This window comes from Candidatus Brocadiia bacterium, assembly GCA_041658285.1.
Classification (GTDB): domain Bacteria; phylum Planctomycetota; class MHYJ01; order JACQXL01; family JACQXL01; genus JBBAAP01.
Window position 1 is genome coordinate 57,672 of sequence record JBBAAP010000007.1, and the last position, 53,049, is coordinate 110,720.

Below are 53,049 nucleotides of genomic sequence, written 5' to 3' on the forward strand. Positions count from 1 at the left end.
GCCGGTCTAACAAACCCATTATATGCAAAAGCGTACTTTTACCGGCGCCGGATGGACCGACGATGGAGATGACCTCGCCTTTCTTTATATCAAGCGAAATGCCCTTAAGAATCTCCAGCTGCCCTTCCCCGGCCGGGAAGAAGCGATGGACGTCCTGGGCACGTAAAATAATATCGTTACTCATATTTTAGAGCCTCAGTCGGTTGCAGACGCGAGGCCTTGACCGACGGATAGATGCTGAATATCACGCTCACCGCGATGGTTGCTAAAGTTATAACGACTATCGTCAGAAAACTTATCTCGGACGGTATCTCATCCAGCATATAAACGTCCTTGGGAAATACCTCGAATCCAGACAGGGTGTGCAGTAAATCGGCAATCGGATTTAGGTTAGAAGCAATAAAATAACCGCAGGTCACGCCGATGATGCAACCGACCAAAGCAATCAATATACCTTGGTACAGGAATAGCTGGGCAATACCGCCGGTGGTTGCGCCCATAGACTTTATTATGCCTATATCGTGCGTCTTCTCCACCACCCGCATGGTCAGCATCGAAAGGATATTGAATGCCGCGACGATAACGATAAAGAAAAGTATGATGGCATTTAGATTCTTTTCTATGCCCACGGCCCGGAGCAGTATCCGCTTTTCATCCTCCCAGGTCTGGATGAGCAGGTACGGCGGCAGTCTGGAGCCAAGCTCTTTAATGACCTGCGGCGCTTTGCCGTAGTCATCAAGTTTTACGGCGATGCGGGTAACCGCATTGGACGCGCCCAGGAAGTCCTGGGCCGATGACAGCGGAATATAGATATTGGTGTCGTATTCCAGCATGCCGATATTGAACGCGCCCACCACGGTAAAATCACGGCGTATCGGCAAAGGTATCCCCAAAGGGCTGAACCGGGCTGAAGTAAGCGAGATGCCCGTGCCGCTCATAGGCGGCGTATCAGTCTTGTGAAACGGCGGGATACCGAATATCTGGCTACCCACGATGGCCCCATCCTGAACGTTGCCGAAATCGGCCGGAGTCTTGCCAATCAGGTATTTGGAAAATTCGCTGACATTGGTCTCCAGAGCCGATTCGATGCCGGTAAGCTGAACAAAACGCATCTGTTGGGGGCTGTTACCCAGTAGCGCGCCCCATTCCAATCGCGGCGCGCAGGCGGCTACGCCCTGAACCGACTTGATATCATCCATCAGCTTGCGGTAATCACGGATAAAATATCCTGACGGATTGGTAACCGAGATATGCGAAGCCGTGCCGCGGATGCGTTCGCGCACCTCGCGCACGAACCCGCCCATAACCGAGGTGACGATTATCAGCGCCATTACCCCCACCGCAATACCGGCGATACAGAAATACATTATCTTTCTGCTGGTCAAATAACGCCAGGCTAGAAAAAGTTTATACATATATTCAATCTATCAGTCAATCAAGATTCCACCCTACTAGTTATTGTGCGGTTTGAAACACCATTCGTGCACCTAAAGGCATTTCCACCTTGATTGAACCACCATTAATAAACCGTATTGTTAAAGGCGTTTTATCCGCCTGTCCCCTATATATCGGTTTATAATACGGCGAACTAAATTTAACTACTGAACCTTCAGGACTAAACTGATTATTGATCATTATCAATTTATACTCAGTATCATACTTTTTAATAGTTTCTTCGCCGATCACATTTAGTTTTAACACGCCATCGGACGGCAAATAAACGGAATACAATAATATCAGAACAACGACCAGGCATAAAACTAAACTGCAGATAAAAATCATAGCAGACTTCTTTTTTATTCTTATCCAGATAACCAGCAAAGCAATCACCATCAATATTAATGAGTAAACTTCAAGAAATCCGAGCAATATCTTTTTGATATCAATAGCCCATGGCGATATATCAAAATTCTGATAGGCCGCTGGGAATACACTTTCCATAGGATAATAATCTCGGCCTGTTTCGGTAAACGAATCATACATAAGTTCATCCTCAGCAAATAGAATATTTATATAGCCACCCTCTTCCAGCCGCTGTAATTTGGCCCATACCTGCTGTTCCTTTATATTCCTGGAAAATACCAGCTGATCCATGGCTTCATATGAAAACGGATTTTCAGGCAGTTCAGATATTTTAAATGGATAGAACAATAACCCTGGTTGCACTAAATGATTACTTTTCCAAGCTTGCTCCCATAAACTTTCCTCCACACCAATAGATACTTTTCCATCAGGAATAAATTTAGGCTGCTGGTACGTCAAAGAAAGCTTATTTTCGCCTGTCAGATGTATATCCATCTCCGGGTATTGAGAATTAATAACGACATCAAAATCTATCACCCTGGTAGATGATACCGGAATGGTTAGCGGATGTATATAGGTGACGTTGTCCACCCTGAATACCAGTTCGCCGTCGTATTGCTTATCGGTGATGAGGCTCACCTTGACCGGGCACCAGTAACCGATGCGGTAATTACCGTCCCAGCCAATCTTGACCGATTCTATCTCGGCGCCCAATACCGGAGAGACCAGCGACAAAAAACAGAAGACCAGCAATAATTTAATTAGCAACTTCATACCTGAGTTTTCTTATTCCTGAGAAAGTTTAAAGCTATAAAAGCAACTACCATAATAAGCACTTGCAAGAACCAATTGGAAATAAATATTTCCGGCTCGGCTATCCGCCCTATCAGCCAGAACGGGTTGATCTGCAATAAAAACCTAACATCTTTATTAGCCATTTCCAGTATGAAGTAATGGAACATCGGGAAGGCCGCAATAATCAGCGTCCAGACGAAATAATACCAGCGCAATACGTTCCGCAATGCGCATAATCCAGCGATGCCGCCTATCAGCAGAATCACCAGGTAAAACCTGATAACCGAAGCCGCTCCGGCCAGAGAAAAATACTGCGCCATTAACGTAAGCGGAAAGAAAGTAATCAACATTATTACAACCTGGCTGAACAATTCCTTGTAGAAACCAAGTAATTTCTCATACGACGGCTTAATGAACATCGGCAGTATAATACTGATGAAGAAAAGCTGGAACACCTCAACCACAATAATCATCTCCGTGGGTAAAAGCGTATGGAACGGCCTGGTTTGAGTGATGAACAGCACCAGCACGATAACGGTCAGGAGTAACCAAGATATGGAGCCGTAGAATACGTTTTTCATTATGTGAGCGGGTTACGAATTACCGTTACTCTTGAACGGAAATACCCTGATAGCAGCCATTCCGGCAACCGGACAGACCTTTTCGCACATCCCGCATCCGATACATCTATCTTTAACGATATATGGATACTTGATACCGTTTCTTTCATTGTAGGCGATAGCCTTATCCGGTACCGGGCAGAACTCTTCACAGGTCATGCAAGTCTGTTTGTGCACGTAAGGAATACAGCGGTTGGTATCGAAATATGCCAGCCCGATCCGGGACTCCTGTTTATCCTCCAACTGCAAAGCCTTAATGGCTCCGGTCGGACAGACCTGTCCGCAGGCGTTACAGTAGTAAGAACACTGCCCTATGCGCGGGACCAGCGTAGGCGTCCACATAGAATAGAGTCCCGATTCAACCAGGAGCGGCTGCAGTCCGTTAGTCGGGCAGACCTTCATGCATTCACCGCAACGAATACACTTATTAAGAAATTCCTCTTCCGGACTGGTTGCGCCGGGTGGCCTGAGCCGGGGCATTGTATTATAGTTACGCTTGCTCATAATACTATGCCTGAGTATCGGCACGGAAAGTATTCCTAATCCGGCGGTTAAAATAAATCCCCGGCGCGACGGCAAGATATTATCTTTAGGCAACGTATTACTACCGAAGTTTATGGCCAACGAATGATGCTGGCACTTGCTGACGCAGGTGTAACACTGGATGCACTCTTCGCTTTCCAGAACCAGTTCTTTGCTCAAGCAACCGGTCTTGCAAACAATGTTGCACCTGCCGCACTGGTTGCATCCTGGACCGATATTGAGCTTAAGCACCCGACACTTGGAAAGAATACCCAACAAAGCGCCTAACGGACAAATATAACGACACCAGAAACGGCTCTGGTAAAATACGGCGAATATAATCAGAGCAAATACACCCAGAAAAACAGCAGACCCATAAAAAGTTATCGAGTTAGGGTCAACTAATCCAAAATTACCCAGCGTACCGACTGCTCCGGTCGCTCCTACACCATCCAATATTCCCTTAGCCAGATAATCAAAAATAGGATAAAAAACCAGCGCAAATGCCCTGAAAGCAATAGTTATCGGGTCAAACCAGCCAACTATATTAGCTCCGACAATAGCCGCGGCCAGGATAAACATCAAAACAAGGTATTTGACTTTCTTGAGCATCTTGCCGCCATCGCGGAGAACCTGGTTGGAATGCTTCGGCTTAACGCGGCTGAACAAGTCCATCACCGTGCCCAGCGGACAGACCCAGCCGCAAAATACCCGGCCCAGCAATATCGTGGCAATGGCAACTATCACCGCGGCAAGAAACGGCATGATAAACGCCCTGGACACCAACATCACCGACAAAGCCACTAATGGGTCTGCGATAAAGAACAGGTTGGCCGGAATAATATTCAACAGAAAATTAGGTTCGCTGTAGTAGGCTCCCAACGCCCTGGCTGTGGTCAGCAGAAGCAAGATGACAAACAACAATAAAAACAATATCTGACTGATACGCCGAAGATTAATCATATCGCGGGTTATTCTTTCTCTATCTTCTTGGTCAGTATCTCGACCTTTTTCAGATCAATCTCGCCCAGGCCCAACTCATTGGCAAACTTAATGTAATCAATATTATCGCCCTTGAGCTTGAACGGATCCAGCGTGCAGCAGTAGCTATCCACGGCCACCGGGTCGGTGCCGGCGATTATCTTTTTAACCATGACAATATCCTTTTCGGTTCCGGCATTAGGCCCTCGGCGGACCATCACCCGGTAGGCGTCGGCAATAGTAAGCTGCGGTTTGATAACCGTAGCGAAATCTGCTATTTTTTGGTGTATATTCTGGTGGATTTTCCCGCGGTTACCGCCCATCAGGCCCATCAGGTTCTTAAGCCCCAACGATAACCGCGTACTGCCGTGATCCTTGACCACCGGAACATTAATGAAACAGTCACATCCAAGAATTTCCTTAACCACCGGCCATTTCTTGAGTTCCTTAGCCTTGGGGAATTCAACTTCCTGGTAAAATGCATCACGGTTCTCGATAAGGATAACCTCAGCGCCGGCCTTCTCAGCCGCGGCTTTAATACCGCTGATTTCATAACACTTGCGCGCGTCCATACAGGGACGATCAAAAACCTTAACTTTCTTGGCTCCAGCCTTGAGACATTCCTTGACAATAGCTGCCACCACTTCAGGGTTAGTATCAGCCGCGAATTCGGGCGGACGCTCCCAGGCGATATTTGGTTTTACCGCCACGATCTGGTCTTTCTTGACAAACTTCTTTATGCCGCCTAAAAGTTCCAACGCAGCCAGCGTCATCTTAGCCGGGTCATCGCCATCAACCACTGCAATGGTGGTCACATATTTGGGTTTTTCGTCTTCGCCGAATGCCCTGGGCATGAATTTAGTCCCCACCAATGCTATGCCGCCCAACGCGGCCTGTTTAAGGAATTCTCTGCGGTTTGATTTATTCATAAGCAGTCTCCTTTATTAAATATCACGAAAATAATATCATGACTTATTTGGAAGTCAAGTAGATATTACGATAAAATAAGATGTTATGCGGATTGACGGTTGCAGGTCAAAATGACATCACGGCATTAAGCGTCATGCCTTTAAAATCGGCGTCAAGATGTTCCCTAGAGCCAGCCCAGGAGGTGCCTTCCTGGTCCTCGCCCACGGTATGGTATTTAAGATAACGGAAACCGCCCTGAACACCAAAATAACTGACCGGCTTAAACTGTAACGATAATTCATAGTTAAAGGAATAACCTCTGGATATAATGCTTTCCTTCAATGCCGGCACAGGCGGACTGCTGAAGGGCCAGCGCTGGCCGGAATACTCACCGGTCACAAAAGGGGCATAACCAAAAGAACCTTCAATCCCAATATTAAAAGCGGGCATAAAAGTCCCTTCCAAACCAAATTCTATTCCGCTGTAGTCCATCTCGTATGACAACCACTTGCCCGGGAAAGTGCGGTTATCGGGCAAACCGCTTGACATAACTACGGACGCATCGCTATATTCTGCCACAATCTTGTGGTCAGTAAACTTGATGACTGCATCAAGCGTACCGTCATCCATATTAACAAACTGGTAATTAAGAGAATACCCCGAAAAGGCCGTGCGGCCCTGGCTGGTGGAATAGACCAGGTCGGTCATCTGTTTGCTGGAGTTCCAGTCGGTATCACGCGTATTGCCCGTATCTATCATCCCCTGCCCAATCGATAATCCCACGAAGTAAGGAGACGGATAATCACCCATCCTCAGGCGGAATCTGGATATCAACAGTGATGAATCCAGCGGGTGAACAATTTCCCAGCTATTACTCGGTGACGGAAATTGGCCGGACATCTTGAAGTCACCTTCGGTTTGCCAGTAAGAAAGGTCAACGCTAACGTCCCATTTCAAAGGTGAACGCCCAATATAAATAAAGCTTTCACCCCAGGCGGACTGATTAACAAACACCCCAACGATTAACAGGCATCCTAACTTGCAGAAGTAAGCTATTTTAGTCATTCCTGTCAAACCGCGCTTTCGTTTTTATCAGTCGGCAGTCCTGATTATGAGCGCATCAAACCCGCCGGCCCCGGATTCACTGGCCGCAGGCGATGTTTCCGTGCCGCTCGGATTGGTTTCTCCTCCGGCCGGCGTAGTAACTGTGCCGGCAGGTATCGCGGTATTCAGATAAGTGGTTATAGTAGTGCCTGTCACATTCTGCCAGGAGGACGAAGGCGAAAGGCTTCGGCCAGCCAGGTAGTAGTTCGACAGACTGATATACAATCCGCGTATCTCTTCCAAATCTGAAGCGCCACCCCAGGCCTTCTGCCATTCAATCACGCCGCTGGGCGTAAACTTAATAAACAACGCGTCTCCGTTACCGGCGCCATAGCTGTTGCTTAGTCCGGCCACATACACATTCTGAGAATTAGGCTCAACCGAAACGGCATAACCTAAATCAGCCGACACACCGCCCCAGGCACGCTGCCAGGAAACCACACCATCCGAACCCAGCTTAACCAGGAACATATCGGTACTGCCCGTGCCGGTGCTGGCTGTTTCACCGGACAGGTAAATATCCTGCGTGCTAGAATCAAGCGCGATGGAATAAGCCGTATCGTCAGAAGCACCGCCCCACATCTTCTGCCCCTGGAGTGAACCGCTGTTGTTGAACTTTAATAGGAAAGCATCCTTGCCACCTGCGCCATAACTGGCTGTCGAGCCGGTCAAATAAATATCGCCCGTTGAATTAAGGGTCAGCCCGTAAGTTGTTTCACTGCCAGCCGCGCCGCCCCAGGTCTTCTGCCACTGAAGACTGCCGGTAGAATCGAATTTAACCAGGAAAGCGTCCCCATTGCCGGCCCCATAGCTGGCTGTATTTCCGGCCATATAAATATAACCGGAAGCATCAACCCCGATGGCATAGGCCGTATCGTTACTGGCGCCGCCCCAGGTCTTCTGCCACTGCAGCACGCCATTGGAATTATATTTCAATAAAACCGCGTCGCTGTTACCGGATCCAAAGTTGTTGGTCTGTCCGGCCACGTAGATATTGCCGGATGGTGCATCAACCACTAAGGCATAAGCCGTATCCGTTACTACCCCGCCCCATGACCTCTGCCACTGTATCACGCCGCTGGAATTATATTTGGTCAGGAACACATCCTGGCCGCCTGCCCCGAAGCTGTCGGTCACACCGGTCAGATAAACATTACCATTGGCGTCAGTAGTCGAACCATATGCCGTATCGGTTCCGGCACCACCCCATGTTTTAGCATAGGGATTAACAGTGGTTGTTGCACATGCTTCATTGGTATAGTTACTGTTACCGGCGGCGTTATACGAACGCACCCTGTAGAAATAAGCGATAGAATCCGAAAGCCCAGTATCAGCGAAAGAGTTAACGTTCGGCCCGACCGAAGAAATCTGCCCCCATACACCGTTGCCCCAGGTTTTGCGCTCTATCTTAAAACCTGATTCATTATCGGAGTTATCAGTCCATCTCACATTGATCTGAGAAGCCGATACGGTCATAACCAAAAGCGATGCCGGCGCCGTGGGCGTCGTCAAAGCCGGCGTGGTCACAGTCGGCTCGTTGGAATAAGCGCTATCGCCCGTTTCGTTATACGACTTAATCCGGTAAGTATAAGTGGTTGACGGCGAAACCGTATCCGTATACAAAGTGATGCTCGGCCCGGGAACCCCGACTAACTTATAGTTCTCCACGCCGCTTTTCCGTTCAATCTTGAATCCGCTTTCATTGGTGGAATTATCTTCCCAGATCAGGCGGACCGAAGACGAAGTCTCGGCGGTCGCGACCATACCGGTCGGCGCATTGGGAATAGTCGGCGCCGGGGTCGTGCCGTTGACCACATTTGAATAGGCGCTGTCTCCGGCTTCATTATATGCCAGAACGCGATAATAATACGCCGTTGAATAATTCAGGCTGGTGTCGGAATAGGACCTGACATTAGTGTTGACATTAGCCATTAATGTATAAGTAGTACCATCCGGTGAACGCTCAATCTTAAATCCGGATTCATTATTGGCGTTATCGGTCCAGGTCAGGTCAATCCGAAACGAGGTAATTATCGTAGCCACCAGGCTGGTCGGCGCGTTTGGCACCGTTGCAGCCGGAGTAGTCGCGTAGGTTTCGTTGGAATAGGCGCTGTCACCGGCCGTGTTATAAGCGCGAATTCGGTAGTAATAAGTTGTGTTTCCGAAAAGCTCGGCATCAATGTACGTGGCCGTAGTGGCTACGCCGATTTGCTGGTATGACCCAGCTACACCGGTCTTGCGCTCTATTTTATAGCCATCCTCATTAAGGGAATTCTCAACCCAGCTCAAATCAATCCGGAAGGAAGCAATCGTAGTCGAAGCCAAGCTGGTCGGCGCATTGGGAATTGTCGGCGTCGGCGTGGTCGTATTGGCCTCGTTGGAATAATCACTGTCTCCGGCAGAGTTGTAAGAACGGACCCGGTAATAATAAGTCGTCGACGCCAACACGTCCGTATCAATGTAAGAAGTAGCGCTGGAACCGACCGTAGCTATCTGGGTGTAACTGCCGCTGACCACTTTGCGGTCTATCTTAAAACCGTCTTCATTATTGGCATGGTCGGTCCAGTTCAGGTTTACCCTTGACGATGTCACCGCGGTGGAAATAAGACTGGTCGGCGCACCGGGCAGAGTCGGCGCCGGGGTAGTCAGGCTTATCTCGTTGGAATAAGAACTGTCACCGGCCGTGTTGTAACCGCGCACGCGATAGGAGTAATTGGTCGAAGCTGACGCCCGGCTGTCCGAATATGACCGCACATCCGGCCCGACTGTAGCCAGCTGGTCATAAGAACCGGCGCCGATTTTGCGCTCAATCTTATAGCCTTCTTCATTGTCGGCATTATCCACCCAGGTAACATTGACCTGGCTGGAAGAAACGACTATGCCAACCAGGCTAGTCGGCGCATCCGGAAGGCTCGGAGCCGGAGTAGTCGCATAGGCCTCATTGGAGTAATCGCTCTCGCCGGATGAGTTATAATTACGCACCCGATAGTAATAAGTGGTGGATGAGGTCAAACCGGAATCGACGAAAGATGTGGCATTAACCGGCAATACCGCAACCAGCGCGTAAGAGCCGGCGCCAATCTTGCGCTCGACCTTGTAACCGTCCTCATTATTGGCATGATCGGTCCAGGTCAGGTTTATCCGCGCCGAAGAAGCCGAACCAGCCACCAGACTAGTCGGCGGATTGGGCATGGTCAAAGAAAGAGTGGTGGCCGATGATTCAGCCGAATAGCCGCTGTCCCCAGCCGAGTTATAAGCGCGCACGCGGAAATAATAGGTGGTGTTATCCAAAAGCCCGGAGTTTATATAATTCCTGACATTGGGCAAAACAGTCGTAACCTGCGCCCAGGTGCCGAACATACCGGTCTTGCGCTCAACCTTGAAAAGGTCCTCATTATTCGAATTATCGGTCCAGCTCAGGTTTATGGTCGAATAGCTATTAGCCACCGCCAACAGTTCTGTCGGCGCGCCGGGAAGGGTCTGTGCAATGGTCGTGGCGTTGGTCTCGGTGGTATACGCGCTGTCGCCGGCGGCGTTGTAAGCACGAATTTGATAGTAATAATTGGTCGAAGGCGTCAGGCTGGCATCAGAATAAGAGGTCACATTGGCCCAAATCACCGCCACCTGGGCATAAGTCCCGCCGGCTCCGGTCTTGCGCTCTACCTTAAAACCGTCTTCGTTATCAGCGTTATCAGTCCAGGAAACGTTTATCTGCACCGCAGACACGGCCACGGAAGCCGGCACGGACGGCGCCAGCGGCGGAATGCCTGATTTGAAAGGAGAATGCGGATAAAAACCGGAACTGGAACCGCTTCGACCGCTTTTCGGGAAGTAATTACAGCCGCCCTCTCCTCCATATGACAGCATTACAATAGTACCAACCAGAAAAATGAATAACACTCCATACATCTTAGTTTTCATATTTTTGCCCTTTCTTGTGTTTGCTGCAGATTTTACACTTATTTAATATTATATAATTTTAGGAACAAGAGAACAAAGCTTTCCAAATTTGTCAATAAAATCTTATCGGCAGCGCCATATCCGATATTGAATAAAATAATCTTGACAAGCGCGCCGGTGGTCACATAATGAAGTTATGAAAACACGAAAGCTCTGGATAGGCAAGGTCCCGGTGGGCGGCGGAACTCCGGTCTCGGTACAGACCATGACCAAAACTCCGACCGAGGACATCAGAGCAACCGTCCGCCAGATACACGAACTGGAAGCCCTGGGCTGCCAAATTGTCCGCTTTGCCATTCCACGCTTGAGCTCGGCACAGGCCATCGCGCCTATCAAGAAGCAGATACACATCCCCATCGAAGCGGATATACATTTCAACCCCAAACTGGCCCTGGAATCCATCAAGAGCGGCGCTGATTCCATCCGGCTTAACCCCGGCAATGTCACCGACAAGGAAGCCATAAAAGAAATAGTCAAGCAGGCCAAAGCCAAACATATCCCCATCAGAGTCGGGGTTAATTCCGGCTCGGTGGCCGGATGGGCCAAAAGGTCAACCGCCAGCCGCAAGAAACTAGAGGTTTGGGAAGAAATGGTCCAAGCCGCACTGGCCTATTCCCAATATCTAGAGTCGCTCAAATTCCGTGATATAATGGTCTCGCTCAAAGCGTCGGATGTGCCCTCAACCGTCAAGGCCTACCGTAAGATTGCCAAGCTGTGCGATTATCCACTGCATTTGGGCGTGACCGCGGCCGGGCCGTTGGAAGACTCCATCGTCAAATCGGCCATCGGCATCGGGTCCCTGCTGCTGGACGGCATCGGCGACACCATCAGAGTTTCCATTACCGGCTCGCCTCACGACGAGGTCCGGACCGCATACCAAATACTCGAAGCCGCCGGGCTGCGGAAACCAAAGCTGGAAATAATCTCCTGCCCCACCTGCGGCCGGTGCGAAATAAACGTGGTTAAATACGTGACCCAATTCAAAAAGCTGGTAAACTCCAAGACCGGACTGACAAGCAAACTCCGCCGACCGGTCAAGGTCGCGATAATGGGCTGTGTCGTCAACGGGCCGGGCGAGGCCAAGGAAGCCGACATCGGCGTGGCCGGCGGACGCGGATTTGCCTTCTTATTCAAACACGGACAGAAAATAAGGCAGATAACCCCCGGTAAAATCATCACTTCACTGGTGGATGAACTAAACAGATTCTAGTTCGGATGCCAAAGTATAGTTTTATTTCCGCCTGCCCTGAATCCGGCATGTCTTGATGCACTGGTTGGCTTCGCGTATCTTAGTCTGAAGTGTCTTGCTGGTCGGGTCCAAATCCTGAGCCTCGGTATATTTCTGAACCGCCTGGCTAAACTGCTTGGCGGCCAGGTCGTTCTCCTTGTCAAAGTTATTATCCCGCTTGAAGGTATTCTGCAGATGCGTCATAGCCTCGTTATAAATCTTATCGCCTTCGCTTATAAGCGCGCTTAACCGCTGTTTCCGGAGCGTAGCCGCGTCCGGTTCGGGCGGTTTCTCGGGTTCCTTGGGTTTGTCCGGTATCTGAATTCTCAATTTCTCTTTGGGCAAGGTATGACGTGAAGGCGTATCATCCACCTTGACCGGCTCTTTCTTCTCTTCGGCCTTAGCGCCTTTGTCAGCATCATCTGCTTTGGCAATATCACTTGCCAGCTTTGGCTTGGGCCGACCCATATTGCGCAGGATTTCCTTGGTTCCGGCGATTATCTCGTCTTTGGGCAGGTTATAGGTCTTCTGGCTTTCATAGATGCCCCAGGCAAACCCAACCGAACTGACCATAAGGCATGTCAAAAATAATATCAGAGCATTGAGCATACATTTTAATATATATCACCCATCACATTATGTCAACTATATTTTAATTTGGCCGAACGCCATCGCTCCATCTAAATTAGTTGACAGCCCTGCTGATTTGACTATCTTATCTTCTATGACCAACCAAGCTGAAGAAACCAAAGGCCGCATCCTGGTCGTCGATGATGAGGAAAGCATCTGCACGGTGCTGGAAGTGGTCCTCAGGAACGAGGGCTACGAGGTAACCACCACTACCGACGGCTACGAAGGGCTCAAGCTTTTCAAAGAATCATATCCCGACCGGCCCTACGACCTGATTATCCAGGACATCAAAATGCCGGAGATAAGCGGCCTGACGCTGCTCGGCAAATTCCAGGAAATAAACCCCGAGGTCATCGTCCTGATAATCACCGCCTTTTCCAGCTATCAGGTAGCCGTAGAAGCAATGCGGCTGGGTGCGTATGACTATATCCAGAAGCCGTTTGATAACGAGCTGGACCTGAAGCCGACCATTCAACGGGCCGTGCACATGAAACGCCTGATGACCATGGCCAAAACCGCTTATAAGGACGAAGAAGTCGGGGTCAACCCGTTCAAGATTATCGTAGGCACCTCGCCGGAGATGAAGAAAATTTACGACCTGATACGCCGGGTGGCCCAGACCGACAGCACCGTCATAATCCAGGGCGAAAGCGGCACCGGCAAGGAGCTGGTCGCCCGGGCGCTTCATTACCAGTCAGCCCGGATGTCAGAACTGTTCCTGACCGTCAACTGCGGCGCATTCACCGAGACCCTGCTGGAAAGCGAACTATTCGGACACATCAAGGGTTCGTTCACCCACGCCATAAGCGATAAGAAAGGACTGCTCGAGGTGGCCGACAAAGGCACCTTCTTCCTGGACGAGGTCAGCGAACTCTCGCCCGCCCTGCAGGTCAAACTGCTCCGGGTCATCGAAGCCCGTGAATTCAAGCCGGTCGGCAGCGTCGAGACCAAGAAGTCCGACGTCCGCTTCATCACCGCCACAAATGTCAACCTCGAAGACCAGGTCAAAAAAGGGTTGTTCCGGGAAGACCTGTTTTACCGGCTCAACGTCATAAACATCCACCTGCCGCCCTTAAGGGAACGGTCCAGCGACATCCCGCTCCTGGCCGGCCACTTCCTGGGTAAGTATGCCCGGATGATGAAAAAGGATATAAAGGGATTCGATACCGAAGCGCTGGAAACATTGATGCTCTACCACTGGCCGGGCAACATCCGCGAGTTGGAAAACTCCGTCCAGCGGGCCGTAGCCCTGAGCCAAGGCGCGCTTATCAAGCCGGATGATTTGAACCTGAAACTCCAGCCGCTGGGCCTTAATAAGGAAATGGGCGAACCGGTGCTGATGGGCGCGGACGGCGGCGGGGTAAACATCAATATGGAAGAAAAAATGACCGAGATAGAAAAAGCCTATATCGAAAAAGCCCTCAAACTGACCAACGGCAACCTGACCGAAGCGGCCAAACTCCTAGGCACCACATACCGGACTCTAAGGTATAAAGCCAAGAAGTACAACATCACCCCATAGATTCACCGCAAAACACGACTCTATAAACTTTTTAAACTCCACAAACTCTTTTAAACCCCATATATGCCATCATATTACCCCAAATCCATGTCCAATCGCTCCAATTGTATGTCCAACTGCTCTGGTTGTAGATGCAACTGCTCCGGTTGTAGATACAACTGCTCTGGTTGTAGATGCACTATCTATAATAATATGCGAGTCAAAATGCCCTATTTTGCCGCTTTGGGGCTGATGACCACATCCTTTTTGGGGTCGGCGTTGTCGTCCTGAAGGTCTACCCCAACGCTGTAAAGGAAGAGTTCCCCGTCCTTGTCCACCCGGTAGATGAACGGCTTATCGCTAAACGGGTTCAGAGGCACTGCCGGTATGATTTCCGGCGCCAGCTTATCCAGTGTTTCCGGATACGACCCGTGCCTGAGCTTGTATAATTTAAGTGCGGTTAGTATGTATATACCCTCCCTTGAGCAAATTAGTCTCGTTCTTTTCTCAGGAAGGGATGAAATACCGGAAAGTATTATTTCTTCTTGACTTGATGGTCTACATGATGCTTCAAGCTTGTTTAACTTATCCCTTATCTCAACATAAGACCCAACTGCTAAATTTGCTACCTTGTCCTTTATTTCTATATTATATTCCCAGAGATCAACATAATTTGTTCTATTCAACCATACACCATCAGCCAAAAGCATTGCGTATTTTTTAGGAGTAAATCCCATATTCATTACATTTTTCTTAAATATCACTCCTGTAAAAACAATCTCGGATTCACATGTATCTCGGAAAGAAGGGTAAAACTCCAACAACAATTTAATTCTTTTAGCCAAATCGCTTAGCTACTCATCAGAAAGTTTATCAGCTAACAATAATCTTTGAATTTCACTTTGTCCTCCGCCTGAAATCGCTATACTAACCAACATTTGAATAAAATGACCGCCGAATCCGAGATCATCCGCAAACCTTACAGTTGTGCAGTATAGTTCCAATGCTTCAGAGAATTTATTATTATTCTCTAAATCAATGCCTAATATAATTACAATATAGCTTGTTAGTTGTCTTGGAACAGACAACATAGTACTTGAAATTTCTTCTCGTGGTTGAAATATCGGCTTTAAGTTTTCAGCATTAACACCTTTCTTTAATAAATTAACATTGGCAGTATATGATTTTGCCCATTTTACCAACTCATCATTCATCGGTTCAGATCGCTCATAAACACTATTGTATAATACGTCTTGGAAATCATCCGGCACATCAATTTTCTTAGCAATGGCCAACTTATAATACTCCGCTGCATTGCCTGGCACGGCCGGGCCGAACAGCGGCGGGCGCTTGTATTCCTTCTTCTCCCATTCGACGATGCGCTTTTCCAAATCAGCCGAGAGCTCCTTCATCCGGGCCGTCGCCTGCAGGAACCGGACATAATGATAACCGACAAACACCAGGACCACCGCCACGATGCCCAAGCCTATATAAAGCAGTTTCTTTTTCATAATTACTCCTAACCTCGAGTAGGCCTATTCATCCACCTGAACAGCAAGTACCCTCCTAACAGTCCATAGGTTACACCAGAAATAATGTACATGACAAATCCATTCAGCCCCAACCCTAACAATCCAAACAAAAGCATACAGCAATACCCCGGCAGGTATAAGATGAAATCCAGGATAAGTACAATTATAGGCATGTGCTCTACCCCAAGCGGGGAACTCATCTTATAGCTGCCTAACGCCAAGACAAATAGGAAATGAACAACTCCTACTACCATGGACAACCTCAAGAATTCCTCTTTGGGATTGATAATGTTCTTGGCGGCTATCTTTTGGGCGATATCCTGGGCAATCTCTGACGGGCCTTCACCGATCTGGGAGGCATCAGCCGGAATGACGATGTCTTTGCCGCACTTGGGGCATTGACCGGTCTCGCCGGCCATCAAGAACTTGAATTCCACCTCATTGGCGCACTTGGGACAGTTGAATTTCAGTGCCATATAAATTTACTATTTATTCGCCTTCGCCTTGCTCAGCACCAGCAGTCGGACAACATCATTAAGCGTCAATAGCTTATTTGGTTCGGGCGCATGTTTAGGCCGCCATCTTATGCTGTCAATAATTAACCATTCAAGGTCGCTTTCAAGCGGAGCGCTGTCTGCTCCAGTCTTGAGATTGATCATCTTATCATCCGGCCGGATTTGTCCGGCATTGACCCCAAGCACCTTGGCGATTTCGTTCCAAGCCGCATAGAAAGCATCTTGCGGAACGTTACTACCGTTATAAAAACGGTCATATATTTCGCTGGTGGAAAGTATCTCCCTGCCCCTAAGATAAGCCCGGCGCCTGGACCGGACCACCCACTTTCGGATATTAATAAACGCTACCACGCTTACTATCAGCACAATCCAAAATAGAAGCTTACTATTAAAATCCATATCACTTCTTAATCTTTAGAATCCTCTGTATCTCTGCGACTAATTCTGCTGCGTATACTTCTTTTCTTCGTGCCCTCTGCGCCTCTGTGGCTAATACTATCTTAAGAACTTACTCATCATTGACTTGGGCATCTTGCCCATATTCTTCATCATCTTCTGCATCTCGTTGAACTGTTTGAGAAGTGAGTTAATCTCGGCCACGCTGGTACCGCTGCCCTTGGAGATGCGCAGTTTGCGCTTGCCGTCCAGGATGTCCGGCTCGGTCCGCTCCTTGGGCGTCATCGACTGGATTATCGCCTCTATCCGTTTCAACTGCTTGTCGTCCATATCCACATTCTTAAGCGCCCCGCCGATGCCCGGTATCATAGCCATCAGGTCCTTGAGGGAGCCCATCTTCTTTATCTGCTGTAACTGGTCCAGGAAGTCCTGCAAATCCAGTTTATTCTTGAGCATCTTGTCCTGAAGTTTCTTGGCCTGGTCTTCGTCCATCACCGACTGCGCCTTTTCCACCAGCGAGACCACGTCACCCATACCCAAGATGCGCGATGCCATCCGGTCCGGGTGAAACTCCTCAAAATTATCCATCTTCTCGCCGATACCAACAAACTTGATGGGCTTCAAGGTGACGGCCTTGATGGACAGGGCCGCGCCGCCCCGGGCGTCGCCGTCCAGCTTGGTCAGAATCACGCCGCCCAATGGCAATTGCTCATTGAAGGCCTTGGCGCTGTTGACCGCGTCCTGCCCGGTCATGGCATCAGCCACCAGGAATATATGGTTCGGGCTGGTCCGGCGGTTAATTTCCTTGAGCTCATCCATCAGCTCTTCGTTTATATGCAGACGTCCGGCCGTATCCAATATGACCACATCGAGGTTATTGGTTATTGCATGTTTAACAGCCTGAGCGCAAATACGCGGCGGCGGACCCATTTCCTCGGAATATACCGGGATATTTAGCTGTTTGCCCAACGACTTTAACTGGTCAACGGCGGCCGGCCGCTGGATATCCGCGGCCACCAGTAACGGACGCTTGCCCTTCTTGATAAGAAACTTGGCCAACTTTGCGCAGGTGGTGGTCTTGCCGCAACCCTGAAGACCGGCCATCATTATCACGGTCGGCGGCTGTGAGGCAAACTGTAAACTAGCATCTACTGCCCCGCCCATCAGGGTGACCAGCTCGTCGTGGACTATCTTGATTATCTGCTGAGCCGGCGAGATGCTCTGGATGACCTCCTGACCTATGGCCCGCTTAGTGACGCGGTCAATGAAGTCCTTAACGACCTTGTAATTAACGTCGGCCTCAAGCAAAGCCATGCGCACTTCGCGCAGGCCATCCTGGATATTGGACTCAGTCAGCTTGCCCCGGCCGGCCAGCTTGCGGAACGCGGCTTGGAGTTTTTCGGTGATATTATCAAACATATTATTTTTGCCACTGAGTCACAGAGCACACAGAAAAACAAATTATTATAAAGACCTCCGTGATCTCTGTGGCTAACGTATTATTCATCGGCAGCAGATACCTTATCAGATACACGTTTAATGTTGGCTCCTAAGGCGATGAGTTTCTGCTCTATCTTCTCATAACCGCGGTCGATATGGTAAACGCGCTGAACCTCGGTAGTGCCTTTGGCTACCATAGCGGCCAGGACCAGAGCGGCCGATGCCCTGAGGTCGGACGCCATCACCGGCGCGCCCAGAAGATGCTTGACGCCCTGGATGATGGAATAAGCCGCCTCTTTACGGATGCGCGCGCCCATGCGGTTGAGTTCGGCCACATGCATAAACCGGTCCGGATAAATCTTTTCAGTAATTATACTGATGCCATCTGCCAACGCCAGCAAGACCATCACCTGAGCCTGCATATCGGTCGGGAAACCCGGATACGGCAACGTGGCCACATCCACGGGTTTGATGTATTTAACGCGTGACACCCGGCACTCGGTATTTGATACACGGGTAACGGTTACGCCCATATCCTTGTACTTATCCAGCACAGCGACCAGATGGTCAAGCCGGCAGTTCTTGATGGTCATATTATCGCCCAGCAAAGCGCCGGCGGTGATGAACGTGCCAGCCTCTATCCGGTCAGGAATAACCGTATAGGTCGTGCCCTTAAGCAACTTGACGCCTTCTATCTCCAGCCGGTGCGTACCGATACCTTTAATCTTAGCGCCCATCTTGACCAAGAAGTTAGACAGGTCCTGGACCTCCGGCTCGCAGGCGGCGTTCTCGATAACGGTCCGACCTTTGGCCAGCACCGCCGCCATCAGCACATTGGCCGTGCCGGTAACGGTGGAACCGAATGTTCCGCCCAGATACATCTCACAGCCGACCAGCTTATCGGCCTTGCCGATAAGATATCCGTGTTCGTAATCAATGGTGGCACCGAGCATCTTGAGCCCTTTCTCATGTAAATCTATGGGCCGGACGCCGATGACGCAGCCGCCGGGCAGGGAAACCTTAGCCGTCCGGCGCTTGCCGATGAGCGGCCCAAGCACGCAGAACGACGCCCGCATAGTCTTGACCAATTCGTAGCGGGCTGTGGAGTTCTTTTCATTCTTGACCTCTGTCTCGATATCACCGTTGGGCTTGCGTTCCACGTCAACGCCCAGCTCGCGCAGGATTTTGGCAAGCACTTCTACGTCGGAAAGGTTGGGCACGCCCTTGATAACGCATTGGCCTTTAGCCAGAAGCGTCGCGGCCAGGATGGGCAGCGCCGCATTCTTGGAACCGCTGACGGTGACCGAGCCCTTGAGAAGTGAACCGCCTTTGATGATGAATTTGTCCATAATTTACTCCTGTATACTATATACTGTGTCCTATATATTTTGTAACAATCACTCTTTCAATTCCATTATAATCTTGTATCGTCTTTATGCTACCAAAGTATCCACTCTTGACAACTAATTTCTGGATATGCCTTAATTTATTATGGCCCATCTCCAGAATGACACGACCGCCGGGCTTGAGGTATTTCGGGGCTGAGGCGATTATTTCCTTGTAGAATGATAACCCACTGTCAATAGCAAACAAGGCCTGTTTGGGCTCATATCTGCGGACGCTCGGCATCAAGAGCCGGGCTTCCGAACGGGCCACATACGGCGGATTGGAGACAATCATATCAACCTTGCCTTCAAGGCGGTGTTTTCTAAACGCCTCAAATAGATTGCCGCGGCAGAATGTTATGAATTTAGAGACTTTATGATTGCGTGAATTCTGACCGGCAATAACCAGCGCCCGAGCGGAGATATCAGAGGCGTATATTTTTATCGCCGGATTATTTATGTGTTTGGCAATTGATACGGCAATATTCCCGGAACCAGTGCCTATGTCCATAACCACCGGCCGGGCAACTGTTTTCAGCGCGACCAGCGCCGCCTCGACCACAAACTCAGTCTCCGGCCTGGGTATCAGCACGCCCGGCTTGGTAACGAAGTCCAGCGACATAAACTCACGATGCCCTACAATATACGCCAGCGGATAATCACAACGGTACTGCTTCAGGTATTTATTAAACCGTTGTATGGTTTGCTTAGCCAACACCTTATCCGGATTCTTATATAGCTCTATCCGCTCGGCGCGTGGAGATATGCTATGGGCCAGGAGCGTTTCCACATCTATATTGCGGGACTTGTCCTTGGAATGCAAGCTACGTAAAATACCAGCAATGCTTACAGACATGTTTAATTCTTCGTATTCAATGTGTCCTTGGTTCCTTTGACCGCGCTCAGCCGCTCCTGCTTATCCACCTCTATCAGCTTGTCCACCATTTCGTCGATATTACCATCCATAAATTCGGGGAGATTATATACGGAGAAATTAATCCGATGGTCGGTGACGCGGCTCTGGGGAAAATTATAAGTGCGTATCTTCTCGCTCCGGTCGCCCGAACCTATCTGGGTCTTGCGTATGGTGTCGCGTTCCTTCTTGACCTTTGATGCCATGGCATCATAGATACGGGTGCGGAGCAACCTCATGGCCAGGTCGCGGTTGCGATGCTGTGAGCGCTCGGTCTGGCAAGCCACCACCGTCCCAGTCGGTATATGGGTCAAGCGAACGGCCGACGCGGTCTTATTGACGTGCTGTCCGCCCGGACCGCCGGCCGAATACGTATCCACCTTAAGGTCTTCGGTGCGGATTTCCAGCTCCACCTCTTCCGCCTCTGGCAGAACCGCCACGGTGCAGGCCGAGGTATGGATGCGCCCGCTGGCTTCGGTCTGCGGCACGCGCTGGACCCGATGCCCGCCGCTCTCGAACCTGAGGTGTTTATAAACGTCTTCGCCCTCTATGGAAAATGATGCGTCCTTAAACCCGCCCAGCCCGGTGGAACTGGTATCAATAAGCGTCATCTTCCAGTGCTTTTTGTCTATGTATTTAGAATACATCCTGAACAGCTCCGAAGCGAACAATGCCGCCTCCTCGCCGCCCGTGCCGGCCCGGATTTCCATAATCACGTTCCGGTTGGCATTCTCTTCATTGGCCAGGATCATTTCCTCTATCCGCGAAACAAGCTCCTGCTCCTTCTTGGCCAGCACTTCCAGCTCTTCTTTCATAAGCTGGTAAAAATCCGCCTCGTGACCCTGTTCGCCCAGAAGCACCGTTAACTCGGAAACCTGCTTGCGGATGTCACGAAGGGCCTGGAGCGGCGTGGCGAAGCGGATGAGTTTGCCACGCTCCTTCATCAAGGCCGAATACTTGGCCGGATTGGAAACCACATCCGGCTGGATGATAAGAGTCTCTATCTCCTCGTAACGCTTTAATATGTCAGACAGATTCTTTTCCATAGATTAAACACGCATACACAAAGATTGTCAAATGTGTTATAAGAAATGCAGCAGATAGTGCGTTGTGTTCGCGGAGCGGCATCCCGCCGTAGCGGGAGATGTAGAACAACCCTACATACTACATTCTACCTACTAATACCGGGCTAAGATTTCGGCGGTTCGTTGGTGGCAGCGCCGGTTGCTTCCGAGGCTACGCCCTTGGCAGCGTATTTCTTGCGGAATTTCTCCACCCGTCCGGCCGTATCAATGAACTTCTCCTTGCCGGTATAAAACGGATGGCATTTAGAACAGATTTCCACGCCAATCTTTTCCTTGGTGGAACGGGTCTTGAACGTCTCGCCGCAACCGCAGGTCACGACAGTTTCCATATATTTCGGATGAATCTTTTCCTGCATAATATAAACTCCTTTAGAATCTTAATAATCAGCCGTTTCTTTTACTATAAACCACTATCTTTGTCAAGATATTTGGATATGCCGGGTTAAAATTTATATTGATGCTTAGCCTTTACCAATTCCATTATTAAATAGTCCAAATCAGCCCTGCTATGCAGTGCGCTTAATGTAATCCTGAGCCGGCTCTTGTCGGCTGGCACGGTAGGCGGGCGAATGGCCGGGATAAACATACCCTGGCGCCAGAGATGCTCTGATATCTTAAGCGTCTTCTTGGGGTCGCCTATCAAAATCGGAATAATCGGGCTGGCCGAGCCTTGGAAATCAAATCCATATTTGATTAAGCGGCTCTTTACATAATCCGTCTTGTCCCATAACTGTTTTCGCAATCCGGGCTTGGCCCGAATAACCTCCAGTGCCGCTACAGCGGCAGCGCAGTCGGCCGGCGGCAATGCCGTGGTGAATATGAACGGACGGCCCTTGCTCCTGATATAAGCGATAAAATCCTTTGTGCCGGTGACAAATCCGCCCATGACGCCAGCGGCCTTGCTCAAGGTCCCGATACTAATATCTATCTTGACCGATAAGCCCAGGTGTTCGGCCAGCCCCCTGCCGTGCTTGCCGAAAACCCCGGTCGCGTGCGCCTCGTCGACAATAGTATAGCATCTGTATTTCTTAGCTAGTCTGACAATATCGGCCAGCGGAGCGGCGTCGCCGTCCATGCTAAAGATAGCATCGGTAATGATGTAACGCTGTGATTTGGGATTTGAGATATGGGATTTGTGCGTAAGCAAGGATTCCAGATGATCGACATCGCGGTGTCGATAAACGAATGATTTGGCTCTGGTCAGGCGGATGGCATCTATCAGGCTGGCGTGGTTGAGCTCGTCACTAAAAACCACATCGCCTTCCTTTATCAACGTGGTAATGACTGCCAGATTAGCCACGAAACCAGAAGTAAACAAAAGCGCTTCCGCCGCGCCTTTAAATCGAGCAATAGCTTTTTCCAGCTGATAATGCGGCGTCTGCGTGCCGGCCATCAGGCGCGAGGCGCCGGAACCAACGCCAAACCGCTCCAGGGCCTTCCGGCCAGCACGGCGTAAATCCGGATGCTGGGACAAGCCGAGATAATCATTGGAACAAAACGAGATGTACCACCTACCGCCTATCTTCACCTTAGCGCCGTTTATGGCACTGATGGTTCTGAACTGCCGGAGCAGTCCGGCCTGACGTAGCTGGCTAATCTGTTGGCTGATAAAATCCATATACGACAAAGTTCAGTGCTTCATTCCCAGGTTATCCAACATCCTTAAATCATCTTCCACCTGGCGCCCGGGCTGGGTGAGGTATCCGCCTATCATCATGCCGGTGGCGCCGGCGTAGAATATCCACGACTGCATATCGCCCAGGTTCTTCTCCCGCCCGGCGCAGATACGGATATCCTTAGCCGGCAGGATATACCTGTAAACGGCGATAATCCTGAGTATCTCCTGCGGCCCAAGCGGTTTAACTTCGGCCATCGACGTGCCTTTAATGGAAATGAGGAAATTAAGCGGTATCGATTCCACATCCAGTTCCCGCAGGGTCAAAGCCATCTCTATCCGGTCCGACCAGCCCTCGCCCAGTCCGAATATCCCGCCGCTGCAAACCCTTAGGCCGGCATCCTTAAGGTTGCGGATGGTCTCTATGCGCTCATCATAAGAATGCGTGGAACAAACCTGCTTGAAATACCGGCGCGAGGTTTCCAGATTATGATGCGCTTTACTGAGTCCGGCTGCTTTGAGCCTGAGAATGTTCTCCCGGCTCATCCGGCCGAGCGAACCGCAAACGTATGGGTTGCCTTTATTAACAGGATATTCGGAAGAAAGATTACGGACACTCTCGGCGATGCCGGATATCTCATCATTATCCAGCGTATTGCCGCTGGTGACGATGCTGAACCCGTGCGCGCCTATCTCCTTGCTCCGCTGGTAACCCTTGCGGATTTCCGACTCCGGCATCAGCGGGTAAACATCGGCCTGGCTGTTATGGTGAACCGATTGGGCGCAGAACTTACAGTCCTCGGAACAGGCGCCGCTTTTGGCGTTGATAATGGAGCAAAGATGAACCTTATCCTGATGAAAATGCTGCCGGATGGCATTGGCGCCGTGAAGCAGCTCCCAGAGCTCGGCCTTGTCCGAGGCCAGGAACTGCGCGGCCGTCTGGTCTATCTGCCTGCCGGAAATAATATCTTTGACAATAGAGTCAATATTCATAATAAACAGGTTAATTAGCCAAGATGTTACTGTATATGCTACCTACTTGTATTAATTACCGGCGGATTGGCAAGGATTTTTGCATCTGTGAACTGAGCCTTGATGGGAGTGACAGAAATATAGCCTTCGTGAACGGACTCGATATCGGAATGGACATGTTCCGGATGAATTCTGGGACGGCGGCGAAAGACGGACAACTCCGGCCCGGCCTTCATCCAGAAATATAAACGGCCTCTCGGGTCTATGCCCTTGACAAACCGCTCCCTGACCAGGCGCATATCCTGGCAGGTAAAACGGATACCCTTGATTTTAGAAACCGGCCGGTAGGGAATATTGATATTAAAGACGCTGCCCGGCTCGGGACGGGTCTTGAGTATGTCCATGATAACCTTATATGCGGCCCGGATAAACGGCGCGAAATCCATCCGGGCGGGCATTTCCCTGGGCCGCTCAACCGAGACGGCAAAAGAGGTTATGCCCCAAAAGGACGCCTCAATCGCCGCGGCAACGGTGCCAGAATAAAAGATATCCAGCCCCAGATTAGCCCCGAGGTTAATGCCGGAAACTACCATATCCGGACGGCGCTTAAGATAATGCCCCAGCGCCAGCTTGACGCAATCGGCCGGAGTGCCCTTGACGGCATAAATATAATCCCTGCCGCTGTTGCCGTAAGTTATTTTCTTTACGAAGATGGGCGAGAGTATAGAAATGGAATGGCTGATGGCGCTCTGCTCGAACAACGGCGCTATCACTGTAAGCTGATGTCTTTGCCTGAGGATATCCTTGAAGGTTACTAGCCCTTCGGTTTCCAATCCGTCGTCATTTGTAAGAAGGATTCGCATTCTTCAATCTATCCGGCTCATCGCGCTAACGGCCGCGATACAAACTATTCTTATGACAGCCACTCGGAACGATGCCTCTTGAACTGGGTCTGGAGCCGGGTTATCACCCGGGCGAAAATCTGGCTGACTCGCGATTCGGAAATATCTAGAATTAGCCCTATCTCCTTCATGGTCAGATCGTCGTCAAAATAGAGCTCCAAGACCAGGCGTTCTTTCTGAGAAACCCGGCTCTTGAGATACTCGACGATTTCCTTATTGATTACTTTCTTGTTGGAAAACTCGTCTTTGCGGCACTTGAGCACATCGCTGAACTCCATGCTCTGCTCGTTCTTTTCAGACCCGAGCGTGGCATTAAGCGAAAACATATTGAAGGCGCAGGCATCCTGGGCCATTTTATTGTATTCATCCAGGTTAAGGTTAAGGTTCTTGGCGATTTCAAAGTCGGTCGGCGCGCGGCCCAGTTTTTCCTGCAGATGCTTGCAGGAACGGCTGAGCTGATGCGAACGGGTCCTGACCAAACGCGGCACCCAGTCCATTTCGCGCAGTTCGTCGAGCATGGCGCCACGGATGCGGTTGACGCAATAAGTCTCGAACTTAATACCCCGGTCAAGGTCAAACAGCTTGATGGCATCCAACAAGCCGAATATCCCGGCCGAAGACAAATCCTGCACATCCACCGAACCGGGTAAATGCCCGGACATCTTTTCGGCCACCTGACGGACTATGGGCAGGTAAATCTTCACCAGCTGGTCGTGATATTGCTTGGCTCCGGTCCTTTTGAATTTCTCCCATAGCTTCCGTGTGTTTTGCTTATCCGCGAGTTTTGCCTGGGCCATGACCTCTTGAGCCGAACGCTCGGATACAAGTCCCGTCGCGACAGGCTGGTACTGTTCATCCATTAACAAGTGACCCCCGCCTCTTCTTATATCCTTTCGGTTTTCCATACTCGCGTCTCCTTCTTTTGCCCACTCTCGAGAAATTAAAATATAAAAATAAATCAGACCCGCAGGCCGTAGTGTCCGATCTTGTTTCTCAAAGTCTTTTCCGATATTTTCAGGGCTTCGGCCGTCATTCTCCGGTTCCCGCCGAAATGTTCCAGGTTCTGCTGAATGACTTCCTTCTCAATATCGTCTATGGTCTGTCCGACCAGCTCCGGATGCCCGTCCGGCTTAGCCTCGCCGTTGAGCCAGCCTGAAATATGGCTGGGCATAATCACGTCATCTCCGACCACGGTCATCATCCGCTCAACGATGTTGAAAAGCTCGCGGACATTGCCCGGCCAGCAGTACTTTTGCAGTAATTGAAAAGTATCCTTGTGTATCTCCTTGGTCTTTCGGCCCGGAGACAGCTTGTAAGTGATATAATGATGGATTAACGGGATAATGTCTTCCTTGTGGTCGCGCAAGGCCGGCAGGTGTATGGGGATGACGCTCAGGCGGTAATAAAGGTCCTCGCGGAAATGGCCGGACCTGGCCATCTCGATAAGATTGCGGTTCGAGGTGGCGACAATCCGGACATCCACTTTTTTGGTCATATTGCCGCCGACCCGTTCGAAAGATTTCTCGTCCAGCAACCGCAATAGCTTGCACTGGAAATTAGAATTAATCTCGCTAACTTCGTCCAGCACCACCGTACCCTTGTCGGCCGACTCAAACCGCCCAATGCGCGTAGCCTCGGCTCCGGTAAACGCGCCTTTCTCGTGCCCGAACAACTCGCTTTCAATCAGGGTATCCGAAAGCGCCGGGCAGGAGATAGGCACGTATGTTTTCTGGCAACGCGGGCTCAAGGAATGCAGCAGCTTGGCCGCCAGCCCCTTGCCGGTGCCGCTCTCGCCGGTTATCAGAACGGTGCTGTCGCACTGGGCCGCCTGTTTTATCTGCTCAAAAACGGATTCCAGCTGGGGCGTATCGTAAATGAAGGTAATGTCATCTATCTTGTATTGCATAGTTATTTATCTTCCTGGTCCAGAACCTTTTTAACTTCCAGGAGCGAACGATGCATCTTTAACCTGACCACGCGCATCAGCCGGTCGATGACGTCCTCGCCGTAAAGCCGGTGTCCGGCCGGCGTACGTTCCTCGGCATTTATCAGTCCCATCATGGTGTAGTTGTGGATGGTCTGGCGCGAGATATTGATGCCCTGCTTGGCCAGGTGATGGATGATTTCCTCTACCCGAAAAAGCTTCGACAATGTGGCTTTCATCTCTTTTCCTCTACCGTTCTTAGCCTTGGGTTTCATGGTTTATTCTTCCCAAGCCAAACATACTTTACGTTTCGTAAATTACGCCTGATAATATACGCTTCGTAAAAGTAGGTGTCAAGAAAAATATAGTATTTTTGGTGAAATATTTTATGGGGTAGGTGTCGGAATCGGCCGTTAAACCCTAAGAGTCAATCGCCCTAGCGCGCAGGTATCTTGCGGGTTACTTCGCGATAGCGCCCGTATTTTCCGTTCTGCATATTCTGCAGGAATTTGACCAGGTAAATTATTTCTTCCATTTGGCCGTATTTTTCCTGCAAATATTTAAGCGCCTGCTGAACCGTCTTTTTGGAGTGCCAGATGAGCTTGAATGCCTTCTCGATCGCCTCTACTTTCTCCTCGGAAAATCCGCGCCGTTCCAGCCCGATGGAATTGGGCGCCCGAACCTTGGCCGGATGTCCTTCGGCAATCATGAACGGAGGCACGTCCTGAATGACCCGAGCGATGCCGCCAATAAACGCGTGTTTGCCGATGGTCACAAAATGGTGCACACCGACCAGTCCGCCCAGCACGGCATAGTCCTCCACCCAAACATGTCCGCCCAGCTGGACACCGTTGGAAAGAATCGTATTACTGCCGATGATGCTGTCGTGCCCGACGTGGGCATAAGCCATCAGCAGGTTATTGTTGCCCAGGATGGTTTCTTCCTTATCTTTGGTGGTGCCGCAATGGACGGTCACGAATTCGCGGAAGGTATTGCCGTCGCCGATGGTCAGCCTGGTCGGCTCGCCCCGGTAAGTCAGGTCCTGCGGCGCGGTGCCGATGGCCGCATACGGGAATACCACGTTATTCTTGCCCAGCACCGTATGGCCGGTGACGGTGGCATGATGAGCGACCTTGGTGCCCGAGCCGATGACCACATTCTCATCAATGATGGTGTAAGGCCCGACTTCCACGTCAGCGTCCAGTTGGGCCTTGGGATGAACTATGGCGGTAGAATGTACTTTAGACATTATAATTTATACGCTGATTTACGCAAATGGCCGCAGATAATTATCCTGTAAATCTGTGTTTATCTGCGTCCTAATCATTCCTTATCCACAAGCATGAATTTAAATTGCGATTCGCAAGCCACCTCGCCGTCGACCATTATCTTGCCCATAGCCTGGATAATCCGGCCCTTGTCGCGGGTGGTTTCCACTTCTATCCTGAGCTGGTCGCCCGGCACCACCGGACGGCGGAACTTGGCCTCGTCGATGGAAAGGAACACGGCCAGCTTGTTCTCGTTGCCGGTCCGGCTCAAAAGCAGAGCGCCGATGAGCTGGGCCATGGCCTCGACCTGAAGCACTCCGGGCATCAACGGCCGGCCCGGGAAATGGCCGTTGAAAAACTCCTCGTTGATGGTGACATTCTTTATGCCCACCGCCCTGTTGTAGCCCTCCATCTCGATGACCCGGTCAATCAGCAGGAACGGATACCGGTGCGGCAGGATGTTCTGCAGCTCGCGCGACTCCAGCCAGACCTTCTGTTTGGGCTGGGCCGTGGCTCCGGCGGACAGAGATTCCTTTATCTTGCGGACAAACTTGACATTCTGGTCGTGGCCGCTCTTGATGGCGATTATTTTAGCCTCCAGCGGCGCGCCCAGCAAGGCCAGGTCACCCAGCAGGTCGAGCATCTTATGGCGCACGAACTCGTCCGGGAACCGGAGCTTGTTCTGAACCACCTTGTCCTTATCGACCACCAGGATATTATTATAATTAGCCCCCTTGCCCAGGCCCTGCTTCTGGAAGTGCTCCACTTCCGAGGCCAGGCAGAACGTCCGGGCTGAGGCCAGTTCGTTTTTATATGTGGATTCATCCAGCTTTATGGTCTTATGCTGGGTGCCGATTAAGGGCGAATCATACTGCAGGGTGTAATCAATGGTCAGGCCGTCGTCCGGCAAGGCAATCAGGGATATATCGCCCTCGGCATAGGTCACCGGGAATTTGAGTTTGATGGTCTTCTTGGGCAGGTCCTGCTCCTTTATGCCCACCGAGGAAATCAGGTCGACGAAATCCTTGGCGCTGCCGTCCGTATGAGGCACCTCGGAGCCGTTGATGGCGATTTCCAGGTTATCGATGCCCAGGCCGTAAATGGCCGACAGGAGGTGCTCGGTGGTTTCGACGCTGACGCCGTTCTGGGCCAATCCGGTGCGCCGGTAGTTAGTGGTAATCACATCCGAAGATACATTGATGCGCTTATCGCCGTCATCAATCCGGATAAAGACAATGCCGGTGTTGACCCCGGCCGGGCGCAGGATAATCTTGGTCTTCACCCCGCTGAACAGGGCCAGGCCTTCGTAAGAAACCGGGCTGACAATAGTTTTCTGTTGCATAAAATTTATTAAGCTGATTTAGCTGATTAAACTGTTAATTATTAAAAATATAATAATATAATCCGCTATATCCGCTGAATCCGCTTACTAAATTAAAAACTATATCGGGATATAAAAGAATGTCAAGAGATTTTAGTGCCAGTAGGAACAAAGTGACGTACTGGCACTTATTAGTGGCACTTCGAGCATAGCGAGTTAGTGCCACTTATCCCTGAGCGTAGCGAATGGGGTCCAGATTAAGCATCATCGGGGCTAGTGCATACCAAAGGGAGTTACCGGCAGAGCGAAGCCTCCTGTAAGGACTTATCCAGCGACCATAGAGAGCTGGGTTATTAGCGCCACTTCGAACACAGTGAGTTAGTGGCGCATTATCCCTGCACTTGTTGCAGGGAGTGACTGCTGGAGGCTGCGCACTCTCCGAAACCCTTCGAAATATTTATCCTGAGTATTTCCGAAGGGCTCAGGGTAAACTTAGCGAACAGGATTAGTGCAAACACATAACGTTACCAGCCAGTTATCCCGCCTAATGGCGGGGCTTTATATTCCTATGTATTCTGGTTATATTCTATAGAATCCCGGTCATATTCCAGTGAATCCTGGTCATATTCCACGGAATCCCGGCTATATTCCACGGAATCCTGGTCATATTCCATGGAATCCCGGCTATATTCCACGGAATCCTGGTCATATTCCATGGAATCCTGGTCATATTCCACGGAATCCCGGTAATATTCCAGGGAATCCGGCTTGAAATCCATTGGATTCAAGCCGAAAACTAAGGAACGTAACCGGTATTCCTCTTATGACAGGCTGTAAAACCAAGATTTCGCGCTAACATAAAACCCGTCTCTTAGAGCCAGTTTCAGCCCCAGCCGGAGGCTGGTCAGCCTCAGGCTGAAAATGCTGACACCTGCCCCTGCCCGAGACAGGCGGGCGCCAATTGGCAGGCGGGGGCAAGTGTGTCCTCTCGCCCTCTGAAAACAGTGCCTTGGAAACCTTATAAACAAAGGGAAAGAAAATTAGGTGTCCTTACAGGAGGCTATCGCTCTGTGTCACCGGATATGACCGGATATGGTCGGGCGGGTCTGGAGGGGTATCCTTCCAGGAAGCCGGGAGGCTCTGTGTCACTGAGAATAAAGAACCCAAACACCATTTCCCCATTCTATCCAGGAGCTTTTCTTTTCATCTACAGGCAGCTTTTCCCGCTGTTTGTAAAAGAACCCATTTTCGTCGATAAGTATGGCATAAGCTGTTTTAGCTTTTATTTTTAGCTGCTCTAATCGATTAATATCCTTGATAATCCCTTCTTTCCAAAATACTACGGATGGCTTGAATTTACTCGCACAGATATTTTTTCGCTCATGGTTTGGCTCGTATTTAAACTCCACCGCCAATTCCACTTCGTCAGCGCGGCTAAGAATAACCAGGTCGGGCTTAACGCAGGATTTTTTCTCTCGAAATAGCACATAATCGTTAAACACCTTATATGGCTTATTCCCAATTAGCTCGGTGATTTTCTTCTGGACGGTCCAGACCACATCACGCTCGGTGAAGAATTGGAATTCTCCGTAATGCTTCCTGAGCCAGCTTAAGGCATCTAAGAAAATCTCCTCTGATTTTGTGCTGGGCATAGATTTTATCCAATCCACATTTTTCGGGGTGTCGTCGATGTTTATTTCTTTCATGGCTTTATTTCGCTTTTAAAATGTCCTCAAAAACCTCATGGTTATTTATAGCAAAATTATACAGTGTGATTGCCGCATCAATTCCACTATTAACCGCTTTAAGTTGCTGATCAAATGGCAGGCCAGGGTCTATCTTGGTTATTCCTATTCGGATTGCCGCTGATTTTTTCGCAGGGACTACGCAAGCATTCTTTGGTAAAATCCCATCCAGTCTTTTTGCGATGAGTGTTACACGTTGGGCCTCTCCTTTAATTTCTAGGTCTACGGAACCTTTTCCTCTCTTTTGCACTGATAGCTTGTGCTTTATGCTCATATTTTTCGATAAACAACCTCGTTCGAAAATTATGAATGTAGACCCGGATGGTTTATTTTCACGTGGCGGCAGCTTTAAGCAACTTGCTCTTTTCTCAAGAATCCACTCGTAATTATCCCAAAATTCGGAAACATTCTTATCCGCTTCGGGGTTATAGCCTTCTTCGTTTTGCTTGATGGCTCTGGTGACAATGGCTTTTTTATAGGCTCGTCTGCTACCGGTATCACCATCGCGGTCAAACCAGGGTATGAAATCTTGATAAGTAAAAATATGATCAAACTTACTTTCCGTTTCCGGGTCGATGTATTCGCGCGGCGCGGTGATAATTGTTTTGACCTCGTCGCATAATCCTTCCCGGCAATAGCTTTGGCCTCTTTTTTTATATCTTCCGGCCTGGTCGGGCTGGGGATCCGCAGAAATCTTATCCTCTATTAGTAAAACCAATTTTTTGCCTCGTTGATCTTTTAACATTACTTCCAGGTCTGATTCACCATTTGAGGTTTTTACGTGAGGCCTTGCGCCCAAGAATATTGGCTCGGTTATTTCTATCTTAGCCTTGATCATAAAGAATTTCAGGAATCCCGGCGAACAGATAAATTCTTCTAGCAATAAAAGATCAATGTCTCTTTCCATAACCGCCTTGTATGGAGGGATACTATTTTCAATAGATTCGAAATTAATAAATTCATTATTCATAACTGCTCTGGTGTCGTCAACATTGATTTCTTGTATAATTTATTGGGCGTCCAGTAGTATGCGGGACAGACCACATATTTTCTTCCCCTTTATTAAAGAGGTTTACAAGACATTGTTTTCGTAAACCGGGACTTCCCCTGCCGGCGCTTATGGGTATTAATCCAACCTATCCCTTAATCACCAGGTTGGTCGGGTCAATCTGGTGCAGGATACGCACTTCCTCGGGCGTGGGCGGAGCGCTTTCGGCTACCTTGGCCGGAATAATGATTTCGAATTCGCTGTTGGCCTGAATCTCGTCAATGGTAATGCCCGGATGGCGGCTGAGAAGCATCAGGCGCTTGGTCTTGTCGTCGAATCCGTAGGTGCCCAGCTGGGTAATGACGCGGTAAGGCCCGGTCTCTTTGGGCAGTCCGGCCTTTTCGCGCCCGCCCGGGCCGTCAAGGTATCCCGGCGTGGTCAGGAACGGCAGTTTATTGACGAAGCGCTTCTTGTCCTGGCGCATTATGATGATGGTCTTCCAGCAGAGCGAGCCGATATCGTTGGCGCCGCCGCTGCCGGGCAGGCGCACCTTGGGCCGGGCCCAATCACCAAAGAGAGTGGTATTGATGTTACCGTAGGCGTCTATGGCAGCCGCGCCCAGGAAACCGTAATCTATATACCCGCCCTGGAGGAAGCTCATAACGTCGTGCATCGAGGAAGCGGCCACGGCCCGGTGGAATGTGCGCGAATCGCCCACCGAGATGGGCAGTACCGGCACCTTGGGCCCGACTCCGCCGGCCTCGAAGATGATGAGCAGGTTGGGCGCGTGGGTGCGCTGGGCCAGCATCCCGGCTATCATCGGCAGTCCGGTGCCAACGAAGATGGATTTGCCGTCTTCCAGCACGTGGCAGGCCACGCAGGCCAGCAGTTCCGTGGATGTATAGCTGTTGGTTTTTGTCTCAACCATTTGAGGCCTCCTTCTGTTCCATCCCCGGCGCGCGGAATTGCTCGATGTCCCTGAGCTGGTTCATCCGGCTCACGCCGCCGACCAGTTCCAAATATTCCTTATAGTCCTTGACGCCGAAGACGTATTTGTCAAAGTATTTCCGCGCGCCTTCTTCGGTCTCGGAAACGGTCAGCCATTCGCGGATATGGTCTTCGTCGAAGTAATACAGGTAAGGCATCTGAGTCGGATGCGCGCCGTGCGGCACGTGGCAGACGGCGTCGGCCAGGAAGAACGGAATGACCGTCCGGCTGGGGTTCTGGCGGATGACCTCTTCGTCCACGATTTCCTCGGTGGTGATGAGCACCCGGTAAGCGGCCCGGACCAGTTCGTAATCCTCGACCAGGATACCGTCTATCTGGGCGTTGCCGAACTTGTCGCACCTGGGCACGTGAATCATAGCCACATCGGGGTAGCAGGCCGGCAACAGGCAGATGGGCTTATCGCTCCAGGGGTCGCGCACTATCTTGGCCGAGCTCTTCTTGAAGGTATCGGTACCCATCATATTGCGCGAGGGCACGAAAGGCACGCCCATGGCCCCGGCCAGAAAACGCCACTGGTAGCCGGCGTTGCTAATTTCGGCCACCACCTTGCACTGGCCGCTTTCGACCGCCCGGCGCCCGGCCGGCGAAAGGCCCCGCAGTTCGTGGGCGAATGAATAGGCTACTTCCACCCGGTCGACGCAGCCGCCGCCGATGAGGATATCGATGTCGTGCACGGCCGTCTTGCCGGCCATAATCAGGTTGCGTTTCTTCTGGCGGATGATTTCGTAGAGTAATGACATCGGGGTACGGATATGGCCGAAACCGCCGCAGGCGATGAAACTGCCGTCCGGCACAAAGCGCTTGACCGCTTCCTGCACCGTCATGCGCTTGTCCTTGAGCTCGCGCGATTTGTTGTCGCGCACCCATTGGCGCCGCTCGTCCGGGTCGTGCCAGCCGATAAGCTGGCCCTGGCCTTCTTCTAAAATTTCCATATTCTGTCGCTTTCTTTATTCGCCTTAAATGGATTCACATAATTATAATCTAAACTAAAACATCAAACCGGACATCGGTCAAGCAAAAATACCTAATATAGTTTATTCCTTGACACTTGGCTGTTTGATGCAATAATTAATAAGGATTAGCCACGGAGACACAGAGGTCACTGAGACCGTTATAAATAAAATTACTTTTTTCTCTGTGTTCTCTGAGACTCTGTGGCAAGGTTTTTAATATGCGCGAAATACTGGAACAGAACGAAGAAAAGATGCTGGCGCCCTACGCCATGAAGTCGAGCCAGTCGCTGGGCCGGCGCTATGACGAACCGGAACACGGCTACCGGACCGCCTTCCAGCGCGACCGGGACCGGATTATCCACTCCACCGCTTTCCGGCGGATGGAATACAAAACCCAGGTGTTCGTCAACTACGAAGGCGACCATTACCGAACCCGCCTGACGCACACCATCGAGGTGACCCAGATAGCCCGGACCATTGCCCGGGCATTGGGGCTTAACGAAGACCTGGCCGAAACCGTGGCCCTGGCCCACGATATAGGGCATACGCCGTTCGGCCACGCCGGCGAAGAGGCATTGCACGATTTGATGAAGGACGCCGGCGGGTTCGAGCACAACGCCCAAGGCCTGCGGGTGGTGGAACTGCTGGAACGCCGTTACCCGCAGTTCACCGGGCTGAACCTGTCCTACGAGGTGCGCGAATCCATCATCAAGCACAATACCACCTATGACCGGCCCACGCCCAACAAGGATTACCATCCCGAATGGCATCCGCTGCTGGAGGCCCAGGTGGTCGATATCGCCGACATCATCGCCTATAACAACCACGACCTGGACGACGGCATCCGGGCCGGGCTTATCAAGGAAATCCACCTGGCCGATATCTCGCTGTGGCAAAAGGCCAGCCGGGAACACAAGAAAACCATGGACCCGCTGACCCAGGAAAATTTCCTGCGGCCCCAGACGGTCATCACCCTGATAAATATGTTCGTGACCGATTTAATCGCTAATACCCTGAAACGGCTCAAGGAATATAATATTAACAGTATTGAAGACGTGCATAACAGCCAGGCATGCCTGGTCTGCCTTTCCGAAGGACTGGAAAAGGAAAGGAAACAGCTGGAGAAATTCCTGTACCAGAATGTATACCGCAATTATAAGGTGGCCCGGATGGCCGAAAAGGCCAGGCGTTTCATGGAATCACTCTTCAATACCTACCAGAAGGAACCGCAACAGCTTCCGCCCCGGTACCAGCAAATGGCCAAAGAAGACAGCCAGGGCTATGAAATAGGCCTGAAACGCGCCATTGCCGATTACCTGGCCGGAATGACCGACCGTTACGCCCAGCAGGAATACGAGAAATTGTTTCAGGCATAACGGTTATTTTCCGAATTATATATATATTTTATCATCTGCATTTTTATGGGGTTGGCAGTTGGGAATATGACATACTGCCACCCATAGCCGGCTGCCCGTTAGGGTTCTTGTCCCAAGACCCCTCAGGGTCTAGGGATAACTCACTACGGTCTAACAGCCGGACTAAGGAGGATTATATGCTTTATATCCTGAGAGCGTTTTTTGTGCTTGCCGCGGCTGTCATCGGTTATAACATCGAGCACCTGTTCACTCCCGGCTCAAGCGGCGTAATCGGCATCGTTATCGGCGTACTGGTGGCCATCCTTTTCTCCGTCATAGAAATCGGTTTCACCCGGCGGTTTATCAGCACTATCTCCATAGTCATGTTCGGGCTGGTGTTCGGGTTCATCATCTCGGCGCTGTTCATCCACGCCCTGCTCCTGGTGCCGACCATTGAGAATATGACCAAAGACACGCCCGGATTCAACGAGTGGCTCCAGGTTTCCATTACTTTCTTGTTCTGTTTCCTTTCGGTTATCGCCATTATCCGGAGCAAGGATGATTTCAAGTTTATCATTCCCTTCGTGGAGCTTTCCAAAAGCCAGAAGACCGGATTGCCGCTGGTGGTCGATACCAGCGTCATCATCGACGGGCGCTTTGCCGATATCGCCGAAACCCTGCATTTCGATATGCCCATAATCATCCCCAGGTTCGTCCTGCAGGAACTGCAGAACCTAGCCGATTCGTCGGACAAGATGCGGCGGGTCAGGGGCCGGCACGGGCTGGATATCCTGGACAAGATGCGCAAGAATACCAAGCTCAAGGTCCAGATAGACGAGGCCGAATTCCCCTACATCAAGGAAACTGATAACAAGCTGCTAAAGCTGTCCCAAAGCATCAACGGGCGGCTGGTCACCAACGATTTCAACCTGCTCAAGGTCGCCCGGGTCCAGGGAATGGATGTCATCAGCATAAACGAATTGGCTAACGCGCTCAAGCCGGTGGTCCTGCCGGGCGAGCAGATGGAAGTAAAAATCATCCGGACCGGAGAAGAACCTTCCCAGGGCGTGGGCTATCTCAATGACGGCACCATGGTCGTGGTCGAAGGCGCGGCTAACCGCATCGGCCAGCGGCTGAATGTGAATGTTACCAGCGTTCTGCAAACCAATGCCGGCAAGATGATTTTCAGTTCTCTTGAAAGGGAACGGGACCAGGATCGTGACCGTGATAGAGACCGGGACCGTGGTGACCGGAATCGACGTTAGCGGCAGTTCGAGTGAGGCGGATTAGTGTTACTTTGAGCGAAGCGAATTTAGTAACACTTATCCCTGAGCGCAGCGAACGGGACTTACTGGCACGTTATCCAGTGCCCTTTCGGTAATACTCAGGATAAACAAATCACAATTGTAGTAATATTTGCACTGGAGGCTACGCACTCCCGATGATTTCTAACTGGACAATCTCATCTTTCGGAAACACTCGTTAATCCGGATTATTTCAGTTCGGTCGGCTTGACATTGTCACCCTGGATTTTCCAGACCGCCGGGTCGAAATTAGCGCTATCCCCGACCATCAACAGCATCATCTTATCCGGTTGCAGGTATTTCCGGGCCACCCGCTTGATGTCTTCCTTTGTGACGGCCATGACTTTGGCGCGGTAGGTTTCCAGGTAATCCTTGGGCAGGCCGATGTATTCAAGATACATGGACTGCTCGGCTATCCGCTGTGAATTATCAAACCTGAAGGCAAACCGGTTGAGCTCGGCTTCCTGGGTGTTTTGAAGTTCCTGGTCTTCGACATACTCTTCCCGAATCCGCCTTATCTCGTCCATAATCAGGCCGACCGAAGTATGGGTCGCATCGGTGCGCGTCTCGGTTCCGGCCATAAAGAAACCCGGGCAGGTCTGGTTCATATAAAAGAACGAGAACACATCATAAGCCAGCCCCCGTTTTTCACGGACCGACTGGTAAAGGCGCGAGGCCGAATCGCCGCCCAAGATGGCGTTCATCAGGCGGATGGAGAAATAGTCCGGATTGAGCCGTTGCACGCCCAGCAGTCCGAACCTGATGGTGGTCTGTTTCTGGTCGCGCGGCACATAATTAACCGAAGCGGCCGGAGCGGGAATATTCGGTTCCAGCGCCTTGATGTCAAACTCTGGCAGTTTCGCGGATGCCGGCACCGCACCCAGCGTCTGGTTCAGCAGCTCCATCATTTCAAACTTGCGGAAATCTCCGGAAATGGCAACCATCATGTTATTGGGAACGAAATATGTCTTGTAAAAAGCCACGATATCATTACGAGTCAAACTACCAACCGATTCCTTTGACCCCGAGAGGGTTTCACCCAGCGGGTGCGTCCCGTAAATCAGCTTGCGGAAACACCTGTCGGCTATGGAACCGGGTTCGTCGTTCTGCCGCTGGATTGACTGGATCATCCTGGATTTCTCGTACTGAAACTTGTCCTCCGGGAAGATCGGGGCAAAGACCACCTCTTTAAGCAATTCCAGAATATCTTTGGTATCTCGGCTGAGGCTTGAGGCGGTTACCCGCATCTCTTCGTAGTCGGTTGAGGCGGAAATACCGGCTGATTTGAACTCCAGTATCTCATCCAGCTTGCCAACCGGATACTTTTCCGTGCCGCCGGTCCGAAGCAGGCGCGACATCAGCGAGCACAACCCGCTTTTACCGGCCGGTTCGCATATCGCGCCGGAACGCACCAGCAAGGTAAGGTTTATCAACGGCAGTTCCTTGTCTTCCAGAAGGAATACGACCATTCCGTTCTTGAGCTGCTGGCGCTCGGCCTTGGGCACGATTATCTCCAGCGGCTGGAAGGTCAGCTTATCCGGATGAGAAACCCGCTGGATAAGCACCGGCTGGATGTTCGGGGTAGATTCATCGGCAATGGGCCGGGCCGGCTGGCTCTTCGTGCCGACGCATGAACCGACCAATAAAATGATAGTAATGCTTAATGCGGTAGCTAATAGTTTTGCTATTTTCATATTATTTATCACCTTGCTCTTTCTTATTCTGATCTGGTTCAGATGTTTCCGGTTTCCTGACCATCACAGCGACGGTCTTTTGGGAAGGAATAAAATACTGCTGGGCCACCTTCATAATATCTTCCTTGGTGACCTTACGGCAGTTAGGCAGCCAGTCTATAATGTAACGCCAGGAGCCGCTGATGATTTCATCAGACCCGAGCGAAGATGCCAGCCCTTCGTTGGAATTAAGCTGCCTCAGAAACGAGGCCTCAAGATTATTTTCGGCCTTTTGCATTTCTTCGTCTGTAACCGGCTCGGTTTTGAGAAGCTCCAGCTCGTCATAAATAGCCTTTTCCAGCTCGGCCAGGTTGGTATCGCTCTTGGGCACGGCATAAACTCCGAAATACCCAGGCGCCCAGCCTTCACCGATACCGGCCACGCGGCCGGCCGAGTTGAAGGCATCGATATCCAGGCACATCTTCTTTTCCAGAACCAATTTCTTATAGAATCTGGATGTCCGACCGCCGGAAAGAATCTGGCTCATTATATCCATAGTGTAATCGGCCTTATCGCCGATAGTCGCGCCTTTGTATCCAATCATCATCTTGGGCTCGGCGTCAAACTCAATGGTCACCCTCCGCTCGCCGAACTGCTGCGGTTCCACGGTTAATATTTGCGGAATCGGTTTGCCGGCCGGAATCGGCTCGAAGTATTTCTTCATCAATCTCAGGACATCTTCAGCCTTGACCGCGCCGACAATCACGGCCACGGCGTTGTTGGGCGCATAATACAGATGAAAATAATCAATCAGGTTCTGTTTGCTTAGCGCGGCGATATCGGAACGCCAGCCGATAATCGGACGCTTCAAAGGAGACGCCTTGTAAAACAAAGAATCAAATTCTTCCCAGAAAATCCCGTCCGGGTCGTCTTCGGAACGGGTGTTGCGTTCTTCCAAAACCGTATTACGCTCCTCGTAAAGTCCGCGAAAAACCGGATTGATGATATGGTCCGATTCCAGCCACATCCACAGCTCCAGTTTATTGGACGGCAAAGAACAGTAATATGTGGTCATATTCTTGTTGGTCGAAGCGTTAAGCCCGGTGGCTCCGTTACGCTTGTAAATCTGGTCGTATTCCTGGGGAATAACAAAATTGCGGTGCAATTCGTACAACCCTTTTAATTCGTCCTCTAACGATTTTATTTCGCCGTCTTCGGCAATGGGGTTGTCAGTCTTCTGGGCGGCTTTGACCTTTTTCAGGTACTCCAACCGCAACATAGCCTTGTCTATCTTGTCCAATATTACTTTCTCTTTCTGGTAATCCGTAGTACCGATGATGTCGGTACCCCGGCCGAGCATATGCTCCAGCAGGTGCGAAATCCCTGTCTGGCCGTCCTGCTCGTTTATCGAACCGACCTTGAAGAACAACCGGCAAGAAACAGTAGGTGAATGGAACCGCTCCAACACCAAGACCTTCATGCCGTTATTAAGGACGTACTCCTTGACATCCAGGTTGGGCATATCAGAAGCCCAAACACCGACCGTTCCCAGATAAACGCAAACCGCGGCCAGAATCGTCAGCAGTGATTTCTTCATAAATTACTTAACCTTTCTTTTTGGCGCCGAAGCGCCATGGAGCCTTTACCCATTCCGGGTCCTTACCCTGAGGACCTGTCAGGGTCCATAGGGTGGCGCCACTTTCGTTTAGCTGTCTGTCCTTTGATGAGACGGAACAATCACGCCGCCCGACATAATTATTCTGACAGCTTCATCTATGGTCATATTCAAATGAACGACCTCTTCCTCCGGCACAAACAGTGTAAACCCCGTAAAAGGCGCCGGCGAAGTAGGCACAAATACCGTTATTATTTTCTTGCCGGTATGCTGGCGCAGGTCCTTTAATCCGTCCGCGGTTACAAATCCGACCGCATACACACCGGGCCGCGGGAATTCCACCGAAACAACCGACTTGAATGAGGTCTTCTTTTCAGGGGAAATAAATGTGTCTATAAACTGCTTGGCATAGGGATAAACCTCCTTGATGACCGGAGAATTATGCATTATCCAGGATTCAACCCCTTTAAATACTCGTTTCCCAAACAACGTCCCGGTGCCGTAGCCGACCAGATAAATAATAATTATGGTTATCGGAAACCCAATTATGGAACTCCATACAGGGATATGAACCTTATCTATAGTTAACGGCGTAAGATTTATGATGGAGATGATTAAGTAACCTATAGGATTAGCAATATTTTTATCGATGAACCTGAAAGCGAACATAAACAGGAAAACAGTTATCAGGGTGGGTAAAAGTATTATCAGGCCGTTGATAAATACATTCCTTTTCTTATTATCCATAATAACTATCCTTTTATCACGCCTAATGGTCTAAAGCGGGCAACCTTCTTACTGATACCGGCTTTATCCACCACATCCACAACCGCATTGACATCCTTGTAAGCCGCCGGCATTTCCTCGGCAATGGCATCGCGGCTTTTAGCCATTACCAGAACACCCATCTGTTCCATCTCCTTAAACAGGTTCTGACCGCGGGTATTCTTAAGCATCTGTGAACGGCTGGCCACCCGTCCGGCCCCGTGGCAGGTGCTGCCGAATGTCTGTTTCATGGCTTCATCCGTACCGACACACAGGAACGAGTTACGTCCCATATCGCCCGGCACCAGAACCGGCTGGCCGATATCCTTATAATCATCAGGCACGGCCGGATGTCCGGGCGGAAAGGCCCTGGTCGCGCCCTTGCGGTGCACGCACACCGTCATCGGCTTGCCGTCTACTGTATGCTCCTCTATCTTGGCGATGTTATGGCAGACATCGTAAATCAGTTCCATCCCCAAATCATTGGGCGACATCGACAGCACACGCATCAACGCCTCTCGCGCCAGATGCATCATCACCTGTCGATTAGCCCAAGCGTAATTTGCCGCGCAGTTCATGGCGGCCAGGTAATCCTGTCCTTCCGGCGAGCTAATCGGCGCGCAGGCGAGCTGGCGGTCGGCGAGTCTTATTCCATATTTCTGCGCAGCCTGCAAGAGTTTTCGCACATAATCATCGCAAACCTGGTATCCCAGACCCCTTGAACCTGAATGTATCATCACGACGACATCGTCTTTGCGCAGGTTGAACGCTTCAGCCAGATGCGGACGGCAGATTTGGTCGACTACGCCGACTTCTATAAAATGGTTGCCCGAGCCCAAAGTTCCGACCTGAGGCAAACCCCTCTTGATGGCCTGTGGCGAAACCTTGTCCGGGTCGGCACCGGGCAGGCAACCGCCGTCTTCTATATGAGCCAGGTCATCCTTTATGCCATAGCCCTGCTTAACCGCCCACTTTGCGCCTTGAAGTAATAACGCTATTTCATCCTGCTCGGTAAGTTTTCTGATAGCTCCCTCTGAACCAACACCGGACGGTATGGCATGATAGAGTGCGGCCATTATCTCCTTTAACCGCGGCTTGACTTCATCAAGAGTTAAGTTGGTGCGCATCAGACGAACGCCGCAGTTAATGTCATATCCCACCCCGCCCGGAGAGATAATGCCGGTCTTGACATCAAACGCCGCCACACCGCCGATGGGGAATCCGTAACCCCAGTGAATATCCGGCATGGCCAGAGAATACTTAACAATCCCCGGCAAACTGGCCACATTTACCACCTGCTCCGGGCTTTTATCATCCCGGACCAGTGACATCAGTTTCTCCGAGGCGTAAATCCGGCCCGGGACAGACATGGATGATTCTGCCGGAATCTCCCAGAGGTAATCAGATATCTTCGTAAACTTCATACATCAAATATAACCTGCGCTTCGTAGCCCCCTTTGATCTTGATAATATGCAAACCATGAAACGTTACGGCCTTAATCTCGGTTTTGATACAGTGGCGCTTGGGGTCATAACGCTCGCCTTTGCCCAGGCCTGATAGCTGAAAACTATTTTTTACCTTTGTAATGCTGTTAATTGAGAAGCCGGATAACAATTCGTTATCCAGAGCCCATTTGGAATGCAGCGCGCTGAGCCAACCCTGGAGCAGTTCATCCAGCTTACTGGCATTAACATTAACCTTTATTATCTTAGCCGGCTTGACTTTCTTGGTATCGGTCATTATGTCAAAGAGCCCAAATGCTGCATTAGTAAACAGAGTTTTCAGGGTCTTTGCCTTAACACTAATACCCATATCCGCCGTGTGCGGGACAAGTTCGTATTTAGCTACCATATAGTATGCGAATTAAACAGATTTATAAATCCGCTATATCAGCTTAATCCGTTTACAAAAATTCTACCATAAAAACCCGGATAAGCAAGTAAAATAAGAACGATGAGATAAAGACAATATCAATGCTCAAAAACACTGAAGTGAATAAGTTCTATGGCTTTATTCTGCCTTAACAAAGATAGGATTGGAAATGAGACGCGCCTGATTGGAATCCATAATATCCAACCGGTAATAAGTCATCTGTCCGGGCTGGAGATTTGAAACGTCCGGCGTGTATTTTATTTCGGCCGGCATGGGCTGGTTATATTCCTGGACCAGCCGTCCGTTGGAGATTATTTTAACCGTAACCATAGTTTTAAACGCAGAACCGTTAGCTGCCGCTGAAGTCCCCTTTGATTTACCCTTCTTATCCTTAGACGAAGGCGACTCCTCTGCCTGCCCGGCTGTCGCCAGCTTGACATAAAGAGTCGGGGCATTTTTAGTGCTAACGCCGATAAGGTCACCGGAATAAGCCACTTTGTTATTGGCCATAATCCAGAAATCCGTCAGCGCCATCGCCGGATTATTATTAGCCTTGGTCACGACATAATCCTTGCCTGTGCGCATGGCTTCAATAACGCCCTGGTACGAATTAGCCTTGAGCAGGAACACGGTCTGAATGCCGTCCAAAACCTTATCACCGATATCATCCAGTTCGCCAATGGCCCAGGCCGGCCGAACGCGCCTGCCGGCGCAGAATTCCATTAGTGTTTTGTCCCAGATGCCACCCGGGATGCCGGTCTTTTGGTAGCCCTCACTCAGGACGGCAAATCCGGTATAATTTACTGTTGCTTCAAGCGCTTCCGAATACGGCAGGGTATGAACCTTAACACCACCCATTTCACGATATTCGTTTGAGTCCGGATGCGCCCAGAAAATCAAGCCGTTATTCTTAATGACATAATTTATCAGGTCCTGATACGGCTCATAGGTCTGGATATTGTCATACTGGCTGAAACGCGATTTGCCGTTGGCCACGGTGGGCAGGTCCTGATAATACTTTGCCTTATCAAGTCCCAACACCAGCAAATGCTTGTGGCGGTTGTTCAGGGTCAGCGTATCCTGGAAATAACTTCCGGTCCAGTAATAATAAGGCGTTACCTCCATGCCGTCTATAACCAAAACGTCCTTGGCGGACTGGTTTGCCTGGTTGATAGCGACCAGATAATTGGCAATGCCAAAGGTCATTACTGACGCACGCTCTTCGGTCTTTTTTATCAGCCACCTGAACGGCCACAGGCCGTATTGGTAGCGCTGGTTATCGTGGTCGGTGATGCAGACCACTCCGATATTACTCTTGCGAGCCAGATCCACATAGTCGTTAACGGTTCGCTTTCCGCCGCTGACGGGCGTCTGCAGGTGAATCACTCCGGCCACCTGCTGATAATCGCTCGGCGGCTTGATGAATTTGGCGGAATTATCCTTTTTGACCGGTGTTTTCTGGGCTGTTTTCTTGGATGATTTTGATGTTGGTTTGGCGGCCGATAAATAAGAACCGGTTGAAACCAAAAGAAGCGTGGCCAGGATGATAATTAAAATGCGCTTCATTGCTGTCCAAATCCGGACTAAACCGTAATTTATACGGCTTCTATCTTGTTAATCTTAACGATCGTGTATTTCTGCCGATGGCCGGTTTTCTTTTTGTAGCCCTCGCGCCGGCGGAACTTCATGGTTACGACCTTGGGGCCTTTTAACTGGCTCGTAATCACGCCAACCACCTTGACGCCGCTGACCAATGGCTTACCAACGCGGATATCGCTATCATTGGCGTACAAAAGAATGTCATTAAAAACTATTTCTTCCCCGTCCTTGGCGTCTATTTTCTGAAGGGTAATTTTGGCGCCTTCCACGACTTTGAATTGTTCACTCCGGTTCCGAACGATAGCGTATTGCATATAAACCTCCAATTTAAATAAGCGGATAATCTGTCGTTAAACAAAACGACTACCCTATACTTTAGTTACGGGCATGTCAATTTATTTGATGTATTTCTTTTCCAGATAGTAATTATACAAATAAGGATATTTATCCTTATTATTAAACACCATCCGGGTAACAGCCGGGAACAGAAACCTGCCCCTGAGCCATCTCTGCCAAAGAAATGTCTTCTTACGACTGATGTCATTGAATAGTTTCACAGCCAATCTATCGGCCTGGGCAAAGGTTTTGTCCTCATCCACTAACCGGAGTTCATCACGCTTTACCGAAACTCCAGCCAGGTAACCGGAATAATATCCGCCGCAAAGCCAGATACCTTGTGCTACGGTTTTAGCTATCTGCCCGGTCCTGTATATATGACCACCCACCGAAATACCTATAGCGTATTTACCGGCCAGCTTGCGCTGGTAATACAACAGGCAATGACTCCGGTCATAAATAGTCTTCATCAGACCGGACATATCAAAGGCATAATTAGGCGTGCCCATTATCAAACCGTCCGCATCAAGGACTTTATTCATTATCTCCTGGTAATCATCCTTGACGATGCACTCGCCGGTCTTCATGCAGTGCTCGCAGGCGGAACAATAGCCCAGCTTCTTATTGCCGGCCCATATGAACTCAGTCTGTGCGCCCAACTCAGCCGCCTTGTCCAGGCACCGCTTGACCAACCGGCTGGTGTTACCGTTGAACCGTCCGCTGGTGGAAATACCAAGAATCTTCATAATATTGGTAATAAAAAAAGCGCCTATACTTGACTAGGCGCTTAATAATAAAAAGTACCCCGAACGGGATTTGAACCCGTGTCGCAGGCTTGAAAAGCCTGTGTCCTAGACCGGACTAGACGATCGGGGCGAAATATAATTACAAAATGAGGGCGGACCGGTTCGAACGGTCGACCTACGGGTTAAAAACCCGGTGCTCTACCGGCTGAGCTACGCCCCCGTTAGAACCTGTTAGCTCCTTGGAGCGTTACAGGTTCTTACGCCCCGATGCATATCGGGGCAACTATCTTCATATTAGTCCAACAAGTGTCCTAATTTCTCCTTTTTGGTCGTAAGATATTTCAAACTCTCGGGCCGGGATTCTATTTTTATCGGCACACGCTCAACTATTTCCAGCCCATAACCGTCCAATGCAATAACCTTTTTAGGATTATTAGTCAAGAGTTTTATCTTTTTTATGCCCAAGTCGACTAATATCTGTGCGCCCACGCCGTAATCCCTGAGGTCGGCCGGGAAACCCAGCTTGATATTAGCCTCGACCGTATCCATCCCCTTGTCCTGCAAGGCGTAAGCCTTGAGCTTGTTTTCCAGCCCGATGCCACGACCTTCCTGGCGCATATAGAGCACCACACCACGGCCGGCCTGGGCTATCATCTTCATCGCCGCAGACAGCTGGTCGCCGCAATCGCACCTTATGGACCCGAAAATATCGCCGGTCAAACACTCCGAATGCACCCGAACCAGCACCGGCTCATCAATAGTTTTTCCTTTATCATTGCCGATGTCACCCAAACAAAGCGCCATGTGCAGGTAATCATCGGTCAGCGAACGGTATAAATGCAGGTTGAACTGTCCGTATTTGGTGGGCAGTTTGGCCGACGTAGTCCGCTCAATCAACCGCTCGTTCATCCGGCGGTATTTGATAATATCGGCAATACTGGCTAACTTAAGCCCGTGTTTTTTACAGAATTCTATAAGCTGAGGCAGCCGGGCCATCGTGCCGTCTTCGTCCATTATCTCGCAGATAACACCGGCCGGTTTCAATCCGGCCAGCCGGGCCAGGTCAACCGAACCTTCGGTCTGCCCCGCTCTGACCAAAACCCCACCATCCTTAGCCCTTAAGGGGAATATATGCCCCGGCCTGACCAACTCCTCCGGTTTGGCATCATCCTTGATAGCCGTCAGAATCGTCCGGGCCCGGTCGTGAGCCGAGATGCCGGTGGTTATGCCGGTCTTGGCGTCGACCGATACGGTAAAGGCCGTGCCGAACTTCGAGGTATTGTCCTGAACCATGGGCGGTATCTCAATCTGGTTGGCTTTGGACTCGGTTACCGTCAGGCATATCAGCCCCCGGCCGAACTTAGCCATAAAGTTAATGGCCTCGGGCGTGACCTTTTCGGCAATCATGGTCAGGTCGCCCTCATTTTCACGATCCTCGTCGTCCACCAGCACAATCATCCGTCCCCGGCGGAGCTCATCAAGTATCTCTGGTATAGTTGCAAATGGCATAGTTTGTTTTTGTAACATATCCGCTCCGGCTTGTCAAGATACTTGGGATGTTATCAACCAAAGCCTGCCTTACATCAGGCATGACGCTATCGCTTGAGCGCCACAAACTGTCAAAGTATTCTTGACAATTTTGGCTGTAAAAATAGGATTATCCGCAATGGTGAATAAAATCATATTGCTGTTTGCCTTTCTGCTCTTGCCCGTATTCGCCGTCATTGCCGAAGAAGACGCTACTTTGGCTGACGCCTATTACAAAAATGCCTGCAAGTTCTACAACGACAATAAACCGGATGACGCCTTAAATATGCTTAATAAAGCACTCCAGTATCAGCCTGAATACCCCCAGGCATTTTACAAAATGGGCGAATGCTACGAGAAACTCAAAAATAACCCGCAGTCATTAAAAAGCTACCGCCTCTGCCGAAAGTGCCTGCTCCAGCAGATGAACATCACCAAAGAAGACGAACAATTGCTCGGACAGGCCGAGAAAAAAATTGAGCAACTTGATATCAACAGCAAACAACTGGGAAAAACCAAGAATAACTACACCTCGGAACTGCTCAAACTGGCTAATTCCTGCATGGCCAAAAAGTATTATAAATTCACCGAGCGGTTAGCCAACCAAATCCTAACCATAGACCCGGATAACAAAGCCGCCCTGGAACTGCTGGAGAAACTCGGCAAGAACGAACAACCATCCAAAGCAGTTACCAAGGCCGACCCCAAAGAAGCCGCCCGCCACAAAGAACAGGCCGACAACCTGTATTACGCCAATAAATACGACCAGGCCCTGTACGAATACGAGCTGGCTATCAAACTTGACCCCAAGAATGCCGAGACCTACAACAACCGGGCTTTGACCTATTACAAAAAAGGCGATTTTGACCGGTCCATCGCCGATTTCAACGAAGCCATCAAGCTCCGCCCGGCCAGCCACCGGGCATATTGCAACCGCGGCCTGGCCTACGGCCGGAAAGGCGACTTGAACAAGGCCATCGCAGATTTCACCCGCGCCATCGAGCTGAACAAAAAGCATGTTGAATCCTACGGCGCCCGAGCCTATGCCTATGCGCAAAAAGGCAACTATGACGCGGCTATCGCCGACGCCCAAATGCTCCTCAAACTATCGCCTACCCATAAATCAGCTCCGGATATGAGACATTACATAGAAGAATGGCGTAACAAAAGGTAGCCCCGGGCTATTCAATGTAAAATTCCCAGGCACACCAAAATTCGTCCGGATGCTTGTCCGGCGGGCAGGCGATGCAACGTGTCTTTATCCGCGGGTCTATCGTTCTGGCAAAAACCGTGTATTCCATCAAACCGACCGGCTTGCAAGGAAAATCAGGCAGGCCCTGGCGCTTGCGGGCTTCCTGAACCCGGCAGGCATTCATCCGGAAAACGCACCGCTTGTCGGTCATCTCGATTATCTCCTGCTGGTTGATGTAAGCGTATAAGCGGTATTGAAAAGCCTTGGCCAGCGCCGGAATCCCGCCGCCCGGCCTGATGTTGAACCGCTTCATGATTCTATCTGCTTCTACGGCCGAGAATCTTTCCCAAGCCGCGATATCCAGCTTGATGGCCGCGTCCATGCCATATTCCGCCTCAGCCGCCCGGAACCACAACCCGTCGTGGGCCAGCCAGTTCTTGGCCGCGTCTTTGAGCAACTCTATCAATTGCTCGCGCGATAAATCTTTTAACTGGTTCATATATTTATAATCCGATTACTTTATCTCCATAACTAATTTCTTAAACAAATCACCCCGTTCGGCGAAGTTGCGAAACATATCGAAACTGGCGCAGGCCGGCGAAAGCAGGACTATCTCACCCGGTTTGGCTGACTTGCGCCCGATATTAACCGCATCCTTGAGGTCTTTCACCCTGACAATCTCCGGCAGTTTCGACCTGCCCTGCACCGCTTTAACATCACGAGCTATCTGCCCGGCCGTGGCGCCCAGCAGTATCAGCGTCTTGACCCGGCGCCGGACTATCTCCTTGGCCATATCTTTGAACGGCAGTTTTTTGTCATACCCACCGGCAATAAGATGTATGCTCCCCGGCATGGCCTTCAAAGCCCCGATGACCGAAACCGGATTGGTCGCGATGGAATCGTTGTAATATTTTACGCCATTTTTCTCCGCCACGAACTCCAACCGATGCTCCACGCCGGCAAAGGTTCTGATAACCTGCCTAAGAAATTCCGGCTTGATACCGAACACCCCGGCCACGGCCAGCGCGGCAACGATGTTGGCCTGGTTGAACTGGCCCATCAGCTTCATCTCTGACACACGCGCCACCTGACAGATTTTATCGCCCTGCCTGATGCAAAAATAACCGCCCTTTACAAATGTATATGAGTCCTTGTGGATTTTCAGGCCAAAGTAAAGCGGCGCGCCCTTGGTCTTCCAGGTCCTGACCCGGTCATCTTCGCGGTTGAGCACCGCATAGGAAAACGGCGGCTGGCCGTTAAGTATGTTCTGCTTGGCGCCGATGTATTCGGCCATATCCTTGTGCCGGTCCAGATGGTTTGGCTGGATATTGGTCATCACGCTGACCAGCAGGTTAGGTAATGTATGCTTCAGATAGAGCAATTGAAAACTGGATATCTCCAAGACCACCAAATCATCGGGCTTTATTTCGCTGATATGCTCCAGCAGTGAAATCTTACCGACGTTGCCGCCCAGCCAAACCTTTCGCCTCATGCCAACAAGGAATTCGGCAATCAGCGTGGCGGTGGTGGTTTTTCCGTTGGTGCCGGTAACGCCGACAATCTGGCAGGGACAAAGTTTGAAAAATACGCCCAGTTCGATATCCAGCGGGACATTATGCTTTTTGGCCAGCTTCAGGAAAGGCGAGCTCTCCGGCACGGCCGGGTTGACCACGACCATATCAGCCCTGATAAAATCCTCATTGCGGTGCCGGTCCAGAACATACTTTATATTCTTGATTCCCTTTAAGGCTGCAAGCGATTCCTTAAGTTCGGCCGGCTTTCTTAAATCCGTCACGGTCACCCGGGCGCCGTTAGCGGCCAGGAACCTGGTCACGCCCAGCCCGCCGCCGAAAAGGCCCAGCCCCATTACGGTCACGCGTTTGCCTTTGAACCAATCAGCAGTCCAAGTCATGATAATTGCTTATTTCTTTTCTTCGGACAGGTGTTGCTCAAGGTGTTCCTTGACTAACTCGGCGCGCTTGAGGACCTTCTTCAAGTCCGGCTTCTTGGCTTTCTCCAGTATCAGGAACGCCTCGTACTCATCATTAAATGGATATGGCACAACAAGCAGCAGGAAGTCAATCGGGAATATGTGGATTAACCCCGGCTTGACCGGCAGGAGTGTCTTAAGCGTCTGGTAGCCGTCCTTTTCCAGAGTCAGCTGGTAAGAACCGTAGTAGGTGAACGGGAAAGTCATCGGCGTCAAGCCCTTTTCCTGGTTATCGATGACGACCTTGGCGCCGGGCGGCTCGGAGCGGATGGTAATATTGCGCTCGGCGCAGCTCATCAGTCCGGCCACAACCAGCAACCCACAGATAACAAATATCTTCATTCGCATCTTTTTAATATCTTCTCCGCCCTCTTGTCTTCCGGCTCCAACTTACGGGCTTCAAGGACGGATTCCCTGGCTTTTGGTTTATCGTCGGATTCTAAATAAAGTTCGGCCATATTGCAATAAAAATCAGCTATTACCAGGTTGCGGTCCGGCGTAGGCGCCAGTTTATCAGCCAGGCTCAACGCCGCGCCGTATTCGGCCAGCGCCTTAGGCGACTGCTTCACGGCCGCGTAGGCCTGGGCCAGGTAATAATGCAACTGGATATTCTCCGGCTCCAGATATATCGTCTCCTCCAGCAACGGAACCAACTTGGCCCACTGCTTATCGGCGTAGTATATCCGGTATAGTCTCTGTCGCGAATCAAAGTCCAGCTGGTTAAGCCCGACATATTCCTCCAGCTCGGCCACCTGCTTATCCTTCTGCCCGGTCTCGCCGTATAACCGGATAAGATAATAATACGGGTTATCCATCGGCTTGATATAGTGCGGGAATATCTTCTTGGCCCGGTTGAATTCGGCTATTGCCTCCGGGACTTTGTCCTGATTATAAAACTCCTGCGCCTTTTTATAACTCTCCTCAAACGCCTTGAGGTCGTTGGCCTTGATGACGTTGTCCTCCAGGTATTTAAAAAACTCCGTGTCGAACTCAGCGATGTCCTTGCCTAACGCCTCCTTGAAAGCCTGGTCGGCGTTCCGGCCCTGGCCGAACGATTTCAGCATACCGGCAATCTTGTCCATCCCGTATGTCTTGTGGATGTATTCGATAATCAGCGAGCTAAGCAGATAGGTATGCAGGATGTCCACCTTACGGGTCTTGTTGAACTGCGTCAGGCGCTCCAGCTTGCCGGCGCGATAGGCCTCGATGATTTCCAGCTCCGGCTCCCTGCCCCAGACCGGGTTAGTCATCTTCTCGGCGTAGACCGAACAGCCCTCGGTGAACCAGCGCGGCACCCGGAACTTGCTGGACTGGAGCGTGATGATGTGCATAAACTCGTGAGCCGTGATGGCGCCCCAATGGAACCGGTGCGCCAGCTGTTCCTGAACTCCGGGCGACAGCACCAGGAACGTCCGGGCGAAACAGACGCCCAACGCCCCGAAGCCCGGAACTCCCAACGTCCGGACCGAAAAATCGTTGTGGTCGGCCAGCACCTCCACGGACAACGGCGTGGTTGGCTCGAATTTATACGCCTTGGTAAACTTGTCGTAGCAATCCTCTAACAACCGCGCCACATACGGCGCCAGTAAATCCTTTTCATCCTTGTGCATCTTGATGTTGAAATGGGTGGTGGTGATGCTCAGGTATTCCTTATCCAAACCTTCCAAAACCTTAAGGGTATTGAACACGGTCAGGTTGAACGGGTCGCGCTGGAACGACTCCTGCAACAGCTTCCGGCCCTGGACCTCGCCGTCCGCGCCCAGCCTCAGCCAGTTCAACCCCAACTGCACTGACGCCTCCCAGCAATGCGGGTCCAACTCTATCGCCTTCTGGTAAAACGGCTGAGCATCGGTATAAAGTATCCGCTTCAGGCAACAATCGCCCAAGGCCAGGTAAAACATAGCCGGACGTTTATTAACGGCCAGGACATCGCCGCATTCCTTGCGGAACAAATCCATCTGGCTATTCAGGTAATAAGCCCCGGCCCGGATGCCCCGGTAATAGGCCGAGTTCGGATTGAGCGCCAGCGCCTGTTCGATGGATTTCAAGGCGTCGTCGTTATTCTCGGTCATCAACTGGATTACGGCCAGCAATGCCAGCGCGTCCGGGTAATTGGGATTGGAACTGAGAATCTGCATAAGCTGGGGCCGGGCGGCCAGCGGGTCTCGGTAAGACGCCGCCTTGGCCATTCCCAACAGCGCCGGTTCAAGTTTAGGGTCTATTTTAAGCGCGTCCTGGAAACAGGCCACCGCCTCGCTGATGTCGCCCTTCTCCAGATAGCACTCCCCCCAGAATACATACAGCTCGGGATTAGTCTTATCAAGCTGTTCTATCCGGGTCAGGTATTCCTCGACCACCTTATGGGCCAGCTCCTTATCCCCGGTGCGATTGGCCAACAGCCACGCACCCTTGCTGAAATCCAGCATCTCGACAGCGTTGAAAGCGGTTATCCGCGCCGTCGCCGATACCGGCCAAAAGAACTCCAGCGATTTCTCCGCCTCGTCGTATAGCCCGGTCTCAAGGTAGGTCCGGCTCAGGCCCAAACGGGCCCGGACGTCGTCCGGCCGTTGCCTGATGATTTCCTGGTAAGCAGACAGCGCCTCGGAATATCTGCCGCGGTCCAAAAATGCATCTGCTTCGATCGGCTCCGCGCCCCAGGCCGCGCCCAGCGCCAGGCACTGGCAAACGATAATAGCAACCAGAATTCTCTTAGACATAGCCGTAACTTATAATATCCAAATCGTCCTGTCAAATTAATTCCGTCAGGGCCTAATTTACCACGAAGACAGAGCTACCGCCTCCCGTGGGACAAAGAATTAACAGGTGCCACGAATAAACACTAATGAACACTAATAAAAAAATCTGTGAAATCCGTGGCCAAAAACTTGACACAATCTCTTATAAATGTAAATAGTTAAGGCAGAAAGTTAAACAGTCATTTGAAGCAAGTATGATAAAAAGATATAAACAGTCTTTTCTTGATTTTACAGAGCGTAGCCTCCCAAATATTCCCGAGGGATTTATAATTCATAATTCATCAGTAGTCGCCCCCCCCCCCC

Annotated in this window: 48 protein-coding genes, 2 tRNA genes and 1 pseudogene (1 of these 51 cut by a window edge); 5 read left to right on the forward strand and 46 right to left on the reverse strand. The window is 50.6% G+C overall.

From position 1 onward, the window contains the following. The 8 genes from WC980_07580 to WC980_07615 all read right to left on the reverse strand — a co-directional run. Nucleotides 1-184 carry the 5' portion of an ABC transporter ATP-binding protein gene (locus WC980_07580; protein MFA5794906.1) on the reverse strand. Its footprint begins 512 nt before the window's first position, so only the first 184 of its 696 coding nucleotides appear in the window; it begins with the start codon at nt 182-184; its stop codon lies beyond the left edge, outside the window. Further along, nucleotides 177-1,415 carry an ABC transporter permease gene (locus WC980_07585; GenBank protein ID MFA5794907.1) on the reverse strand — a complete coding sequence of 413 codons (1,239 nt, stop codon included), beginning with the start codon at nt 1,413-1,415 and terminating at the stop codon, nt 177-179. Before WC980_07585 ends, WC980_07580 begins: the two co-directional genes overlap by 8 nt. Nucleotides 1,416-1,455: 40 nt before the next feature. Next, nucleotides 1,456-2,577 carry a hypothetical protein gene (locus WC980_07590; GenBank protein MFA5794908.1) on the reverse strand — a complete coding sequence of 374 codons (1,122 nt, stop codon included), beginning with the start codon at nt 2,575-2,577 and terminating at the stop codon, nt 1,456-1,458. Continuing rightward, on the reverse strand, nt 2,574-3,179 hold the full coding sequence (locus WC980_07595; GenBank protein ID MFA5794909.1) for a hypothetical protein: 606 nt from the start codon (nt 3,177-3,179) through the stop codon (nt 2,574-2,576). Before WC980_07595 ends, WC980_07590 begins: the two co-directional genes overlap by 4 nt. Nucleotides 3,180-3,191: 12 nt before the next feature. Then, a complete protein-coding gene (locus tag WC980_07600) occupies nt 3,192-4,703 on the reverse strand; it encodes a 4Fe-4S binding protein (protein MFA5794910.1) in 1,512 nt (503 codons plus the stop codon). An 8-nt stretch (nt 4,704-4,711) separates the two neighbouring features. Continuing rightward, nucleotides 4,712-5,650 (reverse strand): DUF362 domain-containing protein, encoded by a 939-nt coding sequence (locus WC980_07605; GenBank protein ID MFA5794911.1) that lies wholly within the window; start codon nt 5,648-5,650, stop codon nt 4,712-4,714. Between the two features lie 106 nt (nt 5,651-5,756). Next, nucleotides 5,757-6,695, reverse strand: coding sequence for a hypothetical protein (locus WC980_07610; GenBank protein ID MFA5794912.1), 939 nt, complete (start codon nt 6,693-6,695; stop codon nt 5,757-5,759). A gap of 27 nt (nt 6,696-6,722) precedes the next feature. Then, nucleotides 6,723-10,655 carry a fibronectin type III domain-containing protein gene (locus WC980_07615; GenBank protein ID MFA5794913.1) on the reverse strand — a complete coding sequence of 1,311 codons (3,933 nt, stop codon included), beginning with the start codon at nt 10,653-10,655 and terminating at the stop codon, nt 6,723-6,725. A gap of 169 nt (nt 10,656-10,824) precedes the next feature. Between WC980_07615 and ispG the strand changes: the two are divergent. Continuing rightward, nucleotides 10,825-11,904: pseudogene (gene ispG / locus WC980_07620) on the forward strand (flavodoxin-dependent (E)-4-hydroxy-3-methylbut-2-enyl-diphosphate synthase). A gap of 21 nt (nt 11,905-11,925) precedes the next feature. On the opposite strand, the gene WC980_07625 reads toward ispG, so the two are convergent. Beyond that, nucleotides 11,926-12,531 carry a hypothetical protein gene (locus tag WC980_07625; protein MFA5794914.1) on the reverse strand — a complete coding sequence of 202 codons (606 nt, stop codon included), beginning with the start codon at nt 12,529-12,531 and terminating at the stop codon, nt 11,926-11,928. Between the two features lie 115 nt (nt 12,532-12,646). Here WC980_07625 and WC980_07630 point away from each other — a divergent pair, with 115 nt between their 5' ends. Further along, on the forward strand, nt 12,647-14,074 hold the full coding sequence (locus WC980_07630; GenBank protein ID MFA5794915.1) for a sigma-54 dependent transcriptional regulator: 1,428 nt from the start codon (nt 12,647-12,649) through the stop codon (nt 14,072-14,074). A gap of 209 nt (nt 14,075-14,283) precedes the next feature. Here WC980_07630 and WC980_07635 read toward each other — a convergent pair whose 3' ends face one another. From WC980_07635 to WC980_07740, 22 genes are all read right to left on the reverse strand, one after another. Beyond that, a complete protein-coding gene (locus WC980_07635) occupies nt 14,284-14,898 on the reverse strand; it encodes a hypothetical protein (protein MFA5794916.1) in 615 nt (204 codons plus the stop codon). Nucleotides 14,899-14,907: 9 nt separating this feature from the next. Then, nucleotides 14,908-15,564: a hypothetical protein gene (locus WC980_07640; protein ID MFA5794917.1), complete on the reverse strand. Its 657-nt coding sequence runs from the start codon at nt 15,562-15,564 to the stop codon at nt 14,908-14,910. An 8-nt stretch (nt 15,565-15,572) separates the two neighbouring features. After that, on the reverse strand, nt 15,573-16,061 hold the full coding sequence (locus WC980_07645) for a hypothetical protein (GenBank protein MFA5794918.1): 489 nt from the start codon (nt 16,059-16,061) through the stop codon (nt 15,573-15,575). A 9-nt stretch (nt 16,062-16,070) separates the two neighbouring features. After that, nucleotides 16,071-16,499 carry a hypothetical protein gene (locus WC980_07650; protein MFA5794919.1) on the reverse strand — a complete coding sequence of 143 codons (429 nt, stop codon included), beginning with the start codon at nt 16,497-16,499 and terminating at the stop codon, nt 16,071-16,073. A 96-nt stretch (nt 16,500-16,595) separates the two neighbouring features. After that, entirely contained in the window at nt 16,596-17,915 is a 1,320-nt protein-coding gene (ffh, locus tag WC980_07655; protein ID MFA5794920.1) for a signal recognition particle protein, read from the reverse strand. Nucleotides 17,916-17,995: 80 nt separating this feature from the next. Continuing rightward, complete coding sequence (gene murA, locus WC980_07660) at nt 17,996-19,285, reverse strand: UDP-N-acetylglucosamine 1-carboxyvinyltransferase (GenBank protein ID MFA5794921.1); 1,290 nt, start codon at nt 19,283-19,285, stop codon at nt 17,996-17,998. Between the two features lie 16 nt (nt 19,286-19,301). Continuing rightward, the gene (gene prmC, locus WC980_07665) at nt 19,302-20,177 is read right to left on the reverse strand and encodes a peptide chain release factor N(5)-glutamine methyltransferase (GenBank protein ID MFA5794922.1); all 876 of its coding nucleotides are present in this window, start codon (nt 20,175-20,177) and stop codon (nt 19,302-19,304) included. A 2-nt stretch (nt 20,178-20,179) separates the two neighbouring features. Beyond that, nucleotides 20,180-21,280 carry a peptide chain release factor 1 gene (gene prfA, locus WC980_07670; protein ID MFA5794923.1) on the reverse strand — a complete coding sequence of 367 codons (1,101 nt, stop codon included), beginning with the start codon at nt 21,278-21,280 and terminating at the stop codon, nt 20,180-20,182. A gap of 143 nt (nt 21,281-21,423) precedes the next feature. Continuing rightward, nucleotides 21,424-21,675 carry a 50S ribosomal protein L31 gene (gene rpmE, locus WC980_07675; protein MFA5794924.1) on the reverse strand — a complete coding sequence of 84 codons (252 nt, stop codon included), beginning with the start codon at nt 21,673-21,675 and terminating at the stop codon, nt 21,424-21,426. Nucleotides 21,676-21,761: 86 nt separating this feature from the next. After that, nucleotides 21,762-22,937, reverse strand: coding sequence for an 8-amino-7-oxononanoate synthase (gene bioF / locus WC980_07680; GenBank protein MFA5794925.1), 1,176 nt, complete (start codon nt 22,935-22,937; stop codon nt 21,762-21,764). 12 nt (nt 22,938-22,949) lie between these two features. Next, the gene (gene bioB / locus WC980_07685) at nt 22,950-23,927 is read right to left on the reverse strand and encodes a biotin synthase BioB (protein ID MFA5794926.1); all 978 of its coding nucleotides are present in this window, start codon (nt 23,925-23,927) and stop codon (nt 22,950-22,952) included. A gap of 38 nt (nt 23,928-23,965) precedes the next feature. After that, nucleotides 23,966-24,769, reverse strand: coding sequence for a 5'/3'-nucleotidase SurE (surE, locus tag WC980_07690; GenBank protein MFA5794927.1), 804 nt, complete (start codon nt 24,767-24,769; stop codon nt 23,966-23,968). A 50-nt stretch (nt 24,770-24,819) separates the two neighbouring features. Continuing rightward, nucleotides 24,820-25,713 carry a FliA/WhiG family RNA polymerase sigma factor gene (locus WC980_07695; GenBank protein MFA5794928.1) on the reverse strand — a complete coding sequence of 298 codons (894 nt, stop codon included), beginning with the start codon at nt 25,711-25,713 and terminating at the stop codon, nt 24,820-24,822. Between the two features lie 53 nt (nt 25,714-25,766). Next, complete coding sequence (locus WC980_07700) at nt 25,767-26,714, reverse strand: sigma-54 dependent transcriptional regulator (protein ID MFA5794929.1); 948 nt, start codon at nt 26,712-26,714, stop codon at nt 25,767-25,769. A 2-nt stretch (nt 26,715-26,716) separates the two neighbouring features. Continuing rightward, nucleotides 26,717-27,007: a MerR family DNA-binding transcriptional regulator gene (locus WC980_07705; GenBank protein MFA5794930.1), complete on the reverse strand. Its 291-nt coding sequence runs from the start codon at nt 27,005-27,007 to the stop codon at nt 26,717-26,719. Between the two features lie 161 nt (nt 27,008-27,168). Continuing rightward, on the reverse strand, nt 27,169-27,981 hold the full coding sequence (gene lpxA, locus WC980_07710) for an acyl-ACP--UDP-N-acetylglucosamine O-acyltransferase (GenBank protein ID MFA5794931.1): 813 nt from the start codon (nt 27,979-27,981) through the stop codon (nt 27,169-27,171). A gap of 74 nt (nt 27,982-28,055) precedes the next feature. Then, complete coding sequence (lpxC, locus tag WC980_07715) at nt 28,056-29,342, reverse strand: UDP-3-O-acyl-N-acetylglucosamine deacetylase (protein MFA5794932.1); 1,287 nt, start codon at nt 29,340-29,342, stop codon at nt 28,056-28,058. A gap of 545 nt (nt 29,343-29,887) precedes the next feature. Further along, nucleotides 29,888-30,100: a hypothetical protein gene (locus WC980_07720; protein ID MFA5794933.1), complete on the reverse strand. Its 213-nt coding sequence runs from the start codon at nt 30,098-30,100 to the stop codon at nt 29,888-29,890. 366 nt (nt 30,101-30,466) lie between these two features. Beyond that, nucleotides 30,467-31,027, reverse strand: a complete 561-nt coding sequence (locus tag WC980_07725; protein ID MFA5794934.1) for a hypothetical protein — start codon at nt 31,025-31,027, stop codon at nt 30,467-30,469. 4 nt (nt 31,028-31,031) lie between these two features. Continuing rightward, a complete protein-coding gene (locus WC980_07730; GenBank protein MFA5794935.1) occupies nt 31,032-32,036 on the reverse strand; it encodes a hypothetical protein in 1,005 nt (334 codons plus the stop codon). A gap of 166 nt (nt 32,037-32,202) precedes the next feature. Next, nucleotides 32,203-32,982 carry a CoA-transferase gene (locus WC980_07735; GenBank protein ID MFA5794936.1) on the reverse strand — a complete coding sequence of 260 codons (780 nt, stop codon included), beginning with the start codon at nt 32,980-32,982 and terminating at the stop codon, nt 32,203-32,205. After that, on the reverse strand, nt 32,975-33,994 hold the full coding sequence (locus WC980_07740) for a CoA-transferase (GenBank protein ID MFA5794937.1): 1,020 nt from the start codon (nt 33,992-33,994) through the stop codon (nt 32,975-32,977). Before WC980_07740 ends, WC980_07735 begins: the two co-directional genes overlap by 8 nt. A gap of 239 nt (nt 33,995-34,233) precedes the next feature. Here WC980_07740 and WC980_07745 point away from each other — a divergent pair, with 239 nt between their 5' ends. Continuing rightward, a complete protein-coding gene (locus WC980_07745; GenBank protein MFA5794938.1) occupies nt 34,234-35,391 on the forward strand; it encodes a deoxyguanosinetriphosphate triphosphohydrolase in 1,158 nt (385 codons plus the stop codon). A gap of 176 nt (nt 35,392-35,567) precedes the next feature. Beyond that, a complete protein-coding gene (locus WC980_07750; GenBank protein ID MFA5794939.1) occupies nt 35,568-36,635 on the forward strand; it encodes a PIN domain-containing protein in 1,068 nt (355 codons plus the stop codon). A gap of 227 nt (nt 36,636-36,862) precedes the next feature. Here WC980_07750 and WC980_07755 read toward each other — a convergent pair whose 3' ends face one another. From WC980_07755 to WC980_07805, 11 genes are all read right to left on the reverse strand, one after another. Beyond that, the gene (locus WC980_07755) at nt 36,863-38,368 is read right to left on the reverse strand and encodes a pitrilysin family protein (GenBank protein MFA5794940.1); all 1,506 of its coding nucleotides are present in this window, start codon (nt 38,366-38,368) and stop codon (nt 36,863-36,865) included. 1 nt (nt 38,369) lies between these two features. Continuing rightward, nucleotides 38,370-39,944, reverse strand: coding sequence for a pitrilysin family protein (locus WC980_07760; protein MFA5794941.1), 1,575 nt, complete (start codon nt 39,942-39,944; stop codon nt 38,370-38,372). 108 nt (nt 39,945-40,052) lie between these two features. Continuing rightward, complete coding sequence (locus WC980_07765) at nt 40,053-40,709, reverse strand: DUF502 domain-containing protein (GenBank protein ID MFA5794942.1); 657 nt, start codon at nt 40,707-40,709, stop codon at nt 40,053-40,055. Between the two features lie 5 nt (nt 40,710-40,714). After that, entirely contained in the window at nt 40,715-42,151 is a 1,437-nt protein-coding gene (locus tag WC980_07770) for an RtcB family protein (GenBank protein ID MFA5794943.1), read from the reverse strand. Next, nucleotides 42,148-42,579, reverse strand: coding sequence for an archease (locus tag WC980_07775; protein ID MFA5794944.1), 432 nt, complete (start codon nt 42,577-42,579; stop codon nt 42,148-42,150). The genes WC980_07770 and WC980_07775 overlap by 4 nt, the downstream gene beginning before the upstream one ends. Before the next feature lie 159 nt (nt 42,580-42,738). Continuing rightward, nucleotides 42,739-44,166: a hypothetical protein gene (locus WC980_07780; GenBank protein MFA5794945.1), complete on the reverse strand. Its 1,428-nt coding sequence runs from the start codon at nt 44,164-44,166 to the stop codon at nt 42,739-42,741. Between the two features lie 29 nt (nt 44,167-44,195). Next, nucleotides 44,196-44,513, reverse strand: a complete 318-nt coding sequence (gene rplU, locus WC980_07785) for a 50S ribosomal protein L21 (protein ID MFA5794946.1) — start codon at nt 44,511-44,513, stop codon at nt 44,196-44,198. Between the two features lie 81 nt (nt 44,514-44,594). Further along, nucleotides 44,595-45,281, reverse strand: a complete 687-nt coding sequence (locus WC980_07790) for a flavodoxin family protein (protein ID MFA5794947.1) — start codon at nt 45,279-45,281, stop codon at nt 44,595-44,597. A gap of 55 nt (nt 45,282-45,336) precedes the next feature. Then, nucleotides 45,337-45,411: transfer RNA gene (locus tag WC980_07795), tRNA-Glu, on the reverse strand. 17 nt (nt 45,412-45,428) lie between these two features. Beyond that, nucleotides 45,429-45,501: transfer RNA gene (locus tag WC980_07800), tRNA-Lys, on the reverse strand. Between the two features lie 74 nt (nt 45,502-45,575). Next, the gene (locus tag WC980_07805) at nt 45,576-46,790 is read right to left on the reverse strand and encodes a bifunctional 3,4-dihydroxy-2-butanone-4-phosphate synthase/GTP cyclohydrolase II (protein MFA5794948.1); all 1,215 of its coding nucleotides are present in this window, start codon (nt 46,788-46,790) and stop codon (nt 45,576-45,578) included. Between the two features lie 157 nt (nt 46,791-46,947). On the opposite strand from WC980_07805, the gene WC980_07810 reads away from it, so the two are divergent. After that, complete coding sequence (locus WC980_07810) at nt 46,948-47,982, forward strand: tetratricopeptide repeat protein (protein MFA5794949.1); 1,035 nt, start codon at nt 46,948-46,950, stop codon at nt 47,980-47,982. A gap of 7 nt (nt 47,983-47,989) precedes the next feature. On the opposite strand, the gene WC980_07815 is transcribed toward WC980_07810, so the two are convergent. Genes WC980_07815 through WC980_07830 form a run of 4 tightly spaced genes read right to left on the reverse strand, consistent with a single transcriptional unit; the run spans nt 47,990 to nt 52,707 of the window. Continuing rightward, on the reverse strand, nt 47,990-48,499 hold the full coding sequence (locus tag WC980_07815) for a DUF6125 family protein (GenBank protein ID MFA5794950.1): 510 nt from the start codon (nt 48,497-48,499) through the stop codon (nt 47,990-47,992). Between the two features lie 15 nt (nt 48,500-48,514). After that, nucleotides 48,515-49,912, reverse strand: a complete 1,398-nt coding sequence (gene murD / locus WC980_07820; protein ID MFA5794951.1) for a UDP-N-acetylmuramoyl-L-alanine--D-glutamate ligase — start codon at nt 49,910-49,912, stop codon at nt 48,515-48,517. 9 nt (nt 49,913-49,921) lie between these two features. Next, nucleotides 49,922-50,332 (reverse strand): PEGA domain-containing protein, encoded by a 411-nt coding sequence (locus WC980_07825; protein ID MFA5794952.1) that lies wholly within the window; start codon nt 50,330-50,332, stop codon nt 49,922-49,924. Then, complete coding sequence (locus WC980_07830) at nt 50,329-52,707, reverse strand: tetratricopeptide repeat protein (GenBank protein MFA5794953.1); 2,379 nt, start codon at nt 52,705-52,707, stop codon at nt 50,329-50,331. Before WC980_07830 ends, WC980_07825 begins: the two co-directional genes overlap by 4 nt. Between the last annotated feature and the right edge of the window lie 342 nt (nt 52,708-53,049).

Excerpts from the sequence above, each read along its gene's own strand:
- lpxC (MFA5794932.1), bottom strand. The coding sequence starts at position 29,342 with ATGCAACAGAAAACTATTGTCAGCCCGGTTTCTTACGAAGGCCTGGCC.
- WC980_07750 (MFA5794939.1), top strand. The coding sequence starts at position 35,568 with ATGCTTTATATCCTGAGAGCGTTTTTTGTGCTTGCCGCGGCTGTCATC.
- WC980_07805 (MFA5794948.1), bottom strand. The coding sequence starts at position 46,790 with ATGCCATTTGCAACTATACCAGAGATACTTGATGAGCTCCGCCGGGGA.
- WC980_07705 (MFA5794930.1), bottom strand. The coding sequence starts at position 27,007 with ATGAAACCCAAGGCTAAGAACGGTAGAGGAAAAGAGATGAAAGCCACA.
- ffh (MFA5794920.1), bottom strand. The coding sequence starts at position 17,915 with ATGTTTGATAATATCACCGAAAAACTCCAAGCCGCGTTCCGCAAGCTG.
- rpmE (MFA5794924.1), bottom strand. The coding sequence starts at position 21,675 with ATGCAGGAAAAGATTCATCCGAAATATATGGAAACTGTCGTGACCTGC.
- bioF (MFA5794925.1), bottom strand. The coding sequence starts at position 22,937 with ATGGATTTTATCAGCCAACAGATTAGCCAGCTACGTCAGGCCGGACTG.
- WC980_07760 (MFA5794941.1), bottom strand. The coding sequence starts at position 39,944 with ATGAAGAAATCACTGCTGACGATTCTGGCCGCGGTTTGCGTTTATCTG.
- rplU (MFA5794946.1), bottom strand. The coding sequence starts at position 44,513 with ATGCAATACGCTATCGTTCGGAACCGGAGTGAACAATTCAAAGTCGTG.
- murA (MFA5794921.1), bottom strand. The coding sequence starts at position 19,285 with ATGGACAAATTCATCATCAAAGGCGGTTCACTTCTCAAGGGCTCGGTC.
- WC980_07830 (MFA5794953.1), bottom strand. The coding sequence starts at position 52,707 with ATGTCTAAGAGAATTCTGGTTGCTATTATCGTTTGCCAGTGCCTGGCG.
- WC980_07625 (MFA5794914.1), bottom strand. The coding sequence starts at position 12,531 with ATGCTCAATGCTCTGATATTATTTTTGACATGCCTTATGGTCAGTTCG.
- WC980_07740 (MFA5794937.1), bottom strand. The coding sequence starts at position 33,994 with ATGGAAATTTTAGAAGAAGGCCAGGGCCAGCTTATCGGCTGGCACGAC.
- WC980_07745 (MFA5794938.1), top strand. The coding sequence starts at position 34,234 with ATGCGCGAAATACTGGAACAGAACGAAGAAAAGATGCTGGCGCCCTAC.
- WC980_07825 (MFA5794952.1), bottom strand. The coding sequence starts at position 50,332 with ATGAAGATATTTGTTATCTGTGGGTTGCTGGTTGTGGCCGGACTGATG.
- WC980_07790 (MFA5794947.1), bottom strand. The coding sequence starts at position 45,281 with ATGAAGATTCTTGGTATTTCCACCAGCGGACGGTTCAACGGTAACACC.
- prmC (MFA5794922.1), bottom strand. The coding sequence starts at position 20,177 with ATGTCTGTAAGCATTGCTGGTATTTTACGTAGCTTGCATTCCAAGGAC.
- WC980_07770 (MFA5794943.1), bottom strand. The coding sequence starts at position 42,151 with ATGAAGTTTACGAAGATATCTGATTACCTCTGGGAGATTCCGGCAGAA.
- murD (MFA5794951.1), bottom strand. The coding sequence starts at position 49,912 with ATGACTTGGACTGCTGATTGGTTCAAAGGCAAACGCGTGACCGTAATG.
- WC980_07615 (MFA5794913.1), bottom strand. The coding sequence starts at position 10,655 with ATGAAAACTAAGATGTATGGAGTGTTATTCATTTTTCTGGTTGGTACT.
- WC980_07585 (MFA5794907.1), bottom strand. The coding sequence starts at position 1,415 with ATGTATAAACTTTTTCTAGCCTGGCGTTATTTGACCAGCAGAAAGATA.
- WC980_07640 (MFA5794917.1), bottom strand. The coding sequence starts at position 15,564 with ATGAAAAAGAAACTGCTTTATATAGGCTTGGGCATCGTGGCGGTGGTC.
- WC980_07755 (MFA5794940.1), bottom strand. The coding sequence starts at position 38,368 with ATGAAAATAGCAAAACTATTAGCTACCGCATTAAGCATTACTATCATT.
- WC980_07810 (MFA5794949.1), top strand. The coding sequence starts at position 46,948 with ATGGTGAATAAAATCATATTGCTGTTTGCCTTTCTGCTCTTGCCCGTA.
- WC980_07630 (MFA5794915.1), top strand. The coding sequence starts at position 12,647 with ATGACCAACCAAGCTGAAGAAACCAAAGGCCGCATCCTGGTCGTCGAT.
- WC980_07590 (MFA5794908.1), bottom strand. The coding sequence starts at position 2,577 with ATGAAGTTGCTAATTAAATTATTGCTGGTCTTCTGTTTTTTGTCGCTG.
- WC980_07600 (MFA5794910.1), bottom strand. The coding sequence starts at position 4,703 with ATGATTAATCTTCGGCGTATCAGTCAGATATTGTTTTTATTGTTGTTT.
- WC980_07700 (MFA5794929.1), bottom strand. The coding sequence starts at position 26,714 with ATGCAATACAAGATAGATGACATTACCTTCATTTACGATACGCCCCAG.
- surE (MFA5794927.1), bottom strand. The coding sequence starts at position 24,769 with ATGCGAATCCTTCTTACAAATGACGACGGATTGGAAACCGAAGGGCTA.
- WC980_07780 (MFA5794945.1), bottom strand. The coding sequence starts at position 44,166 with ATGAAGCGCATTTTAATTATCATCCTGGCCACGCTTCTTTTGGTTTCA.
- WC980_07815 (MFA5794950.1), bottom strand. The coding sequence starts at position 48,499 with ATGAACCAGTTAAAAGATTTATCGCGCGAGCAATTGATAGAGTTGCTC.
- WC980_07725 (MFA5794934.1), bottom strand. The coding sequence starts at position 31,027 with ATGAAAGAAATAAACATCGACGACACCCCGAAAAATGTGGATTGGATA.
- bioB (MFA5794926.1), bottom strand. The coding sequence starts at position 23,927 with ATGAATATTGACTCTATTGTCAAAGATATTATTTCCGGCAGGCAGATA.
- WC980_07695 (MFA5794928.1), bottom strand. The coding sequence starts at position 25,713 with ATGGAAAACCGAAAGGATATAAGAAGAGGCGGGGGTCACTTGTTAATG.
- prfA (MFA5794923.1), bottom strand. The coding sequence starts at position 21,280 with ATGGAAAAGAATCTGTCTGACATATTAAAGCGTTACGAGGAGATAGAG.
- WC980_07605 (MFA5794911.1), bottom strand. The coding sequence starts at position 5,650 with ATGAATAAATCAAACCGCAGAGAATTCCTTAAACAGGCCGCGTTGGGC.
- WC980_07595 (MFA5794909.1), bottom strand. The coding sequence starts at position 3,179 with ATGAAAAACGTATTCTACGGCTCCATATCTTGGTTACTCCTGACCGTT.
- WC980_07735 (MFA5794936.1), bottom strand. The coding sequence starts at position 32,982 with ATGGTTGAGACAAAAACCAACAGCTATACATCCACGGAACTGCTGGCC.
- WC980_07720 (MFA5794933.1), bottom strand. The coding sequence starts at position 30,100 with ATGGATTTCAAGCCGGATTCCCTGGAATATTACCGGGATTCCGTGGAA.
- WC980_07765 (MFA5794942.1), bottom strand. The coding sequence starts at position 40,709 with ATGGATAATAAGAAAAGGAATGTATTTATCAACGGCCTGATAATACTT.
- WC980_07775 (MFA5794944.1), bottom strand. The coding sequence starts at position 42,579 with ATGGTAGCTAAATACGAACTTGTCCCGCACACGGCGGATATGGGTATT.
- WC980_07650 (MFA5794919.1), bottom strand. The coding sequence starts at position 16,499 with ATGGATTTTAATAGTAAGCTTCTATTTTGGATTGTGCTGATAGTAAGC.
- WC980_07645 (MFA5794918.1), bottom strand. The coding sequence starts at position 16,061 with ATGGCACTGAAATTCAACTGTCCCAAGTGCGCCAATGAGGTGGAATTC.
- WC980_07610 (MFA5794912.1), bottom strand. The coding sequence starts at position 6,695 with ATGACTAAAATAGCTTACTTCTGCAAGTTAGGATGCCTGTTAATCGTT.
- WC980_07730 (MFA5794935.1), bottom strand. The coding sequence starts at position 32,036 with ATGAATAATGAATTTATTAATTTCGAATCTATTGAAAATAGTATCCCT.
- lpxA (MFA5794931.1), bottom strand. The coding sequence starts at position 27,981 with ATGTCTAAAGTACATTCTACCGCCATAGTTCATCCCAAGGCCCAACTG.